Source organism: Rhodococcus sp. BL-253-APC-6A1W (assembly GCF_012843405.1).
Lineage (GTDB): Bacteria > Actinomycetota > Actinomycetes > Mycobacteriales > Mycobacteriaceae > Rhodococcus.
In genome coordinates this window covers 1-57,671 of the sequence record NZ_JABAFB010000005.1, presented here as the reverse complement: position 1 = coordinate 57,671, position 57,671 = coordinate 1, and the positions used below count along the sequence as shown (strand labels likewise).

Here is a 57,671-nt window from a genome sequence, read left to right as displayed (position 1 = left end):
GCTCGACGCCGGCCGCTTCAACGTCGACGCGATGTGGGGCCCGCCGTGGAGCCCGTCGTGGCTGCGCAACGACCCGTTCGTGTTCGCTCCGAAGCTCGAGGGCCTGTCCCTCTACATCTCCGCAGCGAGCGGCCTGCCCGGCCAGCACGACAACCCGGAGGGCTTCGTCGGCTTCTACAACACGGCGAACGCAATGGGCCTCGAGGCACTGTCGCTGGTCCAGACCCGCGCATTCCAGGTCAAGCTGGCCGCGCTCGGTATCCCCGCCACCTTCGAGTTCCCGTCGCGTGGCACCCACGCATGGAAGTACTGGGAAGACGAGCTGTGGAAGGCTCGCCCGCAGATCCTCGAGGCGCTCAACGCCTTCTGATCTCCCTAGAGATCCGGTAGCACTGCTCCTCACAGCGCCGCCCACCACCGTTCGGTGGTGGGCGGCGCTGCGCTCTCTGTAACAATTTTCCCATCAGTCACAGCGCGGCACCCCCGCGACCGGCTCTCCTACGTGTACAAACAAGGTTCGGGACGGGGGACATCCGGCACAGCAGCGCCCGTGTGTGGGCGCCCGGTAACGCAGGAAGCGAGCGATGCAGATGCGAACCCAGCTTGGCGGTCACCGGAGCAGATCGGGCGGCAGCGCACGATCCGAGAGCAGCGGCACACGTTCGGTGGGACGCGGGAAGCGGCGTGCACTCGGGCTGCTCGCAGCCGCGCTCGTGGCACCGCTCGCAGCCGGGATGACCACGGTGCCGGTCGCTTCCGCGCAACCTCTCGCGACCCAAGCCGACCCTGTCGGCCAGAACCAGTCGGGTGCGACGGTGCGTGCGGTCGACTGGCTCACGGACCGCCGCGTGGCGCTGTGGATCGACTCCCCGTCGATGGGAACGCCCATCCAGGTGCAGATGCTCCTCGCCCGCGACTGGAACATCGCGCCGGAGAAGCGCTTTCCGTCCGTGTTCATGCTCGACGGGATGCGCGCCCGCGACGACCAGAGCGGCTGGACGCTCGAAACGGACGCCGAGGCGTTCTTCGCCGACAAGAACGTCAACGTCGTCCTTCCGGTCGGTGGCCAGTCCAGCTTCTACTCGGACTGGGTGGACCAGAACAACGGCCAGAACTACAAGTGGGAGACGTTCCTGACGAAGGAACTCCCACCGATCCTCGAGAAGGACTGGCGCAGCACGGACAAGCGCGGTGTCGTCGGCCTCTCGATGGGCGGCACGGCCGCGATGTTCCTCCCGGCGCGCAACCCCGGTTTCGCGCAGTTCGCCGCATCGCTGTCGGGCATCCTCACCACCACGACCCTCGGCATGCCCGAGGCCATCCACTACGCGATGCAGGATGCGGGTGGGTTCGACTCGGAGGCGATGTGGGGTGAACCCGGCGGCGAGGGCTGGGAGGCGCACGACCCGTATCTCCTCGCCGACAAGCTGCGAGGCGTGAGCCTGTACGTGTCGAGCGGAAGCGGCAGTGCCGGTCCGTACGACGACCCGTCGAGCGTTCCCGGCGTCAGTACCAACTACGCGGGCATGGGCCTCGAAATCTTGTCGCGCCTGACGTCCCAGGCGTTCGCGACGAAGCTGAAGAAGACCGGTATCCCGGCGCAGATCGTGTACCGGCCCTCCGGCACCCACACGTGGAAGTACTGGGAATTCGAGCTGCACCAGTTGTGGCCGCAGCTCGCGAACACACTCGGTGTCGAGGTGGAGAAGCCGGCGTGCGCGCCTGCCGGAGCCATCGCAGACGTTGCCGGTGCCGGCCCGTGGCTGGGCGACTGCCTCACCGCCGAATACCCGGTTGCCGGTGGCACCGTGCAGGACTTCCGCTTCGGGCGGGTCTTCTCGTCCGACGGAGTGACCGTCCCGGTCGCCGGCGCGATCGGCGGTCTCTACCAGGGCAGCGGCGGACCCGCGGGAGCGCTCGGCTACCCGGTCACCGAGGAACGCGGCACCGCGGACGGGCGCGGCCGGTACAACCACTTCCGCAACGGCGCGATCTACTGGACTCCCGAACACGGCGCGCGCCCGGTGCGGGGCGCGATCTTCGAAGAGTGGAAGCGCCAGGGCTGGGAAGGTGGCCCTCTCGGTTACCCGGTCCTCGACGAGGCGCGAACCCCGGACGGTCGCGGCGTCGTGCAGGGCTTCGAGATCGGGGCGATGTACTGGTCGGAGCAGACCGGCGCGCACGCGGTCCAGGGCATGATCATGGACAAGTACGGTCAGCTCGGCTACGAGGGCGGAGTGCTCGGGTTCCCGATCTCGAGCGAGCAGGTCGTCAAGGACAACGGCCGCGTCGCCGACTTCGAGAACGGCCGCATCTACTGGAGCCAGCCCACCGGCGCGTGGCCCGTGCGCGGCAAGGTCCTCGACGCGTGGTCCGCGGAGGGTGCCGAGAACGGCCGCCTGGGCTATCCCGTCGGCGACGAGTTCCCGGCCGAGGGTGGACGCGGTGTCCAGCAGAACTTCCAGAACGGCTTCGTCACCGTCGACGGCGACGCGGTTACGCTGCACCCGTAACCCGCCCGGGGACTGTTACTCCCGCACGCGCGGCCGTACGGAGCGAGGCGCTCCGTACGGCCGCGCGTGCGCTATGTAGCCTGGGGCACACCCTGTTCCAGTTCTGCTCGATACCGGATGTGAGGACACCACCACATGCCTGCACGGACCCGCTCGCGCTCCACCCGCGTCTTCGGCGCACTCGCCGCGGCAATCGCCGCCACCGCAGTTCTGTCCGCCTGCGGAAGCGACGACTCCACCGCTACGAGCACACCGACGACGACCGGTGTGACGACGTCGACCAGTACGGTGTCTCCCACCGACGAGGCGGACGAGACCGGCGCGGGCGAGACCTCGAGCACCACCGCGAGTGGTGACGAGTCCGCACCGCCCGCCGCGACGCCGGCCCCCGGTGGCGGGGCACCCGGTGGGGCGCCCGCTCCCACCGCGGAAGGCGACGAGTTCCTCGCCGCGCTGCGTGCCGAGGGTGTCGAGCCGTCCGACGAGGCCGGCGCGATCAGCATCGCGGACTACATCTGCAGCGCTCAGGCGCAGGGTGGCTCCCCGTCCGAGGTGAAGACGTTCGTCACCGCCTTGGTCGGCAGCGAGTCGGTCACCTCCGGCGGCGAGATCACCGAGGAACAGGCCGCTGCTACCGCGGACACTTACATCGCCGTCGCGGGCGACACGTACTGCAGCTAGGAAGGTCGGCACGATGGTCAGGACGAAGCAGCGCCGTAGTGGGCGCACAATCGTGGTTCTGGGGGCGCTGCTCCTCCTGGCCGTCGTGCTGGTGCTCTGGTACCTGCTTGCGGGACGGCTCGATGTGCCGGGCCCGACCCCACCGCAGGGTCCCGACGACACGCAGTCGCAGCCGGCGTCGTGCCCGGATGTGCAGGTCGTCAGCGTGCCGGGGACGTGGGAGTCGGCGATCGGGGACGATCCCTACAATCCGACCGCAAACCCCATGTCGTTGATGCTCAACGTGACGCGCCCGCTCCAGGAGCGGTTCGATCCGCAGCGGGCGGACGTGTACACCGTCCCGTACGTCGCTCAGTTCTCGAACCCGATCGCCATTCCCCCGGACGGTCAGCAGTCGTACAACAACAGTCGCGGCGCGGGTACGGCGGCGACCACAGATTTCCTGTCGCAGCGCTTCGCCGAATGCCCGCTCACGAGCTATGTGCTCACCGGCTTTTCGCAGGGTGCGGTGATCGTGGGTGACGTAGCGGCGCAGATCGGTGCCGGCAACGGTCCGGTTCCGGCGGATCGTGTCCTCGGGGTCGCGCTGATCGCGGACGGCCGGCGCGACGGCGTGTCGGGAACCGACATCGGAGCCCCCGTCGCGGGAGTGGGCGCGGAACTGTCGCTCGCCGGACTGCGACTGCCGGGCATCACCATGACGGGCGAACGTCCGGGCGGTTTCGGAGCGCTCGACGACCGCACCGTGCAGATCTGCGCGCCGACCGACAGCATCTGCGACGCCCCTGCGAACGCGTTCAATCCGTCGAACTGGGCGACTGCTGCGCCGCGCATCCTCGAGTACGTGAACAACCCGATCCATGCGCAGTACAACTGGTATGTCGTCGACGAGAACGGGACCACCGCACCGCAGTGGATCACGTCGTGGGCGACCGATTTGATCGAATCCGCCCCGCATCCTGCCGAGGAGTGAGGTTCCTCGAGGGTTACTCGCCAGTAGTGTCGGTCGTCACCACCGGGTGCAACGGTCCTGCCGTCGGCCTCTAGACTCATCTCTCGGCCGACACGCCCGGCCGATCCGGGGCGCGCGGTTCGCGATGACTGCCACAGGAGAAGAGGTCCGATGGGTGCCAGCGACGGAGCGGCGAATACCCGCCCGGCGATGGGGCGTACCCGCACCGGCGACCTCGGCCTCCGCTGCGTTCCGATGATCCACGTCACTACCACGTCGTCCGCGCGTCTGCGCGTCGATATCGGTCCGGTGCGCCGCGCGCACGTTTCGGGCGGGCCGAGGCGGGTACTGCGCAGGTCGGGGGATGACACCGGCACGCATACCGGGCCCGGGACCCCTGCGGAAAGGGCGCCGAATGTGCACAGCGGGTCGGCGATGTCGTATGTTGGTGGCTTCCCGAAGGGGACGGAAGTGCCTGTCCCGTCGATTCCGGTATTCGTGGGGTGGGTAAGCGATGCCGATCTGTAACATATCCGTGACCTCGGACCGATGAACACCTTCAGTGAGTCGTACACAGACGCTGTTCGCGGTGTTCGAGGAGATGATCTGGCAGCGCAAGAAAGAGTTAGGGGCGCAACCATGTCGAGTGGTTGTGGGATCGCTTCGACAGGGAGAAGGAATTGAGCGTCGGGTTCGAAGAGTTCATCGATGAAAACGGCCGGATCAACTTGCCGGAGGGGAACACGCTGCTCGATCACCTCGAGCAGAACGTGGCCTCCAACGGTGACGAGACGGCTTACCGCTACATCGACTACTCGCGGGAACGGGACGGTGAGGTCCACGAACTGACGTGGAACCAATTCGGCGTCCGGCTCAAGGCCATCGCCGCGCGATTGCAGCAGGTCACCGATCCCGGCGACCGGGTAGCGATCCTCGCCCCTCAGGGCCTCGACTACGTGGTCTCCTTCTTCGCCGCGATCTACGCGGGCGTCATCGCCGTACCGCTGTTCGATCCCGACGAGCCCGGCCACACGGACCGGTTGCACGCCGTTCTGGGCGACTGCACTCCGAGCGCGATCCTCACCGCCACCTCGTCTGCCGCAGGTGTCCGGCAGTTCTTCCGCCCCCTCCCCGCCGCGCAGCGTCCCCGGGTAATCGCCGTCGACGCGATCCCCGACACGCTCGCGGACTCGTGGACCAGCCCCGCGGTCTCCACCGACGACATCGCGTACCTGCAGTACACGTCGGGCTCGACCCGCGTCCCGGCCGGCGTGGAGATCACCCACCGCTCGGTGCTCACCAACGTCATCCAGATGGCCGATTCGATCGAGCTCAACGAGACCTCGCGTGGCGTGACCTGGTTGCCGCTGTTCCACGACATGGGCCTGCTGACGGTGATCCTGCCCGCGATCGGCGGAAAGTACATCACCATCATGAGCCCGCGTGCGTTCGTCGCACGTCCCGGTCGCTGGATCCGCGAACTCGCCGCCGTCTCCGACGGTGCCGGCACGTTCGCCGCCGCGCCCAACTTCGCCTTCGAGCACGCCGCCGCGCGCGGCCTGCCCAAGGACGGCGAAACCCTCGACCTGAGCAACGTCATCGGCCTGATCAACGGCAGCGAGCCGGTGACCACGTCGTCGATGCGCAAGTTCAACGAGGCGTTCGCGCCGTACGGCCTGCCCAAGACCGCGATCAAGCCGTCGTACGGGATGGCCGAGGCGACGCTGTTCGTCTCGTCCACCAAGCACAGCGACGAAGCGAAGGTCCTCTACGTCGACCGCGACGAACTCAACCGTGGCCGGGTCGTGCGCGTCGACCGCGACGCCGAGAACGCGATCCCGCAGGTGTCCTGTGGTTTCGTGTCGATCAGCCAGTGGGCCGCGATCGTCGACGCCGAGACCGGCGCCGAGGTTCCGGACGAGCACGTCGGCGAGATCTGGCTGCGCGGCGACAACGTCGGCATCGGCTATTGGGGTCGTAAGAAGGAAACCGACGAGACCTTCCACAACAAGATCACGCAGCGGCTTCCCGAGGGCAGCCACGCCGAGGGCACCCCCGACGACGCCAAGTGGCTCCGCACGGGCGACTACGGCGTGTACATCGACGGTGAGCTGTACATCACCGGCCGCGTCAAGGACCTCGTCATCGTCGACGGCCGCAATCACTATCCGCAGGACCTCGAGTACTCGGCTCAGGAGGCCAGCCCCGCGCTGCGCCCCGGGTTCGTGGCCGCGTTCGCGGTTCCTGCCAACCAGCTCCCGCAGGTGGTGTTCGAGAACGCCGCCTCGGGCCTCGAGTTCGACGCGGACGATTCGTCCGAGCAACTCGTCGTGGTCGCCGAGCGCGCACCGGGTGCGGGCAAGGTCGACCCGCAGCCGGTCGCGGATGCCGTGCGCGCCGCGATCTCGGCACGCCACGGCGTGACGGCGCGCGACGTGCTGCTCGTTCCCGCGGGTTCCATCCCGCGTACTTCCAGCGGAAAGATCGCACGGCGCGCCTGCAAGGCCGCCTACATCGAGGGAACGCTGCGCGGTGGTCACCAGCAGCAGGCGTTCCCCGACAGCGTGTGAAGAAATGTTCTTGTTCCCGGGTAGCGTGGTGGGTTGATGGCTGACATGGAAATGACCGTTGCGGAACTGCGTGACTGGCTGCGGAACTGGATCGCAAACACGACCGGCCAGCCGGTCTCGCAGATCACGGATGATCGTCCGCTCGAGGAGTTCGGACTGTCGTCCCGCGACGCGGTGGCCTTGAGCGGTGAGATCGAGGATCTTCTCGACGTCACCCTGAACGCGACGATCGCGTACCAGCATCCGACCATCGCGTCGCTGGCAACGCGCATCATCGAGGGCGAACCGGAACGTCCCGAAGACGACGACGACGCGTCCCTCTACGCGGCGCGACCGTCGGGGGCGTCGAAGGACATCGCGATCGTCGGTGTGTCGACGCGCTTCCCGGGTCATATCGAGACGCCGGAGCAGATGTGGGATCTGCTCTCGTCCGGGCGGGACGCCATCGGCGATCTTCCCGAGGGCCGCTGGTCGGAGTTCGAAGGCGACCCGGCCGTCCGCGAGTCGATCCGCAAGGCCAACACCCGTGGTGGCTACCTCGACGACGTCAAGGGCTTCGACGCCGAGTTCTTCGCGATGTCGCCGCGCGAGGTCGAGATGGTCGACCCGCAGCAGCGTCTCGCGCTCGAACTGACGTGGGAGGCGCTCGAGCACGCGCACATTCCTCCGAGCGACCTCAAGGGTGGTTCGGTCGGTGTCTTCATCGGCAGTTCGGCGAGCGACTACATGCTGCTGGCCTCGGTCGACCCGTCCGTTGCGCACCCGTACGCGCTGACGGGTACGTCGTCCGCGGTCATCGCCAACCGCGTCTCGTACTTCTACGACTTCCACGGCCCCTCGGTCACCCTCGACACGGCGTGCTCGTCGTCGCTCGTCGCGGTGCATCAGGCGGTGCGTGCGCTGCGCGGCGGTGAAGCCGATGTCGCGCTGGCCGGTGGCGTCAACATGCTGCTCGCGCCGGCCGGAACCCTCGGTTTCGACGAACTCGGCGTCATGGCTCCCGACGGCCGCATCAAGGCTTTCTCCGCCGACGCCGACGGCATGATCCGTGCCGAGGGCGGCGGTCTCGTCGTGCTCAAGCGTCTCGAGGACGCCGAGCGCGACGGCGACAACATTCTCGCCGTCATCGCCGGCACGGCCGTCAACCAGGACGGCCGTTCGAACGGCCTGGCGGCCCCCAACCCGGAAGCACAGGTCGACGTGCTGCGCCGGGCCTACCGGGACGCGCAGATCCTGCCGTCGGGTGTCGACTACATCGAGGCACACGGCACCGGCACGGTGCTCGGTGACCCGATCGAAGCCGATGCACTCGGGCGGGTCGTCGGCCGCGGCCGCGATGCCGACAAGCCGGTGCTCCTCGGTTCGGCGAAGACCAACTTCGGCCACCTCGAGTCGGCTGCCGGTGCTGCGGGCCTGATCAAGGTCGTGCTCGCGATGCAGGAGGACGCGCTTCCTCCGACGCTGAACTACACCGCGCCCAACCCGTACATTCCGTTCGACAAGGCGCATCTCCAGGTCATTCCCGACGGTGCGAAGTGGCCCCGGTACACGGGACGCGCGGTCGCGGGCATTTCCGGTTTCGGATTCGGCGGCACCAACGCGCATGTCGTGGTGCACGAATACACCGGCCCCGACGGGCAGGAAGCAGCCGAGGCCGAGGTCGAGATCGTGTCCGACGCCGTCTCCGAGATCGCCGAGACCCCCGCGGAACCGGCTCGTGAGATGCCGGTCGTGCTCGCGGTGTCCGCTCCGATGCCGTCCCGCCGTCGCCGCGCCGCCGCCGACCTCGCCGACTGGCTCGAGACCGAGCAGGGCAGCACGACTCCGCTCGCCGACGTCGCCCGCACGCTCGCGCGGCGCAATCACGGGCGCTCCCGCGCAGTCGTGGTCGCCGCCGACCGCGCCGAGGCCATCGCCGGTCTGCGCGCCGTCGCCGCCGGCAAGCCGGCCCAGGGTGTCTTCACCGCCGACTCTCCCGCGTCCGCGGGACCGGTGTGGGTGCTGTCCGGTTTCGGTGCCCAGCACCGGAAGATGGCAAAGCAGCTGTATCTCGAGAACCCGGTGTTCGCGCGGGCCGTGGACGAGGTCGACGAGCTGATCGTCGACGAGTCCGGTTACTCCATGACGGAGAAGTTCCTCGACGACAGCCAGGACTACGACGTCGAGACCGCGCAGGTCGGGATCTTCACGATCCAGATCGGTCTCGCGGCGGTACTGCGCCACCACGGTGCCGAGCCCGCCGCGATCGTCGGGCACTCGATGGGTGAGGCTGCCGGCGCGTACATCTCCGGTGGACTCGCGCTCGAGGACGCCGTGCGCGTCATCTGCGCCCGCTCGCGGCTGATGGGTGAGGCGGAAGGCCAGCTCGAGGGCGACGACATCCGTCTCATGGCGCTCGTCGAATACAGCGCCGACGAGATCACCTCGGTGCTCCCGGACTTCCCGCACCTCGAGGTGTGCGTCTACGCCGCGCCCACCCACACGGTCATCGGTGGCCCGCAGGGCGAGGTCAACGAGATCGTCGCCCGCGCCGAGGCCGAGGAGAAATTCGCTCGTGTCCTGCAGACGAAGGGCGCGAGCCACACCTCGCAGGTCGACCCGATTCTCGGTGAGCTCGCTGCCGAACTCGCGGGTATCGAGCCGCACCCGCTGAAGGTCGCCGTGTACTCGTCGGTGGACCAGGAAACCCTGTACCGGCCGGGACACGAAGGCATTCACGGGGTCGAGTACTGGACCAAGGGCATGCGCCACAGCGTGTACTTCACGCAGGCCGTGCGCCAGGCACTGTCCGACGGCCACACCACCTTCGTGGAGCTCAACGCCAATCCCGCGACGCTCATGTCGGTCGCGTCGACCGCTTTCGACGCGGGCGTGCAGGACGGACAGTTCATCCAGACGCTCAAGCGCAAGGAAGACGAGTCGCTCGGCGTGCTCCTCGCCCTCGCGCAGCTGTATGTGCACGGGCATCCCGTGGACTTGGGCAGCCTGCTCCCCGAGGGGGACTACGCCGAGATCCCGCGGACCGCGTTCCTGCGGAAGCCGTACTGGGTCGAGGCCCGCATCGGCTCCGCGGGCAACAGCCGGGTTCCCGGTGCGCACGTCGCACTCCCCGACGGCCGGCACGTGTGGGAGGTGCAGGCTTCGGCCGTCACCGATCCCGCCGCGCTGCTCGTGGCCGCGGCCTCGCAGGTGCTCGCCGACGTGACGCTCACCGCGTCGATGCCGCACGCACCGGTGCCCGCAGCCGGGACGCTCACCACCACGCTCACCCGCCATCCCGGTGGTGCGTCGCTGCAGGTACACGCTCTCGACGACGGCGGGTTCACGCTCGTCCACGAGGGTGTCGTCACCTCCGGTGAGGTGCTGTCCGCACCTGTTGCCGCCACCGCGGTGTCGACCCGTACGGACGAGGACACCGCCGAGGTGGCCGAGAGCGCCGGCGACCGATGGGATCCGGCCGGCTCGCAGACCCTCGAGGATCGGCTCGCGCTGATCGTCGCGGAGTCGATGGGATACGCGCCCGAGGACCTGCCGGTCGAGATTCCGCTGATCGAACTGGGCCTCGATTCGCTCATGGCGGTCCGGATCAAGAACCGGGTGGAGTACGAGTTCGACATTCCGCAACTCCAGATCTCCGCGGTGAAGGATGCGAGCCTGCGCGACGTCGCGAAGTACCTGCGGTACGCCGTCGAGAACCGCGAGGAAGTCGCGGCACTCGCCGAGCAGCAGGCCGCGGACAAGGCTGCCGAGCGCGCGGCGGACGCCGCAGAAGACGCAGCGGCCGACGAGCAGGCACCGACCTCGGTGGAGGACACCACGGTCGTCGCCGAAGCCGAGCAGATCCTGGAGGACGCGGCGCCTGCCGCTCCGGCCGAGACCGCGTCGCTGGACACCACCGATGACGGTGGCGTCGACGTGCCTCCGCGCGACGCCGCCGAACGCCTGACGTTCGCGTCGTGGGCGGTGGTCACCGGGCGGTCGGCGAAGAGCATCTTCAACACGCTTCCCACGCTGGACGACGAGAAAGCCGGCAAGCTCGCGGCCCGTCTGACGGAGCGTTCCGGAGGCAGCATCACCGTCGAGGATGTGCGGGGTGCTGCGACGATCGAGAAACTCGCGGATGTCGTCCGCGGATACCTCGAATCCTCCGACCGGATCGACGGATTGGTGCGCGCCCTGCGACCGCGGCCCGAGGGCTCGGATGCGGTGCCGGTGTTCGTCTTCCACCCGGCAGGTGGCTCGACCGTGGCATACGAACCGCTGCTCAGGCGTCTTCCCGCCGATACGCCGATGTACGGCTTCGAACGCACCGAGGGGCCGATCGAGGAGCGCGCCGCGGTCTATCTGCCGCTCATCGAGGAGATCCAGGGCGACGGCCCGTATGTGCTCTACGGCTGGTCGCTCGGAGGTGTGCTCGCCTACGCGGTGGCGCGCCTGTTGCGCGAGCGCGGCAAGGACGTGCGTGTCGTCGGGCTGATCGACACCGTCATGGCGGGCGAGAAGGTCGAGAACACGCCCGAGGAGATCAGGAAGCGCTGGCAGCGCTACGCGCGGTTCGCGAAGAAGACCTACGGCATCGAAGCCCCGCTGCCGTACGACCTTCTGGCCGAGGCCGAGTCCGACGAGGACCAGATCGGAATCCTCATGGGCCTGCTCGAGATGAGCGGTGTCGAGATCCCCGGCGGCATCATCGAGCATCAGCGCACGTCGTGGCTCGACAACCGGGCGATCCAGACCGCCGAACTCGAAACCTACGACGGCGATGTCGTTCTCTACATGGCGGATCGCTATCACGACGACGCGATCGACCTCGAGCCGGCGTTCGGCACCCGGCAGCCCGACGGCGGCTGGGGAGACGTCGTCGCGAATCTGGAAGTCGTGTCCGTGGGTGGCGATCACCTGCAGATCGTCGACGAGCCGTACATCGCCAAGGTGGGGGCAGACCTGACCCGTAAGCTGGCCGCCATCGAGGCCTCGAGGAGCTGAACGAGTAGTGACCACCACCACGGCAGAAAAGCTGGCCGAGCTGCGCCAGAAACTGGAGATCGCGCAGGAACCTGCGGGCGAGATCGCAGTCGCCAAACGCGCGAAGAAGGGCATTCCGAGTGCGCGTGAGCGCATCGACATGCTCCTCGACAAGGGGAGCTTCGTCGAGATCGGCGCGTTGATGAAGACGCCCGGCCGAGAGGACGCCTTCTACGGCGACGCCGTCGTCGTCGGGCACGGCACGGTCGAGGGCAGGCCGGTCGCGGTCTTCTCCCACGACCAGACGGTGCTCGGCGGCAGCGTCGGAGAAATGTTCGGCCGCAAGGTTTCCGCGGTCCTGGACTACGCCCTCAAAATCGGCTGCCCCGTCGTGGGCATCAACGATTCCGGTGGCGCGCGCGTGCAGGACGCCGTCACGTCGCTCGCCTGGTACGGCGAGATCGGGAAGCGCACCGAGCCGCTGTCGGGGCTGTGCCCGCAGATCTCGGTCATCGTCGGCAAGTGTGCCGGCGGTGCCGTGTACGCCCCGATCAACACCGATGTCGTGGTCGCGACCGAAGACGCCCACATGTTCGTCACCGGACCGGACGTCATCAAGGCCGTCACCGGTGAGGACGTCAGCCTTCACGAACTGGGAAGTGCGCGTAAGCAAGCCGAATACGGCAACGTGCACCACGTCGCGCCCGACGAGAAGGCCGCGTTCGACTGGGTGCGCCAGTACCTGAGCTACATGCCGTCGAACGCGCAGGAGAAGCCGCCGGTCGTCAATCCCGGTCTGGAACCGGAAATCACACCCGACGACCTCGAACTCGATTCGTTCATGCCGGACGCCGACAACTCGGGCTACGACATGCACGACATTCTGCTGAAGATTTTCGACGACGGCGACTTCTTCGAGGTTCGTTCGCAGACCGCGCACAACATCATCACCGGATACGCCCGCGTCGACGGCCGCCCGGTGGGTGTCGTCGCGAATCAGCCGCTCCATCTGTCCGGTGCACTCGACGCGGCCGCAGCCGACAAGGCCGCGCACTTCGTCCGGGTCTGCGACGCCTACAGCATTCCGCTGGTCTTCGTCGTCGACACTCCGGGCTTCCTTCCCGGTGTGGAGCAGGAGAAGATCGGCGTCATCAAGCGTGGCGGCAGGTTCCTGTTCTCGTACGTCGAGGCGTCCGTGCCGAAGGTGACCGTGGTGGTGCGCAAGTCGTACGGCGGCGGTTACGCGGTGATGGGTTCCAAGCAGCTCGGCGCCGACATCAACTTCGCGTGGCCGACGGCCCGCATCGCCGTGATGGGTGCCGAGTCCGCGGTTGCGGTCATCGGCCGCAAGCAGATTGCCGATGCGGGCGACAACGCTCCCGCGGTGCGGCAGCAGCTCATCAACTTCTACAACGAGCATGTAGCGACGCCGTACATCGCTGCCGAGCGCGGTTACATCGACGCCGTCATCGACCCGGCTTCGACGCGGCTCGAGATTCGGCGCGCTCTGAATCTGCTGCGCGACAAGACGGTGTTCAAGAACCCGCGCAAGCACCACCTGTTGCCGCTCTGACGGCCACTGTGTGAAAACGATGCCGTAGCGGGCTGCACACGCACTGTGCAGCCCACTACGGCATTCGTCTGTGCCGGCTAGACGGACAGGGCGCGGCGCACGTAGCCGACGATGTGCTCGACCTCTGCGTCGGCATCGAAGCTGGTGGTGTCGCGCCAGAGCAGGTGTTCCATCGAGGCGAGCAACAGGATCGACGTTGCGCGCGAATCGCGTTCGGGGTCGGTCGAGCCCAGCTCACGGATCGGTCCGGCGAGCACCTCCGCGAGCGCGAACTCGAGATCCTCGCGCACCTTCGGCGCATGAGGACGACCGCCTCCCGCCGCGACGACATTGCGTGTCGCGGCTCCGATGCTCGGGTCGACCGCTTGACTGAGAACCGCGGCGACGCCGGCCCGGAGAGCGCCCTCGGGGCTTCCTGCCGCGTCCATCTTCCGGCGCAGGTAGTTCAAAAGCCGCTGGCTGCCCTCCTCGACCACAGCGTCGACGAAATCGCTCTTGCTCCGGAAGTACCGGTAGAACGCGTCGTTCGACAGTCCGGCAGCGGTGACGATGTCCGCGACGCGTGCGGGCGCACCCTGCGTCAGCAGTTCCCGGCCGGCGCGGATCAGCCGGTCCACATCGCGACTCGCAGCCTCCTGCCGCGGGGTCAGGCTCCGCCTGACCGCTTGGGTGGCTCGCGGGGAGAGCGACGAGGCGTCCGCGCTGTTCTCGATGGTCACTCCCGCATTCTAGGGATACGCGACATGGTTACCCGTGCGGCAGCCTCGGACGCTACTCGTACACGCGCATCGACGCAGGCTTCCAGAGCCCCGAGCGGTTCACCTCGCTGGTCGCGATCTCCGCGGGAACCGCGTCCGGGTAGTTCGGGACGTACCGCTCCAGCGAGCCCCAGTCGCGGGCCCAGTCGTTCTTCAGATACGTCGGAATCTGTTCGGCACGGGCGAGGACCTCGGTGAATCCGAGCGGACCACCGTTGTCCGCCGACTGCCACGTGTCGGTCGACGACACCGCGAGCGGACGGTCGGGGAGGATGCGGTAGTTCGGCATCTCGGCGACACCGGCCCAGTGATCGAACGGCCGCTGGCACGGGAACTGCAGACCCACGGCCCAGTCCAGCAGGACGGGCTGCTCCGAGCCGATCACGCTGTCGAGGGTGTCGAGGACGGGCACCCGCGGCGGCGTGAACGCGAGCCACTGGTCTCCGGTGAGGTTGGGATCGTTCGCGACGATCCGCACCGCGTCGGTGTCCTCCGGCAGATCTGCGATCGGCACACGCAGGTTCCGCCACGACGGTGCCGGACCGATGTCCCGCGGCAGGTAGGTGCCCTTCGCCTCGACGGTTCCGTCGGGCAGCCGTGTGCCGTACTCGACGAGCAGCGACTGTCCGTAGTTCAGGGCACCGGTGTCGTCGTAGGACCAGACGCGGCCGGCGGCCGAGAGCACGATCAGCGGCGACTCGTCGGCACGCTCGGGCAGCTGGTACCAGCTCGAGGTGAGGCTTGCCGGTTCCTGCACGCCCTGCTGGTAGCTACCGAGGACCGGGGTGACGGCCGGGTCGAGTCCGAACGGCAGGCGCGCGGTACTGCCGTTGACGGTCTGTGCACCTCGTCCACCGGTGGTGCCGCCGCCGGAGCCGGTCTCGAACGTGGGGCCGACACTCTGGTTGTCGGTGTTGCCCTGTCCGGGTTTGACCTCGACGTAGTCGGCGGTGAGGTCGGACGGAACGCCGTCCGGGCTGAATCCACGGGGAGAGGATCCGGCGAGCGGATCTCCGCCGGCCGGAGGATTCGCGGGGTCGGTGATCGGTTCGAGACGGCCCTGGTTGGGGTCGATCTCGACGAGCACGTCGTTCGCGAGGCCGCAGGTGTCACCTGCGAGGGCACCGATGTTGGACCGGGCGAGCGAGTAGGCGGGGTATTGCGCCACAGCGCCCTTGAGGAGTGAGAGCACCTCGAACAGAACCATGACCGCGGCGACGACGGTGAGCGGCGCGGCCGCAAAGGTCCGGATACGGCGGCCCTTGCGCGTCGTCGGTTTCTCCGGTGGCGCCGCATAGCCTTCGCGCAGGTACTGCCAGGCGACGAGGAGCAGCGCCGCACCGAAGAGGATGAGGAACACCGAGCTCGACTGGGTGCCCTGGAACGAGACGGTCTTGTCGAACCACGGAACGCCGTAGCTCGAGACGTACCACCAGCCGTTGATGCCGGCGAAGGACACTGCGAGGACGAAGAGCAGACCTGCCAGGAAGATCGTGCGGTTTCGCCGCGATCGCAGCGCACTGGCGGAGACGAGCACGGCGGTCAGTGCGGCGAGCGATCCGGCGATGCCCGCGTACGCCCCGAAGTGGTGGGTCCACTTCGTGGGGTTGAACATCATGAAGAACATCGTTCCGAAGACGATGCCGAGCAGGCGCCACGAGGGGCTCATGGCGATGCCGGGGATCTTCCGGCGACGCAGCAGCACGAGCATCGTCGTGAACAGGCACAGCAGCATGACCAGGAACGCGAAACGGCGTGCCAGCGACCCGTCGACGGTCTGCACCATCAGGTAGTAGTAGCGGAGGAAGTCGTTCCACCACTCCTCGTTGGGGCCGATGATCGTGCGCACACGGGTGGCCTCGAGGACCGCCGCGAGGGTCTGGTCCGAGAAGACCACCACGAGGACGAGCACACCGGCTGCGCCGATCGGAGCGAGCAACGGCAGCGTGCCGACCTCACGGTGACGGCGGACCACGATGCGCGTCATGGGCCGCAGGCCCGCGATCAGCGCGGCGATACACATCAGGCCGGTCGGGGCGGCCGCCAGCGTGAAGGCGCCGATGATGACGGCTGTCGCGGCCGGCAACAGACGGCCGGTGGCAATCGCGCGCTCGATCGAGCACCACGTCAGCAACGCGCCGAGGGCGACGATCGGTTCGGGACGCAGGCCGTTGTTGTAGGGGAGCCAGAAGGCGAGGAACACCAGTCCGCCGGTCCACAGCGCGATCCGGTTCTCCCGGACGGCGCGCCCGAGCCGGGGCACGACCTCCCGGCTGATGACCATCCAGCAGACGATGGCGGCGAGCAGTGCCGGCAGTCGCATCCACGGGCTCGCCGTGGAGATCTTCGCGAACGCCGCCAGCACGTCGTAGTACCAGCCGAACGGCGCTTCGGGTACACCGAACCACCGGAAGTAGTTCGCCATGTAGCCGGAGTGCTCCGACGCCCGGGCCATCGACAGGAGGTAACCGTCGTCGGAGGTGTTCGCGCCGAAGAAGTGCCAGCCGATGAGCGTGCCGATCACGACGACGTCGACACCGCTGAACTTCCACCAGCGTGCGGGCAGGAAACGGCGGTGCCCGCGTCCGTCGGTGCCGTCCAGCTTCGCCAGTGCGGCGAGCGCGAGTGCGGTCGACAGGACCGCGAGGATCATCGCCAGCGATTTGACGAGGGTGGGTGACGACGTGAATCGCGAATCCACGTCCACGGTCACCTCGAGTCCGGGCACCGCGGTGGTCAGGTCGCTGAAGACGCCCACGACCAGCGGCCGCAGGTCGCCACCGAGTTCCCCGGCGCGCGGGAGGCCGTTCTCGTCGGAGAGCCCGACGAATTCGGCGGTCGTCCGGTCGGCGTCCGAGAAGAGACGGATCTCGGTGCACGCACTCGACTCCACCTCGCTGCGCGGCGCCGTCGCCACCACGACGTTGCGGTCGAGCACGTCGACGTTCTCCTCGCCGACACGCACGAACATCGCGTTGAGCGCGGCGTCCTGCCCGTTCGCGGGTGCGGTCGCGAGGAGCATCCCGCCCGAGTCGGGGAGTTCACCGACCGCGACGCACGGGATCGTCGCCTCGAAACTGAGCGGTACCTGCGACATCAACGGCAGTTCGATGTCGGTGACCGAGCCGTTCTGGGGCCACGTCACGGTCGCTTCCGTGACGCGCACCGGCAGGAACGGCGTCGCTACGGCAAGGACGATGCCGAGCAGTCCCGCGACAGCGGCGACGAGCCGTGCGGTCCGGTACTGCGTACGAAGATCCTCGCCGACGGACCTGAGCGGGGTCTCGCTGGGAGCGGGGGCGGTCGTCACGTCGTCGGGCACGGGTTCCGATGGTATCGGCAGCCAACGTGTGACGGCACACGCCCTCATTCCAGCAGGACAGGCACCCCGTCACGGACACGCCCCGGATTCCACACACCGGACCGCGTGACCTCCGTGGTGTCGATCACCGCACCGGTCGCGTCGGGATCGATCGGGCGGTACCGCTCGAGCGAACCCCAGTCGCGATCCCAGTCGTGGTTCAGGTAGGTGGGGATGGTCTCGGCGGCCAGGAGCTGCGGTATCCAGCCCAGGGGGCCGCCGCCGATGTCGTCCTGCCAGCCGTTCGTCGCATCGGCACCCACCCGGTCGGGAAGGATGCGGAACTCCGGGACCTCGGCGATGCCGTTGCGGTGACCGAACGGCCGCTGGCACGGGAAGGCCAAGCCCACCGACCAGTCGACGAGGACCGGAGCCTGCGAACCGACGACCTCGTTCAGCGTGTCGAGGCGCGGCATGCGCGGCGGCGTGACCGCGACCCACTGGTCCGGAGCCAGGTTGCCGTCGTCGACGACGATCCGGACGGCGTCCGCGTCGGCAGGGATGGCGTCGGTGGGCACACGCAGGTTGCGCCACGACGGTGACGGGCCGATGTCGATGGGGGAGACCCGGCCGACCGGCGACACTTCGCCACCCGAGGTGGCACCGAACTCGAGTTGCACGTCCTGTCCGGGGGTGATCACACCGTCAGGGTCGACGTAGTGGACCCGGCCGGCCGCCGTGACGACGAGCAGCGGGGTGTCCTCGGTGCGTTCGGGAAGGACGTACCAGCCGGACTCGAGCGCGGCGGCCTGCTGCACCCCGGTCCGGTAACTGCCCAGGATCGGCGTGGTAGCGGGGTCGAGCCCGAACGGCAGGCGGACGGTGCTGCCGTTGACGCCCTGGTTGCCGGTTCGTCCACCGCCGGTGCCCGCACCCGTCGAGGTGGTGGTGCCACCGACTTCGGAGTCGACGGTGTTCGCGCCACCTGTCGTGGAGGTCTCGGCGTCGGCGGTGAGGTCGAAAGCGACACCGTCGGGTGTGAATCCGGTCGACGTCCCGGCACCGAGTGCGTCGGCGACCGATCCGTCGAGCGGCGAGAGCATCGTCGCGTTCGGGTCGGACTCGACGAGAACGTCGTTGGCCAGGGCGCAACTGTCGCCGCGCAGGGCGGACAGATTGGACTGCGCGATCGAGTACGCCGGATACTGCGCCACCGCGCCCTTGATCAACGACAGGACCTCGAACAGCACCACTCCTGCGGCCACGAGAGTGAGCGGCGCGGAGGCGAGTGCCTTCATTCGTCCGTTGCGTTCGGGTCGTGGCGCGACGAACGGTTCACGCAGGTGGAACCATGCGGCCACGATCAGCGCGACCACGGTGAGGCCGAGCAGTGCGGTGGAGAACGCGTACCCGGAGATCGACGGCGGCTTGTCCCACCAGGGAACACCGAAGCTCGAGACGTACCACCAGCCGTTGGATCCGGTGAACGCCATCGCCAGGACGAACAGCACGCCCGCGGTGAAGAGGGCCCGGTTGCGGGCGGACCGGATGCCCACCGCCCCGACGCCGACTGCGGCGAGCGCGGCGATCGATCCCGCGAGCCCGGCGTAGACACCGAAGTGATGCGTCCACTTGGTCGGGGTGAGCATCATGAGGAGCAGGGACGCGAAGACGATGCCGAGGATGCGCCGGGAGGGCCCGATCGCGGTCCCGGGGATGCGGCCCTTGCGGAGAATCAGCATGACGCACACGACCAGGCACAGCAGCATCACGAACACGCCGAATCGGCGGGCGACCGAGCCGTCCGGCGACACCGTCAGCAGCGCGTCCCAGCGCAGCCGTTCGTCGAACCAGGGCACGTTCGGCCCGACCGCGGAGCGCACGCGGGTGGCTTCGAGCACCGACGCGAGAGTCTGATCGGCGAACACCACGACGAGTACGACGGTGCCCGACGCGAGGAGCGGGGCGAGCGGCGCCCATCCCACGAGGGGGCGGCGCGCCACGAGGGCTTTCACGAGGGGGCGGGCGCCCGCGATGAGTGCCGCGACGCAGATGACGCCGGTGGGTCCGGCCGCGAGCGAGAATGCGGCGATGAGGACCGCGATCGCGGCAGGGAGCATGCGGCCGGTCGCGATCGCGCGTTCGATGGAGCACCACGTCAGCAGGGCGCCGACCGCGATGATCGGTTCGGGACGCAGGCCGTTGTTGTACGGGAGCCAGAACGCGAGGAAGACCAGTCCGGCGGTCCACAGCGCCACCTGGCTGTGCCGGACCGCGGTGCCGAGCCGGGGGATGACTTCCCGGCTGATGACCATCCAGCACAGGATCGCCGCGACGAGCGCGGGCAGCCGCATCCACATACTGGCCGTCGACACCTGCGACATCAGCACCAGGACGTCGTAGAACCACCCGAAGGGCGCTTCGGGGACACCGAACCACCGGAAATAGTTCGACATGTAGCCGGCGTCGCCCGATACCCGGGCCATGTTGAGGATGTAACCGTCGTCCGAGGTGTTGGCACCGATGACGTGCCACAGGAGCAGTGTCCCGACGACCACGCCGTCGGCGATCGTGAATCGCCACCAGTGGGAGGGGAAGAAGCGGCGGGCCCGCCGCCGATCCACGCTGTCGAGGCGATGCAGCGCGACGAGAGAAATCACCGTCGAGAGCGCGCACAGGATCATCGCAGCCAACTTGATCAGCGTGGGCGTCGACGTGAACCGGGTGTCGAGGTCGGCGCGCACCGACAGCCTCTCGGTGTCCGCACCGGAGGTCAGTGCCGTGGCAGATCCGTCCAGGTCGCTGAACACGCCGACCATCTGGGGCCGGGAATCGCCCTTCACCTCGACGGCGACCCGCGGGTCCGCGCCCACGACCTCGGCGGCGGTCAGTTCCGCATTCGATGCGACCGTGACGGCGGTGCACGGTGCGTCGAGGGGAGTGGACACCAGCACCGAGTTGCGCAGCACCGCTTCGATCGCACCGGGGTTGCCGTCCGTGCCCGGGACGGCCCTGATGACGAGCGCGGTGTCGGTCGCGTCGGGTGCGCCGGGGGGAACGGTCGACACGAGCGTCCCGCCGTCTTCCCCGAGCGACTCTGCTGCCGAACACGGAACACTCACGCGCAGCGACAGCGGGGTGTACGAGACCAGCGGCGCCTCGATGTTGTCGAGCGAGTTGTTCTGGGGCCAGGCGAGGCTGGTCGCTTCCTGCCGGACCGGGAGGAACGGGACACTCAGCGCCAGGACGAAAGCGAGCAGACCCGTCACGATCGCGACTACGCGCGCGGTGCGGAACTGCGACGTCGGATCGGGTGAAGGGGCGTTTTCGGGCGCTCGGGTTTCGGCAGGCACAAGGCCCGATGCTATGCGAGGGTGCCGCTGTGGTGGCCGCGACACCGGTAGGTGCGGTCGGCGTGGCGGGTTCTTCCGACCCCGTCCGGTGCACCACCGGCCCCCACTAGCATCGGACACCATGGACACAGCGACGCCGATCGGACGCGCGCTGCGGGCGGCCGGGATCGTGGAGGTCTGTGACGACACCGCCGCACGAGCCATGTACTCGTCCGACGCCTCGCTGTATCGCGTGCCGCCACAGGCCGTCGTCCGTCCACGATCGCTCGACGAGGTCGCGGCCGTTCTCGACGTCTGCCGCCGGGAGGGGGTGCCCCTCACCTCGCGCGGTGCCGGCACCTCGCTCGCGGGCAACGCCGTCGGGCCGGGCGTGGTGCTCGATTTCTCCCGCCATCTCGGGCAGGTGCTCGAGATCGATCCGGACGCGCGTACCGCCCGCGTGCAGCCGGGTGTCGTGCAGACCGACGTGCAACGGGCCGCCGCGCCGTACGGACTCCGGTTCGGCCCCGATCCGTCCACCCACAACCGCTGCACCGTCGGCGGAATGATCGGCAACAACGCGTGTGGTGCCCGCGCACTCGGGTACGGCCGAACCTCCGACAACGTGGTGGCGCTCGAAGTCCTCACCGGAAGCGGGCACTCGCTGTCACTGCCCGGCACCGACGGAATCCTCGAACCTCTGCGCGAGATCGTTGCCCGTGACCTCGCCACGGTTCGCACCGAGTTCGGCCGGTTCGGCCGCCAGGTGTCGGGCTATGCGCTCGAATGCCTACTGCCCGAGAACCGCTTCGACGTGCGCGGACTGCTGATCGGCAGCGAGGGCACGCTCGGCATCACCACCGAGGCGACGCTCCGCCTGGTCGAGGATCCGCGCGTACGCACGATGGTGGTGCTCGGGTACCCGGACATCGTTGCGGCCGGTAATGCGGCCCACACGTTGCTGTGTTTCCGGCCGACGGCGTGCGAAGGACTCGACTCGAGGATCGTCGACGTCGTCCGTTCCCGTCGTGGACCGCAGGCGGTGCCACCGTTGCCGCGCGGCGCCGCATGGTTGTTCGTCGAGTTGGCCGGCGACGATCCCGACGAGGTCCGTGAGCGCGCGCGGGGCCTGGCGACGGCATCGGGGGCGGTGGACACGCTGCAGGTCGACGATCAGGTGCGGGCTGACGCGCTGTGGCGGATCCGGGAGGACGGATCGGGGTTGTCCGCGCGGAGCCCGCAAGGCCTGCCCGCGCACGCGGGATGGGAGGACGCCGCCGTACCGCCGGAGCGCGTCGGGGCCTATCTGCGCGACTTCCAGGAACTGACGGACAGTTACGGCATCACCGGCTATCCCTACGGGCATTTCGCCGACGGATGCATTCACATCCGTCTCGATGTGCCGCTCGAGGTTCCCGGTCTGTTCCGCGAGTTCCTCTTCGCGGCGGGCCGCCTCGTCGCCGGCTACGGCGGGTCGATGTCGGGCGAGCACGGTGACGGCCGGGCCCGCAGCGAACTGCTCCCGCTGATGTACTCCCCGGCTGCGATCCGATTGTTCGGCGCGGTGAAGTCGGTGTTCGACCCCGACAACGTCCTCAATCCCGGAGTGCTCGTCGACCCGCACCCCGTCGACGTCGACCTGCGAGTGCCCGCCGCGCGAAAAGTGGACGTCGACTTGGGTTTCCGGTATTCGGAGGACGACGGGAACTTCACGCAGGCGGTCCACCGCTGTACCGGTGTCGGCAAGTGCCGCGCCGACACCACCGCCGTCGGCGGCGTCATGTGCCCGTCCTACCAGGCAACCCGGGAGGAGAAGGATTCCACCCGCGGACGTGCCAGGGCGCTGCAGGAGATGCTCAACGGCACGCTCGTCACCGACTCGTGGCGGTCGAAGGAAGTGCACGACGCTCTCGAGCTGTGCCTGTCGTGCAAGGGCTGTCTGTCGGACTGCCCCACCGGTGTGGACATGGCCACGTGGAAATCCGAAGTGCTGCATCAGACCTACCGGGGCAGGCTCCGTCCTGTCGCGCACTACAGTCTCGGCCGGCTACCGCGCTGGGCTGCCCTCGCATCCCGCGCACCCCGGGTGGTCAATACCCTCACGCGGATACCGGGAGTCGCCGCAACGGGACTCACGCTCGCGGGCATGGACCGGCGCCGCACCGTCCCCGCGTTCGCACCCCGCACGTTTCGTCGCTGGTTCGCCGACACCGCTGCGCAGCGGTCCCGGAGCGGGCGCCCGGTGGTGCTGTTCGTCGACACCTTCACCGAGTACTTCACCCCCGAGGTCGGGGTGGCCGCGGTGCGGGTACTCGAAGCTGCCGGGCACCGGGTGCTGATCACCGAGGAGCAGCAGTGCTGCGCCTTGACGTGGATCACCACCGGTCAGCTCGGCACTGCCCGAAAGATATTGGGACGCACTATCTCCGAGTTGTTTCGTATCGGAACGCCGATCGTCGGGATCGAACCGTCGTGCACCGCGGTGTTGCGCTCGGATGCGGTCGAGATGCTCGGCTCCGAACCGGCCCGGATCGTCGCCGACAGTACCTCCACGCTCGCCGAATTCCTCGGAGAGTGGACGCCGCCGTCACTCGACGGCACCACGGTCGTCGCCCAGCCGCACTGTCACCACCACGCGGTCATGGGGTGGGGCGCCGACGCCGCACTGCTGCGGACCGCAGGCGCGCAGGTGCAGCGGCTCGGTGGGTGCTGCGGCCTCGCGGGGAACTTCGGCGTCGAACGCGGGCACTACGACGTCTCCGTCGCGGTGGCGGGCGCACAGCTTCTCCCGGCAGTCGAGGCCGCGTCGGCCGACACCGTCGTGCTCGCCGACGGATACTCGTGTCGGACCCAGATCGGCGATCTCACCTCACGCCGCGGCACACATCTCGCGGAACTTCTGGCGTCGCGTCTCCCGTAAACGATGAATTCCCGGCCCGGGGCGGGTCGATGTAGGGACACAACCGATATGTGACACCGCATCGATCCCGGGAGACTCTCATGACCACCACCTCGCAATCAGTTCAGCGCACCGACTACGCCGTTGTGTCGAAGCCCGCTCGCATCGCCGGGCTGGTCGTCACCGCACTGGTAGTGCTTTTCCTGCTCTTCGACTCGGTTATCCATCTGATGAACACGTCGCAGGTGCAGGACGCAATGGCCGATCTCGGCTTCGACCCGAGCCTGAACAGGGTCATCGGGGCCGTTCTACTCGTGAGCCTGGTGCTGTACGTCGTACCGGTCACGTCGATCCTCGGGGCAGTGCTGATCACCGGGTACCTCGGCGGCGCGGTCGCGACCAACATGCTCACCGAACAGCCGATCCTCAGCACGACCCTGTTCCCGATCTACGTCGGGATCTTCGTCTGGGGAGGCCTGTACCTGCGCGACGCCGGCGTCCGGGCCGTTATGCCCCTGCGGCGCGCGTGACCACCACGAACGGACCGACCTCGGTGACCGCGAAGCGCGGGTCGTCGAACAGTTCCTCGGGGAAGGTCACCGTGTAGCGACGCACGTTCGGGTCGTTCGGATACACGTCCTCGGCCAGGCGCAGTGTGTAGCCCTCGGCGCTCTGTCGGAACACGATGGCGTCGGGGGCTCGCCACGGCAACTCGTCCCACGCGGCGATCAGTTCGTCGGCGGACCCGAGTTCGGCCCAGCTCTCGATCGCGGCGGCGCGACCCGCGAAGTCCGCCAACGGATTCGCGTAGTGCGACGTCAAAGCCTGGAAGCCGAAATACGGGTAGTAGGCAAGGAACGAGGTGTCGGCGGTGAGCACGACCCAGTCGCTGCGTTCCGGCCCGAGCTGGGAGGTGAGCACGTCGTCGACCTCCCCGAAGTAGGACGCCGCGCCCGGCGGTCGTTGTTCGGCACGCTCGCCGTTGCCGTCGGTGTCGCTGTAGGCGAGGTTGATCTCGTTGGTCAGTACCTGCGGGATGTTCTGCGCGAAGGCCAGCGCACCCAGAGCACCCACCGCGACCAGGACCCTGCGTACCCGCGGATTGTCGCTGGTGGCCAAGCTGATCCAGCGGGAGAAGTCGACGAACGCGAACGCACCCGCGGCTCCGAGCAGCACCAGCAGGATCACCTCGAGCCGGAACGCCAGCAAGGTGTTGCCCAGGACGGTGAACGCCATCGACGCGAGGTACCAGAGGTAGACGGCGACCACACCGAGCCCGAGGGCCTGCGCCCGACGCGACGACGTGGCTCTGCCGATCAGCCACACGGTGCCCAGCAGGCACAGCAACCCGACCAGGGAGGCGTGGAACATCGGCAGCGGCAGGCGCGCGCCGGCCTCGGGCAGATAGTGCGTCGCGGTGCCCGAACCGGACGGGGAGTTGCCGCCGAGGACCTCGGCGAGGAACGGTGCCCACACGATCAACGCGATCAGCATCGCGATGGCTGCGATCACTGCGAACTTCGTCAACACGGGGAGGGCGGCCCGCCACGACCCTCCGGAGCGGCGCGCCAGGATTGCGGCGGCGACCGCCATCACCGTCACCGCGAACGCCGCGAGCCCCAGATAGAGCGTGTAGAACGTGGCCGCGACACCGAGGAACATGCCTGTTCCGATGGCCGCGCCCCATCCCTGCCGGCCGTTTGCGCTTCGTCCGTCGTCGCCGGGGCCGCGTACCGGCGACAGGGCACCCCACGCGAGCACGAGAGCGGGCGGGAGCAGCAGCGCGATCACCGCGCCGTACGGCTCCGGAGACCCGTAGGCCAGCACGATGGCGGTCGTGGCCGTCGCGGCGAGCACGGCCAGGTCGGAGCGGACGAGTTCGGACCACAGGACCAGAGCGAGCACCGCCGCGACGGCGATCGACGCGATCGCGTACGGCTTGAACGCCTCCCAGCCGTCCATGCCCAGAACGTTCGCCACCCGTCCACCGATCCAGAACCACCCCGCGGGGTAGAACGGCGGCAGGTCTGCGTACGTCATGTCGCGCAGGGCCGGACTGTCGGTCAGGCGCGTCAGGAACTCGGTGCGGAACTCCTGGTCGACGGAGATGCCGTGCAGATAGAGGCGGGTCGCGGCGAGCGGCATGCCGAGCGTGGCGGTGACCAGGCCGGACAGTGCCGCCCAGGACAGGACCCGCGCGCCCCTCACGAACTTGCGGCGACGCAGCAGGAAGATCGACAAGCCCAGTGCTGCCAGAGCCGCGACCTGCATGACGGTCGTCACCGCCTGGGTGACGTTCGACGAGTTGAACGCCGGCCACTGCACCCGGCCGAAGGCGAACAACCCGACGGACGACACGAGCACCGCCACGACCACCGCGGCGACCATGGCGCCTGCGGTGGCCGCGATCCGACGGAACGGAGCGACGGGAAGGGCGGGGGAGCTCACGGGCGCGTCGGTCACGATTGCCGAGCTTAGTGAACGCGCGCGGACATACCGGACGGGTGCAGGCTGCCGGGCTCTCCTGCGACTCCTACATCGGCAGCTTGCGGAAGATCGCGCGCGGGACGTGACGCAGCACCATCATCACGAACCGGAAGGTGCCCGGTGCCCAGACGATCTCCTTGCCCTTGTCGGACGCGGCGACCGCGAGCTTCGCGACGTCCTCCTTGTTCACGGTCAGCGGTGCCTCGTCGACGTGGGCGCTGAACTGGGTGCGCACCTGACCGGGACGCACCACCGTGACGCGGGGCCCGAACTTCGCCAGCGCTTCGCCGAGGCCGAGGTAGAAGCCGTCGAGTCCGGCCTTCGTGGAGCCGTAGACGAAGTTCGCACGCTTGACGCGTTCACCGGCCACCGACGACATCGCGATGATGCGCCCGAAGCCCTGTGCCTTCATCTTCTGGCCGATCAGCACGCCCACCGAGACGGCGGCGGTGTAGTTGACACCCACGACCTGCACGGCTTTGCGCTGGTCCTGCCAGAGCGTCTCGGCGTCGGCGTCGAGACCGAACGCGACGATCGCCACGTCGACGTCGCCGCCACTCCATGCCCGGTCGATGACCGCGGGATGGCCGGCGGTGTCGAGCGCATCGAAGTCGATGAGCTCGACCGATGTGGCACCGGCGGCCTTCGCCTGGCTCACGGCGTCTTCGCGGCGGGAGTCGCCGGGCAGCGCCGCGAGGATCACGCGGGCGGGAGCCTTGCGCAGGTACTCCTCGACGATCGCCAGGCCGATCTCGGAGGTGCCACCGAGCAGCAGCAGGGTCTGGGGGTTACCCACGGCGTTGATCATCAGTGCAGTTCCAACCTTCTGGACATATCGGAAGCGAAGACATTGGTGGGGTCGACCGAGCGGCGCACCTTGAGCCACTCGTCGATGCGCGGGTACATCGCGTGGAACGTCTCGGCAGACGTGCGCGAATCCTTCGCGGTGTAGAGGCGGCCGCCGAATTCGAGGACCCGCTTGTCGAGTTCGCGAACGAACTCGTTGAGGCCGTCCTTGATCGGGAAGTCCACGCAGACGTTCCACCCCTTCATGGGGAAGCTCAGCGGCGCCTTGTTGCCCTCACCGAACAGCTTGAACACGTTGAGGAACGAGTAGTGCCCCGACTTCTGGATGTCGCGGATGATCTTCTTGAACTCCTCGACGGCCTCGGGCGGCACCACGAACTGGTACTGCAGGAACCCCTTGGATCCGTACGCCCGGTTCCACTCACCGAACAGGTCGAGCGGATGGTAGAACTGCGTCAGATTCTGGATCTGGCCGGTCGCGTTCTTGGTCTTGCGGTAGTACAGCTCGCCGACGATCGAGAAGTCGAACTTGTTCGCCAGACCGTTCGGGAAGACGTCGGGGAACGTCAGCAGCGTCGACCCGGAGAAGCGCAGCGGATCCTTCTGCAACTTCTTCGGCAACTGGTCGAGCGTGGCGAGGGAACCGCGCGACACCGCGGCGCGCCCGAGCTTGGGCGGCGCGGAGATCGCGTCGAACCACGCGCTCGAGTAGTCGTAATTCTCCTCCGAACCGTCGCTGTGCAGCGCGATGGTCTCGTCGAGGCTCTCGGTGCGCGCACTGTCGGCGATGAAGTACGCCGTCTCGGTCGGCGTCATCTCGATGGTCGCGCGAAGGATGATGCCGGTCAGGCCCATGCCGCCGACGGTCGCCCAGAACAACTTGGAGTTGCGGCCGGTGGGGGTGCAGGTGCGGACCTGCCCGTCGGCGGTGAGCAGTTCGAGGGAACGCACATGGTTGCCGAAGCTGCCCGCGCTGTGGTGGTTCTTGCCGTGGATGTCGGAGCCGATGGCGCCACCGACGGTGACCTGGCGCGTTCCCGGCAGGACCGGTACCCACAGGCCGAACGGCAGAGCCGCCCGCATCAGCTGGTCGAGGTCGACACCGCCGTCCACCACGACACGCCGCGAATCGCGGTCGATGCTGTGGATCTTGTTCAGTGCCGTCATGTCGATGACGAGCCCGCCCGCGTTCTGGGCCGGGTCGCCGTACGAGCGGCCGAGACCGCGCGCGATGACGCCTCGGCGCAGATGCGCCGGCTTGGACTCGTTGTCTTCCGCGACTCGCGCGACTGCTTGCGCGATCAGTTCGACATCGGGTGTGGTGAGCACCTCTGCGGTGGTCGGCGCGGTGCGCCCCCAGCCGGTCAGGGTGCGGGTCTGGGTGGGGAGAGGCTCACTCGCCTGCTCTGCAGCTGTCGTGGACATCAGGACAAAGGCTACCCGCGTGACCGCACGGCACTGCAAGAGCAGGGTTACCCCCCGTACGGCTTTGTGAGGATCTCCAGGTTGTGACCGTCGGGATCCGACCAGTACACGCCGCGGCCCCCGTCGCGGGTGTTGATCTCCCCGCTGTGGCGATGCGCGGGATCGGCCCAATACTCCAGGTCACGTGACTTGATCCGGGTGAGGATCTCGTCGAACTCCTGTTCCCCGACAAGGAAGGCGTAGTGCTGCGACCGGACGGGGTGTGCGTCGGCCATGAAGTCCAGGGAGACGTCGTTGTCCACCTGCACAACGAAGAAGGGTCCGTACGGGGTCGGCGATCCGACACCGAGGATCTCCGAGAGGAGGACGGCAGATCCCTTCGGGTCGGTCGCGTGGACGATGGTGTGGTTCAGCGCGATGCTCATGTATCCGAGGGTGCAACCTCGAGCGGACTCGAGGTCAACAGTCGCTTCGGTCCGGGGCGTTACCCTCGTCTGCGTGCCCGAACCCCATGACCACGTGCAGCCGTTGCCGGAACATCACGCGCCGCTCGCTCCGGAACTGCCGCTGACCGATTCCACGGCCGACGACGCGCTGTCGCTCAAGACGCAACTCGTGCGGTTCGTGCTGACGGGTGGCCTGTCGGCGGTCGTCGACTACGGCCTGTACGTGTTGCTCATGGCGCTCGGCGTCACCCGCGACGGAGCGAAGGCGCTGTCGTTCGTCGCCGGCACCACCACCGCGTACCTCATCAACCGCCGGTGGACGTTCAAGGCCGAACCGAGCAAAGTGCGCTTCGCCGCGGTCGTGGCGCTGTACGCCGTGACGTTCGCCGCGCAGGTGGGCATCAACGGGGTGCTCAACGACTCGCTGGGCGACCAGTGGTGGGTCACGCCGTTCGCGTTCGTCGTCGCGCAGGGCACCGCGACCGTCATCAACTTCGTGGTGCAGCGGCTGGTGATCTTCCGTATCCGGTGAACTCGGGTGAGTTGTTGCCCGCTGAGCGGGCACTTTCCGACCAAGCTTTTCAGCGGCGGCGGTCCAGGGCCGCCTGTATCTGCCGGATAACCCCGTCCGGGTCCTCGACCAGCGTGTGCCAGGTGAACCGAAGGACATGCCACCCGGCATTGACCAGAACGTTCTGCCGCTCGGCATCCCGGCGTTGACGATGCGCGTCGCGGTGCCACGCCCACCCGTCCACCTCTATGGCCACCCGGCCCACCTCGAAGACCACGTCGATCTCGAACCCGCAGCTCCACGCGTGCGCGCGCCAGCCCGTCAGACCCGCGTCGCGCAGGAGCCGATGCAGGATGCGCTCGGCTTCCGAATGCCCGCCGTCGCCTGCCGAGCACAGCAGGCGTGACGCGGCGCGAGCGCCGTGCCGTCCGGAGTTTCTGCGGTGGACCCGCTGGAGAACGTCGAGCGACGTGTGCCGCTGCAACGCGCGATCCATGAGCACCGACCCGCTCGGCATCTCGGTTGCGGCTTCGAGCACGGTGAGCGGCAACGCCGTCACCGGCAGGCTCCGGACCACCACGGTGTCCTTCCAGTGCAGGTCCCGTCGTCGCACGCGGGTCGATCGCGTGCACGACCGTATCCGGTGGTGGGGGACGGTCACGTAGTGGCGGGCCGGTGGGCGATCGAGCAGTCCGTGCCACCACGCGGCGCTCGGGCCCCACGCGACCGCCTCGGCCCCGGCTCCGTACACCGCCGCACGCAGTTCGACGCCCGCGGTGCGCTCGCGGTCGGAACGCAGGTAGACGCCGGGTACGAGGGTGACCCATTCACCTGTCCCGACGGTCCGGCTCACCGACGTCGAACTCATGCCGCATCGGAGTGCCTGGGTGCGGGTGATCACGCCGTCCTGCCGGGCCATGACGGCGTGGATCTCTGTGCGGTTCATGTCTCGTTCGACGCGGCGTGCCGGTGGGAGGTTCCCGTACTCCCCGTCTTTGGTGGGACAGTGCCCGGCCAGCGGGCACTGTCCCACCCAGGTTTTCAGAACTCGGGGAGCAGCCCGGCCGACTGTGCGTCGGCAAGCGTGGGGGCGGCGCGGTCCTTGGCCGACAATTCGTACTCGAGCGGGGCGCCGTCCCTGCCCACGGCCGGCCAGTCGATACCGATCTCCGGGTCGAGCGGGTGCACCTCGTGCTCCCGCTCCGGGGTGTACGGCGTCGAGCACAGGTACACCACGGTCGAGTTGTCTTCCAGGGCAAGAAATCCGTGTCCCAATCCCTCGGACAGGAAGATCGCCCGACGGTCGGTCGTGTCGAGCAGTACCGAATCCCACTGCCCGAATGTCGGCGACCCGACACGCAGGTCCACCACGACATCGAGCACCGAACCCGACACGCACGTGACGTACTTCGCTTGTCCCGGTGGCACATCCGCGTAGTGGATACCCCGCAACACCCCGGCCGCCGAGACCGAGCAGTTCGCCTGCGCCAACTCCAGCGACCGCCCGGTCACCTCACGGAAGGTGGACTGCTTGAACCATTCGAGGAACAGTCCCCGTTCGTCACCGAATGTGGCCGGCGTGATTTCCCACGCCCCGGCGATCTTCAGTTCGCGATACTGCATCCCCTAGAAATCCCTTCCTCGTTCCAGCAGGTCGATCAGATATCTCCCGTACCCGGATTTCGCCAGGGGCTCGGCCAGGGCACGTAATTCGTCGTCGGTGACGAATCCGCGCCGCCACGCCACTTCTTCGGGAGCGCCGATCTTCAGACCCTGCCGTTGTTCGATCGTGCGAACGTAGTTCGACGCGTCGAGCAGCGAATCGAACGTGCCGGTGTCGAGCCACGCCGTACCGCGCGGCAGCACCTCGACCTGCAACTTCCCGGCCTCGAGATACGTGCGGTTGACGTCGGTGATCTCGTATTCCCCGCGCGCGGACGGTCTCAGCCCGCGCGCGATCTCGACGACGTCGTTGTCGTAGAAGTACAGTCCCGGCACCGCGTACGGCGACTTCGGGTCGACGGGTTTCTCCTCGAGCGACAGCGCGCGACCCGCGGAATCGAACTCGATCACCCCGTAGGCGGAGGGATCGGACACCCGGTAGGCGAACACCGCGCCTCCGTCGATGTCGGCGAACCGGATGAGCTGGCTGCCCAGGCCGGGGCCGTAGAAAATGTTGTCCCCCAGAACCAATGCCACCGATTCGGTACCGATGTGATCGGCGCCGAGCACGAAGGCCTGCGCCAGACCGTCCGGGTGTTCCTGCACGGCGTAGGTCAGCTCGATCCCGAACCGCGACCCGTCGCCGAGCAGTCGCCGGAACTGGTCGAGGTCGTGCGGAGTGGTGATGACGAGGATCTCCCGGATGCCCGCCAGCATCAGCGTCGAGAGGGGGTAGTAGATCATCGGCTTGTCGTAGACGGGCGTGAGCTGCTTGCTGATGCCCAAGGTGATGGGATGCAGTCGCGAACCGGTCCCACCGGCCAGGATGATTCCGCGCATGCGGGCAAGTGTTCCACGTCCGCGGAGATGCCAGGCAGATGTCGGTAGGGTTTGGCGTCATGAGGCTGCTCGTCACCGGCGGCGCCGGATTCATCGGCGCGAACTTCGTCCACCGGACTGTCGCCGACCGCCCGGACGTCGACGTGACGGTCCTGGACAAACTCACCTACGCCGGCAACCGGGCGTCACTCGACCCCGTCGCCGGGAAGATCACCTTCGTGCACGGCGACATCGCCGATCCCGAACTCGTCGACCGTCTCGTCGCGAACGCCGACCTGGTGGTGCACTTCGCCGCCGAGTCGCACAACGACAACTCGCTGGCCGACCCGACCCCGTTCGTGCACACCAACCTCGTCGGCACGTTCACGCTGCTCGAAGCCGTGCGCCGATACGACGTGCGTTATCACCACATCTCCACCGACGAGGTCTACGGCGATCTCGCGCTCGACGACCCGGCGAAGTTCACCGAGGCAACCCCCTACAACCCGTCGAGCCCGTATTCGTCGACCAAGGCCGGCTCCGACCTGCTGGTGCGCGCGTGGGTGCGCTCGTTCGGCTTGCGGGCGACGATCTCGAACTGCTCGAACAACTACGGGCCGTATCAGCATGTGGAGAAGTTCATTCCGCGGCAGATCACCAATGTCCTGACCGGGGTGCGGCCGAAGCTGTACGGCAGCGGTGCCAACGTGCGCGACTGGATTCACGTCGACGACCACAACAGTGCGGTGTGGACGGTCATCGACAAGGGCCGGATCGGGGAGACGTATCTGATCGGGGCGGACGGCGAAACCGACAACCGCACGGTCGTCGAGACCGTGCTCGAACTGTGCGGCATGGACCCGGAGGCGTTCGATTTCGTCACCGACCGGCCGGGGCACGACCTGCGCTATGCAATCGATGCGACGCGGTTGCGCACCGAGTTGGGGTGGGAGCCGCAGTACCGCGATTTCCGGTCGGGCCTGGCGGCGACGATCGAGTGGTACCGCAGCCACGAGACGTGGTGGATGCCACAGAAAACCGCCACCGAAGCCGCGTACGAACGCAGCGAACGAATCCTCGGTGGTTGAGCGACCTGCGGTTCTTGCATATTCCGGCAAACAGTGTGATCACGACGAAACGCGCTACCTCCGCCCGCATGCCGTAGAGACAGCTATTTGCGCTGCTACTGTCGCATCCGTAACAGGATCGACCACAGCGGGGAGTAGCTCGATGGAGCAGGCAACTGCCGGCGACACGACAGCGATCGACAGCAACGCGGACGCACTGGACAGCGCCCTCACCGAACCCGTACGACGGGATCGGTTGATTGCGCAGCGCGGCGTCTTTGCGTCGCTGTCGCCTCGGGTGCCCGGAAAGATGTACGTCGTCACAAAGGGTGACGCCGCGGCCGACCGTTACGGTCTCCAGCTGGCCGACGGCGCGAGCGCCCACACCAACACGTATTTCGGCAGGTTCCCCGCCAGTTTCTGGCAGCGCTGGACCGACGTGAAGACGGTGAACCTGCAACTGACGTACGGCTGCTCGGGTAGCGCACGATTCGTCGTCCACGCCTCCGACGCCAAGGGCCGTGAACGGATCGTCTCGGTCGAGACGGTGTCCGGATCGGGAGAACTCGACCTCGAGGTGCCGATCGAGCGGTTCGTCGACGGCGGCGCGATCTGGTTCGCCGCCGAGGCCAGCAACGGCTCACTGCTCGTCTCCGACGCCCGCTGGACGGTTGCGGCGCCCGAACACCTGCGTCCGGCCGCGGTCGTGATCTGCACGTTCAATCGCGCGGACGACTGCACCGTGACCGTCGGCACTCTCGCCTCCGACGACGGGGCGATGGCCGACATCGACGCGGTGTGCATCGTCGACCAGGGCACCGATCAGGTTCGGTCGCGTCCCGCGTTCGGTGAGGTCGCCGAGAAGCTCGGCAGTAAACTCGTCTACCTGACTCAGCCCAATCTCGGTGGCGCCGGCGGATTCTCCCGCGGCATGTACGAGATCACCCGCTCGGCCAAAGCGGCACACGCCAACGTCATCGTCATGGACGACGACATCCTGTGTGAGCCGGAGTCGGTGTTGCGCCTGAACGCGTTCGCGAACATGACGGTGCAGCCGACGATCGTCGGAGCCCAGATGCTGTCGCTGAGCAACCCCCAGGTCCTGCATGTCAGTGCGGAACGCGAGGTGCTCGACGAGATCAAGGCCGGCGTGCTGACCCCGGGCGCCAAGATGGGCGTCGACCTGATCAAGAAGAAGCAGGATCCGCGGTTCGACGCCGGCTGGAACGGCTGGTGGACGTGTCTGCTGCCCGCCGAGATCATCGCCGACTGCGGGCTGCCGATTCCGCTGTTCTTCCAGTGGGACGACATCGAGTACGGCATCCGCGCGCGTTTCGCCGGGCACCCCACGGTCACGCTGCCGAACGCGGGCGTGTGGCACGCCGACTTCTACCTCAAGGACTACGACGACTGGGCGCGTTACTTCAGCATCCGCAACGGTCTCGTCGTCTCGGCGATCTACGGGCGTTTCGACGGACCCGACATCTCCAAGTACCTGTTCCGCAAGATCGGCGAACTCATCGTTTCGATGCAGTACGGTCTGGCCGCCACGTTCATCAAGGCGGCGGAGGACTTCCTCGCCGGCCCCGATTTCCTGTACGACGGTGGTCAGTCGGTCCTGAAGGAACTGCGCGAACTGCGCGACCGCTACCCGGAGACCAAGCCGCTGCCCGCGTCGCAGGTGGGTAAGGAATCCGATCCTCATACGCAGATGTCGGTGTGGGACTTCGAGCCCGACAAGAAGCGTGAGGGGCTCGTGCTCCTCAAGCGCGCGGTGCAGCAGCTCGCGGGCAAGGTGGACCGTCGTCCCGTCACCGTTCCCGCGGATTACGCGGACTGGTGGCACGTCTCGCTGTTCGACGGCGCCGTGGTCACCGACGCGTCGCAGAACGCGGTGCGGGTGCGTCGCCGCGACAAGGACACCGCGCTGGATCTCACCAAGCGGGCCGCGAAGGTGTGCTGGCAGCTCCGCAAGGAAGCTCCCCGGATGAAGACGGTGTGGCAGGAAGCGATGCCGAAGCTCACGAGCCGCGAGAACTGGGCGCGGCTGTACGGCATCGACGACTGACCGATGAGGGCTTGGCCGCTCCCTCTGCTGTTCGGGGGAGTGACCGTGCTCGTCGGCGCCGCTTTTTCCTGGGTTCCGTCGTTCTGGTGGGACGAGGCAGCAACGATCTCGGCCGCTGATCGGCCCTTCGGCGATCTGCTCGAGCTGCTCGCCGATTGGGACGCCGTCCACGGCCTGTACTACATCCTGATGCACGGTTGGTTCGCGCTCGTGGGCACCGGTGAATTCACCGCGCGGCTGCCCGGCGTGCTTGCCCTCGGTGTCGGGGCCGCAGCCGTCACCGCGACCGCGCAGATGCTGGCGGGACGGCGTGCCGCGGTGGCGGCCGGGGTGCTGTTCGCGATCCTTCCGCGGGTGACGTGGGCGGCCACCGAAGCCCGCTCCTACGCGTTCGCCGTCGGCTGCGCGGCAGTGTTGTCGCTGGTCCTCGTGCTGGCGCTGCGGACCCACCGGGCACGCTGGTGGGTGCTGTACGCGATCGTGGCGGCACTCGCGACGATGTTCTTCGTCTATACCGCTACTCTCCTGGTCGCACACGCGGTGACGATGTGGGCGCTCACCCGCGGCCTCGACTCTCGTCGACGCGACCGGGCCGGTTTCGTGCTCGCCGCCACCGCGGGAGTCGCGCTGTCGCTGCCCTTCCTCGTGCTGGCTTATTCGCAGGTACGGCAGGTGTCGTGGATCCCGGAGCTCGACGAGACGGTCATCAGCACGATCCTCGTCGAGCAGTGGTTCCCGTCGGCGCCGTGGGCGGTGCTGGTGTGCTGGACCGTCGCGCTGGTGGGGACGGTCGTCGCAGCAGTGCGGGGCGTCGAGCCGGGCGAGCGGACATTGCTGTGGCTCGCGCTGCCGGGCTTCCTCGTGCCCATGGCGCTGTTGCTGGCGTATTCGGTGCTGGCGAGCAACATGTACCTGGACCGGTATCTCGCCTTCACGGTGCCCGCGGTGACGCTGTTTTTGGGGTGGGCGGTCAGCCGCGCCGCGACGCGATGGTGGTCGCTGCTCGCGGTGCTCGTCGCCGTGGGTCTGGCGGTGGCGCCCGCCTATATGACGCAACGACAGCCGTTCGGCAAGGCGGGCGGCATGGATTACAGCGTGGTCGCGGATCGGCTGGAGGAGGTGTCCCGGCCGGGCGACTGCGTGGCGTTCGAGCCGAAGGTGTCGTGGCAGCCGACGTCACCGCGGGCGGTCGCCGACGCTCGCCCCGACGCGTTCGAGGATCTCGTGGACGTGGGGCTGGATGAGACCGCTGCCGATCGGGTGAGCTTGTGGTCGAGCGACGTAGCGCCCCCGGTGCTGGCCGAGCGGGCGGCCGCCCAGTGCACGAGGTTGTGGGTGATCGCGGACCGGGACCGCGGCACGGCGTTCACGGTGTGGCATCCGAACGACGTGTGGTGGCGGTTCGACCGCTACCGGTTCACCGACACCGAGACGTACCGGGCGCTGTCCGAAGCCGGGTTCACGATCACCGACCAGGAATTCGTCAACCGGTTACAGCTGATCGAACTCGAGCCGGCTCAGACCCAGTAGGCGACGCGCGACCGGTAGTTGCGCATGGTGACCAGGGCCAGTCCCCACCCGAGCACCGTGATGATCAGCACGATCACCCAGTGGTAGAGCTGCTGGTCGCCGCCGAGGAGAGGCGTCCGCACGATGTCGAGGAAGTGGTACAGCGGGTTGATCTCCGCGATCCGCGCCCGGTCTTCGTTGCCGGTGCCCGCGAGGGATTTCTCCGTCCAGATGATCGGCGTCATGAAGAACAGCAACTGCACGAGGCTGCCGAGCAGCGGTGCGATGTCGCGGTAGCGGGTGGAGAGGATGCCGAAGACGAGCGAGATCCATACCGCGTTGATCGCGATCAGTGCGAGGGCCGGGATGGCCGCAAGCGCGGTCCAGCTCAGGTGCTGCGGGAAGACGATGAAAATCCCGATGTAGATCACGATGTTGTGCGCGAACAAGATCATCTGACGCCACACGAGGCGATAGACGTGCACGCTCAGCGGGGTCGGTAGCTGCTTGATCAGCCCCTCGTTGGACATGAAGACGTCCGCACCCTCGATGATCGACCCCTGGATCAGGTTCCAGATGATGAAGCCGAGCGCGACGTAGGGCAGGAACTCCGCGATGTCGAGGTTGAACAGTGTGCCGTACAGCAGACCCATCGCGATCGTCGAGACGCCGGTCGCGATGGTGATCCAGAACGGCCCCAGCACGGACCGCCGGTACCGCTGCTTGATGTCCTGCCACCCGAGCAGCAGCCACAACTCGCGATGGTTGAAGCCGTCGCGCAGATCCTGGAACGCGCGCCGGAACGTCCGAGAAGACTTTCCCAGCGGTTCGTCGACATGGGTGGGTGCAGACACAAGGCCCGAGCCTACCCGCGCGGGAATCCGCCCCGACCACGTGTGGGCCGGATTCGTCGTTCGGGTCTCCTGCCGGCGCGAGCGTGCCGTGCCTCACGACGTGGGGAACTCGTAGGCTCGACACGGATCGTTTCGTACGAGCAGGAGAATGATGGCAACGAACCCGGCAGCATCGAAAGAGAACTTCGAGGAGCTTCGGCGCGACGAGGACCTGTACGAGATGTCCCTCGACCTGCTCGCCTATTACCTGGACACCGCGTTCGAGGATGCGGCAGCCGGCGAGGTCGAGCGATGGACGGTGAGTTGCCTTCCCGGTTCCGGCGACGCCGCGCCGCTGTTCTCGCTGGCTGTCGGATCGACCGAAGTCCTCCGGCTCGACAAACCCACAGCGGGCGCCGACGGATCGGTGACCTGCCTCGCGTCCGTCGCAGTCTCACGCTCGGCACTCGAGGACGAAGCAGGTACGTCGCTCGGCGCCGTGAAAAAAGCTCTTCCCGCCGTGCGCTTCCTTCCCGACGAGTCCGACGCATCGGACGCCGTCGTCGTGGTGGTGGACCTGTTCGACGACTCGTCTCTCGGCGCATTCGAAGAACTCTCCGGAAGTGGCCGCCCGATTCGCCGGCTGGCGGACCAACTCGAGGGGATGGAATCGGACGACCACCACAACACGTGGCTCGCCCGGGCCGCCCTCGACCGCATCGCGAGTGCCCCGGCCGACGAGGCAGTCTGACCTTCAGTTGGAATCCACGCGCTGAACGGGGATCAGCGCGCGAAACTACACGCGTCGATCCCCGTTCGCCGCGCCGATCACGTCACGCGGTCACGTACAGCGCGTCGATCTCCTCCGCATACTTGGCGTCGATCGGCTTGCGCTTGAGCTTCATCGTGGGCGTCAGTTCGTCGCCCGACGGCTCCCACACCGTCGACAGCACGGTGTACTTCTTGATCTGCTCGACACGCGACAGTTTGGTGTTCGCCTCCTTCACCGACTGCTCGATCTCGGCGAGGACGGCGGGGTGCTGCGCGAGTTCTTCGTGCGACCCGCTGAGCCCGTGCTGCTCCGCGAAGAGGGGGAGTGCGTCGGGATCGAGGGCGAGCAGCGCGACGATGTACGGCCGATCGTTACCGATGACGGCGGCGCCGCCGAGCATCGGGCACGCGGCCCGCAGCGCCCCTTCGATATTGGTGGGGGACATGTTCTTGCCCGCCGCGTTGACGATGAGTTCCTTCTTACGGTCGATGAGCGTCACGTAACCGTCTTCGTCGATCCGCGCGATGTCGCCGGTGTGCAGCCAGCCGTCGGGATCGACGGCTTCGGCCGTCTTGACCGGGTCGTTGCGGTATCCCCGCATGATGAGCGGGCCGCGGACAAGGAGCTCCCCGTCGTCGGCGGTCTTGATCTCGACGCCGGGGACGGCCTGGCCGACGGTGCCGATCCGGATTTTTCCGGGCCGGTTCATGGTCACCACGCAGGATGTCTCCGACATACCCCACACTTCGGAACACGGGATGCCGAGCGCCAGCACGAACTCGAGTACCTCGGGTGAGATCGCGGCGGCGCCCGTCACGGCAGCGCGTACCTGGTCGAGACCGAGTTTCTTGCGTACGGCCGACAAGACCAGTTTGTCGGCGAGCGCGTGCTGCAACTCGAGGGCCTTCGGCACGGGCTTGCCCTCGGACTGCAATCGAGCGACTTTCCGCCCCACCTCGATCGCCCAGAACGCGAGCCTCTTCTTCACCGGGCTGGATTCTTCGGCGAGGGTCTTGTCGATCGCTGCCTTCACCTTGTACCAGACCTGCGGGACCGCACCGAACAGCGTCGGTCGCACGCTCGGCAGCACCGCGATGGCCTTCTTGAGGTCGTCGAGCGTGGTGATCTGCATGCCGCTGTAGATGCTCGAGTAGTGCGAGCCCCAGCGGTTCGCGATGTGCGCGTCGGGCAGGTACGACACGATGCGGTCGTCGGGTCCGGTGGGCAGGAAAGTTGTGGTCGCAGCGAGTTCGGCGAGAAGGTTGGCGTGGGTGAGTTCCACGCCCTTCGGCGGCCCGGTGGTGCCCGAGGTGTAGATGAGCGTGAGCAGGTCGGAGGGCTGAACGGCCTTCCATGCGGCCTCGAAGTCGAACGACTCGTCGGCGGCGGCCTCGACGTCCTCGAGGGAGAGGGTGCCGTCGGGCTTCGCGTCGATGCACACCAGGTGCTCGACCTTCGTCTCGCCGATCGCCTGTTGCAGCACGGGAACGAACTGCTCCTCACAGATCATCACCCGGTTGCCGGCGTTGCCGAGCACGTAGGTGATCTGCTCGGCGGTCAGCGAGTTGTAGATCGAGAACGGTACTGCGCCGAGATGGAAGGCGGCGGTGTCGACGAGATGGAATTCCGGGCGGTTCGTCAGCATGATGCCGACGGTGTCGCCGTGCCGGACGCCGAGACCGGCGAGACCGGCGGCCAGGGCGCGAACCTTCTCCGAGTACTCCCGCCACGTGTAGTGAACGGAATCGTCCGGAGTTCGCAGCGCGACGTGGTCGGGATACGCGGCGGCGGTGGATTGAAAAGCTTCGCAGAGTGTTGACGGTGAGTCGAGACGAGATGTCATCGCAGGCTCCCAGAGACGGTGGGGGTGAGTGTAGGTCTTGCTGCCACCGTCTGTGCGCGGAATTGCGGGATCCCTTGCGGGGGAGGATTACTGGTGGGGACGCTCGAACTTCTCTTCGCGCCCGAGCTTGCGCAGCCGTACCCACTCGCGCAGGCCCGCCGGGTCGCGGCGCGTCACCAGGAAGTACCACCCGAAACGAATCCACTCCTGCGGCAACAGCTTCCGGAGCCCGGGCTGTGACAGCAGGTAACCCCTGTTGCGGTAGGTGAAGTACCGCTTGGTCTCGTTGTCGGGATACTGGGTGTGCATCCGGCCACCGAGGATCGGCTTGAATTCGTCGGCGCCGTCGGGATGTAGGTACGCCGTCTGCAGGCAGGTGCCGAACGGCAGGCCCGACCGCACGAGACGCCGGTGCACCTCCACCTCGTCGCCGCGTACGAACAGCCGCAGATCGGGGACACCCACGGCGTCGATCGCGGCGGCGGTGAACAGCGCGCCGTTGAACAGCGACGCGATACCGGGAAGCAGATCTTCGTCGCCGAGTTCGTGACGCCAGCGCCGCCATACGACCCCGCGACGCAACGGGAACGCCAGGCGGTCGGGTTCGGCGATGTCGCACACCACCGGTGACACTTCGGCCAGGCCGTTGCGTTGCGCGCACTCGAGGAGTGTCGCGAGCACCTCGGGTCCTTCGGGGCGACCGTCGTCGTCCGCAAGCCACACCCGGTCGGCCCCGAGCGACAGTGCGTACAGAATGCCCAGCGCAAAACCGCCCGCACCGCCGAGGTTGTGTTGGGAGCCCAGATAGGTCGTGGGCACGTCGGCGCCTTCGACGAGTTCGCGCACGGCGTCCTCATCGGCGTTGTCGACCACGACGAGATGGTCGAGCGGGCGGGTCTGGGTGGACAGCACCTTCAGCGACTCGGCGAGCAGTTCCCGGCGCCGATGGGTGACGACGACCCCGATGATGCGTTCGTCAGACACTCTTGGTGCCTGACGTGGCCGTCGCGTCGGCGCCGTTGCGCAGGGCGCTGCGTTCACGTTCGAGTGCGAGGTCGTGCAGAACCGTGCGGACGTGGTCGCCGGCCTCGTCGCCTTCGTACGCCCGCACCACGTGCTCGATGTCGCCGCGCTCACGGATCTGCCCGTGATCGATCCACATCGCCTGGTCGCACAGTTGCGCCAGGAACTCGTTCGAGTGGCTCGCGAAGACGAGGATGCCCGACCGCGCGACGAGGTCCTGCAACCGGACCCGGGCCTTCTTCATGAATTCCGCATCGACTGCGCCGATGCCTTCGTCGAGCAGCAGGATCTCCGGATCGATGCTGGTGACCACGCCGAGTGCGACGCGCACGCGCATGCCCGTCGAGTACGTGCGCAGCGGCATGTTGAGGTAGTCGCCGAGCTCGGTGAAGTCGGCGATCTCGTCGACCTTCTGGAGCATCTTCTTGCGGCTCATGCCCAGAAACATGCCGCGGATGATGATGTTCTCGTAGCCGGAGATCTCCGGGTCCATGCCGACACCGAGGTCGAACACGGGCGCCACCCGGCCGTTGACCTGTGCGAATCCGCGGGTGGGCTCGTAGATGCCGGACAGCAGGCGCAACAGCGTGGACTTGCCGGCACCGTTGTGGCCGACGAGTCCGACGCGGTCGCCTTCCTTCAGCGACATCGTGATGTCGCGCAAGGCCTCGACCACCACGACGTCCGAGTTGTTGCGGCCGATCGAACCGCCCGCTTTACCGAGGAACGCCTTCTTCAGCGACCGCGTCTTGGCGTCGAAGATCGGGAAGTCGACGCACGCGTCGCGCGTTTCGATGCTGACACGGGTCACGATGTGGCTCCAGAGGCTGACACGGGTACCGAGGGTACCCCGCGCACCTACAGGTACTGCCCGGTGCCGGGGTGCCCGGGGCCGTGACCCGGCTGCTCGCCGCCGCGGGAGACCGTTCCGCCCAGCCCGGGTGGAAGCGCGCCCTGCCGCATCTGCTCGAGTTGTGCGCGGGCAGCCATCTGCTGGGCGAACAACGCCGTCTGGATGCCGTGGAACAACCCTTCCAGCCAGCCCACCAGCTGGGCCTGGGCGATGCGGAGCTCGGCATCGGAGGGCACGGAGTCATCGGTGAAGGGCAACGCGAGGCGTTCGAGTTCGTCACGCAGTTCCGGCGCGAGCCCCTGTTCGAGCTCGCTGATCGAGGACCGGTGGATCTCCTTGAGCCGGGTACGGCTGGCGTCGTCGAGAGGTGCCGCCCTGACCTCTTCCAGAAGCTGCTTGATCATCGTGCCGATCCGCATGACCTTGGCCGGCTGTTCGACCATGTCGGCGAGGCTCTCGCCGTTTCCTTCCGCGTCGTTCCCGCGGTCCTTCTCTGCGCCGGTCGCCGCCCGGTCGGCTTCCCGCCGAGGGACGCGAACGGGCTGGCCGTCGGGGCCGATCACAAGAACCTGGTCGCTGTCCGGATTCGTCATGGCTCCATTCTGTCCCCTCACGCCGACAACCGTCGCGGGCACGCCCTTTCCCGGCGGGAAAAGTTCGCGGCCGCGAGGGAGCGCTCCGGTGAGCCGGGGCAGGATTCCGGGCGCGCGAGTCCGCTATACCCCGGCGCCGACGACCACAATTGACACAGGGTTTTAGAGTGTCAGCCATGGCTTACGACGTTGCCCGGATCCGGGGGCTCATCCCCTCGCTCGGCGACGGCTGGGTTCACCTCGATCCGCGCGCGGGAATGCAGATCCCGGACGCGGTGTCGCGCATGGTGTCGACGGCCTTCCGGAACGCGTCGTCCTCGGCTGTCGGGCGGCACTCGTCGTCCCGCCGCAGCGCCGCGATCCTCGAGGCCGCACGCGTGGCCGTTGCCGACCTCGTGGGCGGCGATCCCGCAGGTGTGGTGCTGGGCCCGAGCCATTCGGTGCTCTTGGCGTGGCTCGCGGAAGCGCTCAGCTCCCGGCTCGGCCTGGGCACCGGAATGGTGCTCTCCCGCCTCGACGACGAAGCCAACATCGCACCGTGGTTGCGTGTCGCGAGCCGGTACGGCGCCCAGGTGCGCTGGGCCGAGATCGAGATCGACACCTGCGATCTGCCCACCTGGCAGTACGAGGAACTCATCACGCCCACGACCCGGCTGGTCGCGCTGACGGCGGCGTCGTCGATCGTCGGCTCGGCACCCGACGTGCGAGTCGTCGCAGACCTCATCCACGACGTCGGCGGGCTCATGGTCGTCGACGCGGCCGCGGCGGCCCCGTACGCCCACATCGACATGGAAGATCTGGGAGCGGACATTCTCAGCATCGATGCCGCAGCATGGGGCGGACCACAAATCGGTGCCCTCGTCTTCCGCGATCCCTCTCACCTCGATCGCGTGCCCGCGATGTCGCTCGATCCGCATGCCCGCGGTCCCGAGCGGCTAGAGGTCGGCGGACACCAGTTCGGCCTGCTGGCCGGGCTGCCCGCGTCCATCGACTTCCTCGCCTCGCTGGACGACTCGGCGTCCGGCAGCCGCCGGAACCGCCTGGAGACGTCGATCAGCTCGATGCAGGACTATCAGGACGGCTTGTTCGACCGGCTGCTCAGGCAGCTCGACAGTCTCACCGGTGTCATGGTGCTGGGCAAGGCGCCCAGCCGGGTCCCCACCTTGAGTTTCACCGTCGAAGGCATACCTGCGGAGAAGGTCGCCGCACACCTGGCCGACCGGCGAATCGAGACGGTGGCGAGCACCCGCGGAACGAGCCGGTTGCTCGACTCCCTGGGAGTGAGCGACGAAGGCGGTGCCGTGAGCATCGGTCTCGCCCCGTACACCACCAGCTTCGACATCGACCAGCTCGTCCGCGAGCTACGCAACCTCTGACCGGTCAGGTCCGGGCGACCCGCAGCACCACCTTGCCGACAGTGTCGGGACTGTCGAGCATCTCGTGCGCCCGCGCAGCTTCTGTGATGGGCAACTCGGCGTGCACCACCGGCTGCACCTTCGCCTCCTCGATCAGCGGCCACAGGTGTTCACGCACCGCGGCGACAATTGCACTCTTACCCGACTTGCCGGTGTCCGGACGGCCGCGCAGGCCCGTCGCGATCACGTGTCCGCGCTTGGCGAGGAGCTTGCCGAAGTTCATCTCACCCTTGGTGCCACCCTGCATGCCGATGACGACGAGTCGTCCGTCCGGCGCGAGCACGTCGATGTTGCGGGACAGATACGCCGCACCCATGTTGTCGAGCACCACGTCGGCACCACCGAACGCGTTGCGCACCTCGGCCACGAAATCCTGGCTGCGGTAGTCGATTGCCAGATCGGCGCCGAGTTCCCGGCACCGCTCGAGCTTGCCGGCCGACGCGGTGACCGCGACCTTGGCACCGAGCGCCTTACCCACCTGGATCGCGTGCGTGCCGATACCCCCGCCACCACCGTGCACGAGCAGCACGTCGCCGCGTTCGAGTCCCGCGGTCATCACCACGTTCGACCACACCGTGCAGGCGATCTCCGGGAGCGACGCAGCCACGGCGATGTCCATACCGGCCGGCACGGGCAACAACTGGGCGGAGGGCACCACGACCTGCTCGGCGTAACCACCGCCGGTCAGGAGCGCACACACACGATCACCGATGTTCCATCCGCTGACACCCTCACCGAGTTCGGCTATGACGCCGGAACATTCGAGTCCGAGGATTTCGCTGGCTCCGGGCGGCGGGGGGTAGAGCCCGCGGCGCTGCAGAAGGTCCGCACGATTGACGGCGGTCGCTGCGACATCGAGGAGGACCTGTCCGGGGCCGACCGTGGGATCGGGACACTCTGCCCACCGGAGAACTTCGGGACCACCGGGTTCGGTAACGACGATTGCGTGCATGACCCCGACGCTAGCGTGTGCGGCCCGCGGTGTGGTTATCCCATCTCGGCGCGCATGTCGCTTCGCCGGGAGAACCTTCGCGCCCGAGTCCGCCTTAGACTTTCCGGGTGACGAGCGAACAGGACGAGCCGAACTGGTTGACCGCGGAAGAGCAGACCGCCTGGCGCAACTATGTGGACGGCAACGCCCGCCTGATGGATGTGCTCAACCGAAACCTGCAGGAGCGACACGGATTGTCGCTGGCGGAGTACCGAATCCTGGTCCTGCTGTCCGAGTCGGAGCACGGCTCGCTGCGTATGAGTGAACTCGCCGACGGTGTCCTCTCGTCGCGCAGCCGACTCACCCATCAGATCCGCCGCATGGAGGAACAGAACCTGGTCGTGCGCGGGTCGTGCCCCGAGGACGGTCGCGGGGTTCTCGCGTCGGTCACCGATGAAGGACGTCGGCGGCTCGCCGAAGCGGCCCCCACCCACGTCCGCGCCGTCCGCAACAACCTCATCGACCGGCTCTCCAAGAGCCAGGTCAAAGCACTCGCGCAGATCTTCGGCCGGATCGACGAAGCCCTCGCCGACCACTAGGGCGCGGATGCGGTTAGGATTTGCGACGGAAGCGTGGCAGAGCGGCCGAATGCACTCGCCTTGAAAGCGAGCTTGGGTAAAACCAACGGGGGTTCAAATCCCTCCGCTTCCGCCACAGTCCCCTTACCTGTTCGCGCAGGTGAGGGGATTTTTGCTGTGGTGGAGGACGTCACCGGACGTGCCCATCGGGACGGGCGTGCGGGGTTGCAGACGAACGGAAAGGGTTCATGACCGACACGGATGTAGGTGCGCGCAGAAGCACCGTCGATCTGGTTGCGCGTGTACTGACCGAGGTGGGTGCACCGTGGGTGATCAACATCGTTACGTCTGTGATTCTCGGCGCAGCGGTCGGTGCACTCGGCTGGGGCGTGTTCGTCGCCGTGTGTGCGGGAGTGATCCCGATGGGTGCGATTCTCCTGGGCATGCGCCGATCGCGTATCGGTGACCACCATGTCACCACGCTCGACGAACGTCACGCGCTGATCGTCGTGATCTTGCTGGCGACGACAGGTGGGTTGGTGACCCTGGTCGTCGCCGATGCTCCGCAGGAGATGGTCGGGTTCACGGCCGCCGGTTTGATCACCTTGGTGGCAGCGGCTGTCGTCACCAGCATCTTCCGATGGAAGATCAGCTTTCATACGGGAGTCGCGGCCGGGGTGAGTGTCGTTCTGGCCCTCGCTCTGTCGCCCTGGTGGCTCGCGGGTCTGGTCCTCACCGTTCTCAGTGGCTGGTCCCGCGTGCATCTCGACCATCACACGATCGGACAGGTGACGGTCGGCGCCGTTCTCGGCGCGATCACAGCGGGAGTGAGCTACGTGCTCATCGTCTGAGGGACTTGCCGTCCCGGAGACATGTCAGCTGTTTCCTTCGAGTTCGTCCGCGATGAGCGATGTCCACGTCATGACTTCGTCGGGGTCGGAAGTCGGGAAGTACTTGTGGTCGCGCGCGGCGACAGCCGCCAAGAGTTCGGGCACTTCCACCTCCCCGCGGATGGTGCTGTTCTCCTCCACGGGCGCGGAGAACAACCACACCTGCTGCTGAGTCAAGGCGTCCGCGTACCGGCGGCACAGATCTGCGGAGGCAGCGGGCCACTTTCCGCTTTCGGCTGCGCTGCCGATGATGATCGCCTCGAACTCCGCCACGCGGTCGAGATCGCTGTTCTCGCCCAACGTGACCTCGATATCGCGTGTACCGAGCGACTCGGCGATCGCTTGTGCGACCTGGTGAGTCACTCCTCGGTTGCTCCCGGCTACGACGAGTACGGTCATGTTCCAGGGGTTTCCCCGCACCCGATCCGGGGAAACATGGATGCACCAGCCGGCGCCGCCGGTGCTGCGCGCTGCCCGGGACCGGTCACGATCCCAGTGAAGGGGACTAGGGCCGCTACCAGTCGGCTTGACCGCGCACGCGCGGCCGAGTTGGGATCAGGATCCATGTCGTCGGGGGACGGGGAGCTCGATGCTGAAAAGGTTCATCACCGCGCTCGGTGTGGGTGTGATGTCGATAGTAGGAATTCCGTCGCTTTCGCACGCCCAGCCGGCGCCTGTCGCGTCGATCGAGCGCACGGCGATGCTCACCGAACAGCGGACGGACGTCGAAGTGTTCTCGCCCGCGATGCAGCGCGTGGTCCGGGTGCAGGTGCTCCATCCCGTCGGTGACGGCCCTCGACCGACGTTGTACCTGCTCGACGGGGTCAGCGCGGGCGAGGAGTCCGAGTTCAGGGAGAGCACGTGGACTCAGCGCACCGACATCGAGGAGTTCGTCGCCGACAAGAACGTCAACGTCGTGCTCCCGATCGGCGGCACGGCGAGTTACTACACCGATTGGCGGAACCCCGACCCGGTACTCGGTGTCAACAAGTGGGAAACCTTCCTGACGCAGGAACTGCCGCAGCTCATCGATGCACGGTTCCACGGCAACGGGGTCAACGCGGTCGCCGGGTTGTCGATGGGGGCGACCGGGGCGATGAGCCTGATCACGCGACACCCCGATCTGTATCGAGGCGTTGCGGCGCTGAGCGGATGTTTCGATACCTCGCGTGAGTCGTCCCGCGACTCGGTGCGCGGAACCGTCGCCTACAAGGGCGGGAACCCGGACAACATGTGGGGACCCCCCGGTGACCCCGTCTGGGCGGAACACGATTCGTACCTGCTCGCCGAGCGGCTGCGCGGCAAGGAAATCTTCCTCAGTACGGGCAACGGTCTCGTAGGCCCGTACGACTTCGGTTCGGGCGAAGAAGTGTTGACCGGCGGTACGCCGCTCGAAATCGGCACGTTGGCGTGCACGGTGACCTTCGACCGTCGCCTGCGGCAGCTCGATATTCCGGCGCAGGTCGTATACCGGCCGTGGGGTACCCACTCGTGGGCATACTGGCAGGACGACATCAAGACCGCGTGGCCGACGCTGAAAGCCGCTCTCCAACTGTAGGTTCGCGCTCAGTGCATGTGGATGCGGTCTGTTGTGGGCGGGACGACGGGATCGTGGGCCGCGAAATAGGCGTTGAGAGCGTCGAGTTCCTCTCCGGCGCCGGTTCGGTGCCGGGCGTGGGTGAAGACGTCGAAGCCGTCACCACCTTCCGCGAGGAAGTCGTTGACCACCACTCGGTAGTGCTGTTCGGGGTCGACCGGCTCCCCGTCGATCGTGAGATCCCGGATTCGGTCGCCCGAAGGAGCGATCCGGTCGAGCGTGTATCGAAAGTTGTCCGACGGCGCGAGAATCCATTCGAGCGCGTTGCCGTTCGCGGTCGTCTGGAATTGTTGCTCGAGAAGTTCGTCGAGTTGGGCGCCGGAGAGTTCGAGCACCTGGAGGCGATTGCCGAAAGGCTGCGCTGCGTACGTTTGCCCGTACGTGACGACTCCGTTTTCTCCGCAGATGAGGTCGCTGCGAAGGCCGCCCGGATTCGTCAGTGCCACTTGCGCTCCCACCGATCGGGCTGCTGCGAGCTGGGCATCGGCAACGAGGTTGCCGAGCGCGGATTCGCCGCTGGGACCCGCTTCGCGGGTGATGTCCGCCGAGGCGGAACCCACGCGACGACCTGCGACCGCGTCGGACATTTCGACTGCGCGTTCGACGAACTGCTGCGTCTGTGGGTCGGGTTCGATGTCGTGGGTGATGACTTGGGTGAAAGCCAGCGTGTGATCCCGCAGTACGTCGCGGGTTTCGCGGTCGATCATGAGATCTGCGACGGAGATGATGCGCCCGTGCGAGGCGCCTTGCACGACGGTACGTGGTTGGCCGAGCGGATCGGGATAGGTGCAGTTGAAGTGCCTGTCACCGTCCGAGGTGACGATCAGATCGACTTTCGGGGACACGGCGGTGGCGACGACGTTCGCCGGCCCGTCGACGGGATGGCAGGGGTCGTTCTGTCCATCGGTGCCGATATCGCCCTTGTAGAGCAGCACGACGGCGCGAACCCCCAGTGAATCGAGTAGGTCGGCGGTTCGGTCCACCGCCTCGATCTCGTCGCCGAATCGAAGGCCCGCGATGGAGTCGGACCGGATGAAGTCCGGCGTGTTGCTGGGAAGCACACCGATGGTGCCGACCGGGATTCCGTCGACATAGCTGATGCTGAACGGCAGCGCGGCAGGCGCCCCGTCCTCGGTCGTGAGATTCGCGGCGAGCAAGGGGAAGCGAGCACCCTCGAACGTCTCGCCGTAACGGCACCCGTCGTCGGGGTGACACCCTCCGTCGCGCAGACGGGTCAACTCCGCGTATCCCTGGTCGAGTTCGTGGTTGCCCAGTGCGGCGGCCGTGACGTCGAGATCGTTCAGCAACTCGATGGTGGGCTCGTCGTGGAACATCGCCGATTCGAGCGGGGACGACCCCCACGTGTCGCCTACCGCGTACAGCATCGAATGGTCTGCTTGTGCCCGTAGCTGACGCACGTAGGCCGCGAGATGCGCCACTCCACCTGCGGCGACGGACGTTCCGTCGGACCTGACGACCTCACTGCGCGGTCCCTGCGGCGGCAGAAGGTTGCCGTGGAGATCACCGAAGGCGATCAGGCGCACCGGCACCACGTTCGGAGGTTCCGCAGCAGCGGGTGCGACACCGGTACCTGCACACACGACTGCGGCGAGTGCAAAGGCGGACAGGGCACGGCGTGCCTTGCCTCCATCCATGCAGCGCCTCCGAGTCGGGTCCGTATCAACCGCCCGAGTGTGTCAGCGCAGGGTCACGTCACCGATACCTAGGGATAACGGTTGGGTCTCGTCACAGGTCAGGCGACCCCTGCGAGTGCCCGGCCCGGACCCGTCGCGAAGGCGAGGAACCGATCGTTCTCGTGCGGGTCGCCGATCGTCACGCGCGTGCCGTCACCGGTGAAGTTCCGCAGGATCACGCCTGCCTCTGCCGCCGCCTCGGCGAAGGCCGCAGACCGGTCGCCGAGGGGCAGCCAGAGGAAGTTCGCACCGCTCTCGGGCACGTCGTAGCCGGCCGCCAGCAGTGCGTCGCGCACGCGGTGGCGCTCGGCGACGACATGTTCGGTACGCGCGAGCAGTTCGTCGGCGGCCTCGAGCGACGCGATGGCGGCCTTCTGCGCGATCGTGTTGACCGAGAACGGGGTGTGCACCTTGCTCATGGCCGCGGTGAGTTCGGGGGCGGCGACCGCATACCCGACCCGCAGGCCCGCAAGTCCGTACGCCTTGGAGAACGTCCGCAGTACGACCACGTTGTGGCGGTTCTTCGCCAGGTCGAGACCGTCTGCGAAGTCGTCCTCCGAGGCGGGCCGCACGTATTCGAAGTACGCCTCGTCGAGTGCGACGACGACGTCGGACGGGACTTCGTCGAGGAACTGCTCGAGTTCCTTCTTCCCGAGGAGCGAGCCGGTCGGATTGTTGGGATTGCAGATGAAGATCAGGCGGGTCCGGTCGGTGATGGCCGCGAGCATCGCTTTCAGCTCGTGGCCGTGCTCCGGGGTGTTCGCCACGGGGACCGCGGTTGCGGCCGCGACGGCCACCACCACCGGGTACGCCTCGAACGATCGCCACGGGAAGATCACCTCGTCGCCGGGCTCGCAGGTGACCTGCACGAGTTCCTGGCACAGGCTCACCGATCCGCAGCCGACCGCGATGTTCTCGACGGGGACCTGCAGCCGCTCCGACAGCGCTGCGAGCAACGCCGTGGCGCCGTTGTCCGGATACCGGTTCACGTCGGCGGCGGCTTCGAGAATGGCCTCGCGCACGGAGGGCAACGGGCCGGCGGTCGTCTCGTTGCTGGCGAGCTTCACAGCGCCGGGAAACGTGCGTCCGGGAACGTAGGCCGGGATCGAGGCGAGGTCGGGTCGGGTCCGAGGGGTCACCAGCCGATTATGCTCCCGACGATTCCGTGCGGGTACTCGGTGGGCGTGTCATCGTGGACACCATGCCGGAAACCAGCAATGATGCTGCGCCGCGGATCGGTGGTACCGGGGACGTACCGCTGACGGTGGTTCGTCCGGATTCGAGGCCGCGCGGGAGCATCGTGGTGTTGCACCGCTCCCACGGACTCTCGCCTGCCCTCCGCGACTTCATCGAGACGCTCGCCGACGATCGGTGGCTCGTCGTCGCGCCCGAGCCCACACAGGATGCTCGTAGTGCGGAGAACGCCGAGCAGTTCGGGGACGAGTTCTACGCGAACGTGGACGCGACCTTCCGGTGGATCGCCGGGCAAGGGATCGGCCCCGACATGATCGGGGTGCTCGGGTTCGACGATGCGGGCACGGCCGCGCTCTATGTTGCCGCGGAGCGGGTCGTCGGTGCCGTCGTGAGCGTGGCCTCGCCCGGCATCGTGCAGACCGCGCAGGGCGGTACGCGGTCGCTCGTCGACATCGTCGGGTCGCTCCGGGCGCCGTGGCTCGGACTGTACGGCGACGACGACCCGAAGACTCCACCGTCGGAGGTCGCCGCCTTGCGTGAGGCTGCGGGCCGGTCGGATGCGCCGGCGCTTGTGGTCAGTTACGAAGGGCTCGCCCACCGGCCGGATGAGCCGCCGGTCGTGCACGACTCCCTCGATCCCGAGACCGATCGCGCGGAAGCGGCGATCGTCGACGCGCGGCGCCGTATCTACGATTGGTTCGACACTCACCTGCGTTGACCAGCCGTTTTGCGTTTCGGTGCGGTGCATGTGTAATCTTTCGTCCCGGCGGTTCGAGAGCTTCGAATCCCCGAGGAGGCGTGCCAGAGCGGCCGAATGGGACTCACTGCTAATGAGTTGTCCCCCTTACCGGGGACCGGAGGTTCAAATCCTCTCGCCTCCGCCAGTTGGTGTACCGTCACTGACGACAATTGAATAACTTGCGCCCGTAGCTCAACGGATAGAGCATCTGACTACGGATCAGAAGGTTAGGGGTTCGAATCCCTTCGGGCGCACGCACAAGAACACCCCGCCGGCATTGTCGGCGGGGTGTTCTCGCACTGCGGGTCGTGTCACACCAGCTTCGCGATGATCTCCTCCGCGAATCGCTCGATGGGCTCGCGGTAGCGCTCCGCGGTCCCGAGAAGGTGATCGTGGTCGCCGGAGTGGGTTGCTTCCCAGTTGGCCCACGGCGAGCACATCACGCCCGTGATCCCGATCTTCTCGGCCCGCTTGTACAGCTCGGTGGACGGCTGGTCGCGCAGACCGAGGATGATGTCGAACGGTTCGTTCTCACGTCCGAATTCGCGCCGGTAACCGTTGATCCGCTCGATCCACTTCTCGGCGTCGTCGATGGTGTACGCCGTGCCGACCCAGCCGTCGCAGTAGCGGGCGGCTCGCTTGAGTGCGGCAGTGGATTCTCCACCGCACAGGATCGGTACGGGTGCAGGCGGGTGCGGCTCGATCGTCATCTCGGGGATGTCGTAGTACTCGCCCTTGAAGGACACCCATCCGCCCTTCCACAGTGCGCGCAACGCCTCGATCATCTCGTTGAGGCGCGGGCCACGGTTGTCGAAGTCCTGGCCCAGCAACTCGAATTCCTCGCGCATCCAACCGGCGGAGAGGCCGATGGACACGCGGCCGTGTGAGATAGCCGCTGCGGTGCCCACCTGTTTCACGACCTCGAGAAGTGGGCGCGACGGCGCGATGTAGACGTTGTTGCCGAAGTGCAGGTTCTGGGTGACGGCTGCCATGGCTCCGATGAGGACCCACGCGTCGGGCCAGTCCGTCTCCGGGTGCCAGAACATCTTTCCGCTCTCGTGCCCGGGGTAGACGGTCTTCATCTCTTTCGGATAGATCAGGTGGTCCGAGACGAGCACGCCGTGGAACCCTGCCTGGTCGAGCATGGTCGCCACCGCCGGCATTTCGGTCGTCTTCATGAATGCGGTCCCGGTCCAGAACTTCAACGGACTACCTCCGTGCGCCGGCACTCTGCAAGAGTCATGATCATCCAATCGGAGAGTGCAGTTATTCCATTGTCAGAAGACTGTTCTACCGGATGTTGTGACCGCAGTCACCACTGGTCACGTGCGGTGCGGCGCCGACAGGCCCGCGAGTGAATCCGGCATCTCACCCCTGGCGGACTGCCCGCCCGGAGTTCGTCGGGTTCGGTGGGGGAGCAAAACGACGCCGGTACCGGCCCAAAGGATGTATTGACGAGGCCGTGCGAACGACAGTAGATTCCGGGACGGTGCCGAGAAGTTAACGATGATTCGCACGATCAGCCGGCGGCTGGCGGTCGCGCTCTGCGGGGGAGAAGACATGGAACTTGCGTGGTCCGACGCCGACGCCGCCTTCCGAGACGAGGTCCGTGCCTTTCTCGACGAGAAGCTCACCCCCGAGCTGAGACGTGCCGGCAGGCTGGCCACCAGCGTGTACTCCGACCACGAGGCGAGCATGGAGTGGCAGCGCATCCTCCACGAGCGGGGATGGGCGGCGCCGGCCTGGCCGGTGGAGTACGGAGGATGCGACTGGACGCAGACGCAGCACTACATCTTCGGTCGCGAATCGATCCTCGCCGGTGCCCCGTCGTTGTCGCCGATGGGTATCCGGATGGTTGCGCATGCGATCGTCGCGTACGGCACGCAGGCACAGAAGGACTACTTCCTGCCCGGAATCCTCACCGGTGACGTCTTCTTCTGCCAGGGCTACTCGGAACCCGAAGCCGGTTCCGACCTCGCCTCCCTGAGCATGGCGGCTGTGCACGACGGTGACGATCTCGTCGTGACCGGAAGCAAGATCTGGACCACCCACGCGACGGAGGCGAACTGGATGTTCGCGCTCGTGCGGACCACCAGAACCGAACGAAAGCAGCAGGGCATCACCTTCCTGCTCATCGATATGACCTCGCCGGGCATCGAGATCCGACCCTTGGTGATGACCTCCGGCGAAGAGGTCCAGAACCAGGTGTTCTTCGACGGCGTGCGTGTCCCCAAGAAGAACGTCCTGGGCGAGATCGACCACGGCTGGTCCGTCGCGAAGTACTTGCTGGTGTTCGAGCGAGGCGGAGCGGCTGCTGCGCCCGCACTCCAGGTCCTCGCAGAGCGCATCGCGGTCGCGGCAGCCGGGCAACCCGGCCCCGGCGGTCGCGCGCTCGTCGACGATCCCGCGTTCGCCGCCAGACTCGCGGACGCCCGTATCCGTACCGACGTACTGGAGATCCTCGAATACCGCGCCCTCGCAGCGCTGTCCGCAGGTAGGGACCCGGGCCCGGCGTCATCCATGCTCAAAGTGCTCGGCACCGAGCTCAGCCAGACGCTGACGCAATTGGCTCTCGAGGCTGCCGGCCCACGGGGGCGCGTGTACCAACCGCACGTCACTGCGCCCGGTGGCCCGATCGCCGACTACGAACCGCCCGCCGACGGTTACGTCAGTGGCGAAGACTGGCAAGCGGTAGCGCCGCTGCGCTATTTCAACGACCGCGCCGGCTCGATCTATGCCGGTAGCAACGAGATTCAGCGAAATATCCTCGCCAAAGCAGCATTGGGGCTCTGATGGACTTCGGTTTGAGCAAAGAGCAAGAGCTTCTCCGCGATTCGGTCACCGGGTTTCTCTCACACCGGTACGACCTGGCCCGGAGTCGCACGGCAGCGACCACCGGCGCGGGGTGGCAACCCGACGTGTGGCGCGCGCTGTCCGAAGAACTCGGCATCCTCGGCGCCACTCTTCCGGAAGACGTCGGAGGAATGAACGGCGGCCCGGTGGAATTGATGGTCGTGGCCGAAGCTCTGGGGCACGCCCTCGTCGTCGAGCCTTATGTCGACACCGTTGTGCTCGGGGGCGGGATGCTCCACCGCTCCGGCGGACCCCGGGCACACGCAGTACTCGAAGCGATCGCCTCGGGGGAGGCGGTCACCGCCTTCGCGGCAACGGAACCGACGAGTGGCTACGACTTCCACGACCTGACGACCACCGCGCGCCGGGACGGCGGCGAGTGGGTGATCGACGGTGCCAAGATCGTCGTCACCAGCGCTCCGCTGGCAACACATCTCCTCGTGACCGCCCGCACAGCAGGTGACCGCCGCGACACCGCAGGGTTGTCGCTCTTCCTCGTCGAGTTCGATCCTGCGAACCCTCCGGCCGGAGTGGAGATGCACTCGTATCGAACCATCGACGATCGCCGCGCCTCGGATCTCACCTTCTCCGGTTTTCGCGTCCCCGCGGACGCTCTGCTCGGTGACGAGGGCGGCGCGTGGCCGTCGGTGTCCCTGGGGATCGACGAAGCCACCACCGCGGTGGCGGCAGAAGCGGTCGGCCTCATGCGGAAGGTACTCGCCGACACCGTCGAGTACACGAAACAACGCCGGCAGTTCGGTCACCCGATCGGCAGCTTCCAGGCATTGCAACACCGCATGGTCGACATGTACATGGAACTCGAGCAAGCGATATCGGCCGTGTACCTGGCCGTCATGCACCTCGAGGCGGACGATCTCGTCCGCGCGCGGTCCGTCTCGGCCACGAAGGCGACCATCAGCCGTGCCGCGCGCTTCATCGGGCAGAACGCCGTCCAGTTGCACGGGGGAATGGGCATGACCGAGGAACTCGCGGTCGGGCACTACTTCAAGCGGTTGACGGCGATCGAGTACGAGTTCGGTACCGCGGACCACCACATCGCGCGGTACGCGGAACTCACCAAGGCCTGACCCGGACGGTGTCGGCGCACGAGTTCAGAACAGGAGCCACCACGTCGTCGCAGCGAGCGCAGCGAAGGCGATGACCAGAACGAAGTCCGACTTGCCGGTCATCGAATCGTTGAACAGTGGCCGGGTGCCTCGCTGGATCCGTCGTTTCTGCTCGGCCATGACTCCAGTGAAGCGCGGTCGTGCCCGCGCGCGCATCCGAATTACTGCTCAATCTGTGCCGGAGTCGTCCAGAGGAGAACCGGCGGGTGATTCCGGCGGGGGTGTGAGCGCCTCCGTGACTCGCGTGGCGGCCGTGATCGGGTCTTCGTGCTCCCACACCCGGATCACCGTCCACCCCGCAGCGGCCAGGAGAGAATCCGTGTCGCGGTCACGCTCGACGTTGCCTGCGAGTTTGTCGGCCCACCACTCGGCGTTGTTCTTCGGATCGGTCGCGTGCAGTGGGCACCGATGCCAGAAGCAGCCGTCGACGTACACCGCGACACGTCGGCGAGGAAACACCAGGTCGGCTCGGCGTCGCACGCCGGGCCATGGCGCCCGGTCCACATAGAAGCGCAGACCGCGGCGATGCAGTTCGCGTCGCAACGCCACTTCCGGAGCGGTGTCCCGACGGCGTTGCCTGCTCATCCGTGCGCTGGTACGCGCGTCCGTCTGCGGTCGTGCGGGCCGGAGTTCGTCGGACGGAGGCATCGCGACCTCCTACGCGGCGGCCTGCGGGAAGCCGCCCATGCGGTCGAGGTGGTTCTCCACGTCGTCGAGAAATCCTGGGAGAAAGCGGAGGCTGCCCGACCGTGCCCGCCGGAGGAAGCCGGCGGTCGCGCGAGCGGACAGCAGACGCGAATCGTCGAGGAATCCGCCGAGGTCCTCGTAGGGGTCGTGGACGGGCCACTGCGATTCGTGCACGCGGAATGCTTTGCGGTGAGAACCCCATGCCGCGGTGGGCCACGGATCGCCGGGTTCGAGGGGAGTCTCGTGATCGGCGGTGTAGTCGATCTGATTGTTCACGCGATGTCCCACCCAGGTCGCCATCCGGACACTGACGGCGTTGCCCACGAGGCGCCAGCGGTGCCCGGTCCGGACACCCACCGCCTGCGTGGCAGGTGCGGTCCAGTCGGGGTCGAATCCTTGGAGTCGTTCGGCATCGGTCAGCCCGGGGGTCACGATCTCGCCGGACGGCAATCGCACGGCCGGTGGACTCGCGATACCGAGAGTCGAACCGCCCTTGAGCGTGGGCACGGCATTGACCGCCCAACCCAAACCGCGCACACCTTCCGTCCAGTAGAAGCCGCACGGGAACAGGTCGGGGTTCCCGTCGACCGGCATGCCGGCATCCTGCCCGAACAGGACGGCGCGCGGATCGTCGGTGCGGGAGGCCACCATGAGCACTCGCTGCCGGCGCTGGGGGAGGCCGAAGGCGCGAGCGTCCACCACCCGGTAGGCCCACGTGTACCCGAGGTCTTCGAGCGCATCCGTGATGTGGCGCATCGCAGCACCGCGGCTGAGTTGGAGCATGAACGGAACATTCTCGATGACGAGCCAGCGCGGCCCGTTCTTGCGCCGGACGAGACGGAACACCTCGTCCACGAGGCTCGACTTCGTTCCGGTGATGCCGGCGGTACGGCCGGCCTGGGACAGGTCCTGGCAGGGAAAGCCCGCCGCAACCAGTTCGGTCCCCTGCGGCAAGGAACGCAGTTGGGTGACATCCGGATGGAGGGGAACGTCAGGGAAGCGGGCACGCAGCACCGCTTGTGCACCGGGGTCGACCTCACACAGGAGTTCGGTATTCCACCCGTTCTCCCCGAGCCCAAGCTCGAGGCCGCCGATTCCGGCGAACAGCCCCACCATGTTCCCCGACGACGTCACGGCACCCTTCCTCGCTCAACTCAAGCGAGAACGTTACTCGAGTAGTAGGGGCATCCGTGACCCGACGCAGGATCACGCCCCGGAGCTCGGCATCTTGCTGATGTCTCCCGGAATCCGGGGAGGTGCTGTACCTGTCTCCCTATAGATGGACACCTTCTCTACAGATCGCCCTCTCTATAGGGGGCCACGGTGGGCCGCCGGCACATCGACTGGCGGGTTCTTCCCAGCAAATCGGCGTTGACCTGGCGATTTGGTGTTTGTGGGGGTGCTCGCGTAACTTAATCCAGGTCAGAGCGACACGGACACCGACCCGGACCTACAGGGACTGGGAAAACGAGGTTGGACGAGAGCGCCTGAATATCTGGTTCGAAATCTTCTGGTAAGGTTTCGTACTGCCCCTGGGTTCGGAAGCTGCACGGATTTGCGTCTGTGTGGTGCGGGATCTAGGCTGGAACAGTTGCCCCGGAACGAGCGAGTTGTGAAATTCGTGAGTGATGGTGTGTGCGTGTTCTTTGAGAACTCAACAGTGTGCCGATGAATGTCAGTGCCAATTATTTGGTGCGATCATCC

The 57,671-nt window shown here is 67.2% G+C and carries 44 protein-coding genes and 3 tRNA genes (1 of these 47 running past the window's edge); 24 read left to right on the top strand and 23 right to left on the bottom strand.

Annotated features, from left to right (window positions below; genetic code table 11):
- From HF877_RS08720 to HF877_RS08690, 7 genes are all read left to right on the top strand, one after another.
- On the top strand, positions 1-370 hold the final stretch of the coding sequence (locus HF877_RS08720; RefSeq protein WP_169620778.1) for an alpha/beta hydrolase family protein. The gene continues 641 nt to the left of window position 1, outside the view; the window shows 370 of its 1,011 coding nt (coding positions 642-1,011); its start codon lies beyond the left edge, outside the window; the stop codon is at positions 368-370.
- A 214-nt stretch (positions 371-584) separates the two neighbouring features.
- Positions 585-2,513, top strand: coding sequence for an alpha/beta hydrolase-fold protein (locus HF877_RS08715; RefSeq protein WP_169620777.1), 1,929 nt, complete (start codon positions 585-587; stop codon positions 2,511-2,513).
- Between the two features lie 135 nt (positions 2,514-2,648).
- The gene (locus HF877_RS08710) at positions 2,649-3,194 is read left to right on the top strand and encodes a DUF732 domain-containing protein (protein ID WP_169620776.1); all 546 of its coding nucleotides are present in this window, start codon (positions 2,649-2,651) and stop codon (positions 3,192-3,194) included.
- Between the two features lie 13 nt (positions 3,195-3,207).
- Positions 3,208-4,167, top strand: coding sequence for a cutinase family protein (locus HF877_RS08705; protein WP_169620775.1), 960 nt, complete (start codon positions 3,208-3,210; stop codon positions 4,165-4,167).
- 659 nt (positions 4,168-4,826) lie between these two features.
- Positions 4,827-6,716, top strand: coding sequence for a long-chain-fatty-acid--AMP ligase FadD32 (gene fadD32, locus HF877_RS08700; protein ID WP_169620774.1), 1,890 nt, complete (start codon positions 4,827-4,829; stop codon positions 6,714-6,716).
- Between the two features lie 51 nt (positions 6,717-6,767).
- The gene (gene pks13, locus HF877_RS08695) at positions 6,768-11,702 is read left to right on the top strand and encodes a polyketide synthase Pks13 (protein WP_169621056.1); all 4,935 of its coding nucleotides are present in this window, start codon (positions 6,768-6,770) and stop codon (positions 11,700-11,702) included.
- Between the two features lie 7 nt (positions 11,703-11,709).
- Positions 11,710-13,254 (top strand): acyl-CoA carboxylase subunit beta, encoded by a 1,545-nt coding sequence (locus tag HF877_RS08690; protein ID WP_169620773.1) that lies wholly within the window; start codon positions 11,710-11,712, stop codon positions 13,252-13,254.
- 77 nt (positions 13,255-13,331) lie between these two features.
- Here HF877_RS08690 and HF877_RS08685 read toward each other — a convergent pair whose 3' ends face one another.
- From HF877_RS08685 to HF877_RS08675, 3 genes are read right to left on the bottom strand one after another with little or no spacing between them, the layout of a single operon-like run.
- The gene (locus HF877_RS08685) at positions 13,332-13,973 is read right to left on the bottom strand and encodes a TetR/AcrR family transcriptional regulator (RefSeq protein WP_169620772.1); all 642 of its coding nucleotides are present in this window, start codon (positions 13,971-13,973) and stop codon (positions 13,332-13,334) included.
- A 52-nt stretch (positions 13,974-14,025) separates the two neighbouring features.
- Entirely contained in the window at positions 14,026-17,334 is a 3,309-nt protein-coding gene (locus HF877_RS08680) for an arabinosyltransferase domain-containing protein (RefSeq protein WP_169620771.1), read from the bottom strand.
- A gap of 44 nt (positions 17,335-17,378) precedes the next feature.
- The gene (locus HF877_RS08675) at positions 17,379-20,666 is read right to left on the bottom strand and encodes an arabinosyltransferase domain-containing protein (protein WP_169620770.1); all 3,288 of its coding nucleotides are present in this window, start codon (positions 20,664-20,666) and stop codon (positions 17,379-17,381) included.
- Between the two features lie 121 nt (positions 20,667-20,787).
- Here HF877_RS08675 and HF877_RS08670 point away from each other — a divergent pair, with 121 nt between their 5' ends.
- Both HF877_RS08670 and HF877_RS08665 read left to right on the top strand, forming a co-directional pair.
- Complete coding sequence (locus tag HF877_RS08670; RefSeq protein ID WP_169620769.1) at positions 20,788-23,565, top strand: FAD-binding and (Fe-S)-binding domain-containing protein; 2,778 nt, start codon at positions 20,788-20,790, stop codon at positions 23,563-23,565.
- A gap of 80 nt (positions 23,566-23,645) precedes the next feature.
- On the top strand, positions 23,646-24,074 hold the full coding sequence (locus tag HF877_RS08665) for a DoxX family protein (protein WP_169620768.1): 429 nt from the start codon (positions 23,646-23,648) through the stop codon (positions 24,072-24,074).
- Here the strand turns inward: HF877_RS08665 and HF877_RS08660 are convergent.
- The 4 genes from HF877_RS08660 to HF877_RS08645 all read right to left on the bottom strand — a co-directional run bounded on the left by HF877_RS08660 (position 24,052) and on the right by HF877_RS08645 (position 28,688).
- The gene (locus tag HF877_RS08660; RefSeq protein ID WP_169621055.1) at positions 24,052-25,932 is read right to left on the bottom strand and encodes a galactan 5-O-arabinofuranosyltransferase; all 1,881 of its coding nucleotides are present in this window, start codon (positions 25,930-25,932) and stop codon (positions 24,052-24,054) included. The two genes, HF877_RS08665 and HF877_RS08660, sit on opposite strands and share 23 nt — an antisense overlap.
- A gap of 145 nt (positions 25,933-26,077) precedes the next feature.
- Positions 26,078-26,839 carry a decaprenylphospho-beta-D-erythro-pentofuranosid-2-ulose 2-reductase gene (locus HF877_RS08655; RefSeq protein ID WP_169620767.1) on the bottom strand — a complete coding sequence of 254 codons (762 nt, stop codon included), beginning with the start codon at positions 26,837-26,839 and terminating at the stop codon, positions 26,078-26,080.
- Positions 26,839-28,263: an FAD-binding oxidoreductase gene (locus HF877_RS08650; RefSeq protein WP_169620766.1), complete on the bottom strand. Its 1,425-nt coding sequence runs from the start codon at positions 28,261-28,263 to the stop codon at positions 26,839-26,841. Before HF877_RS08650 ends, HF877_RS08655 begins: the two co-directional genes overlap by 1 nt.
- Before the next feature lie 47 nt (positions 28,264-28,310).
- Positions 28,311-28,688, bottom strand: coding sequence for a VOC family protein (locus HF877_RS08645; RefSeq protein WP_169620765.1), 378 nt, complete (start codon positions 28,686-28,688; stop codon positions 28,311-28,313).
- Here HF877_RS08645 and HF877_RS08640 point away from each other — a divergent pair.
- Positions 28,687-29,241, top strand: a complete 555-nt coding sequence (locus HF877_RS08640; protein WP_240952213.1) for a GtrA family protein — start codon at positions 28,687-28,689, stop codon at positions 29,239-29,241. The genes HF877_RS08645 and HF877_RS08640 overlap by 2 nt on opposite strands.
- Before the next feature lie 49 nt (positions 29,242-29,290).
- Here HF877_RS08640 and HF877_RS08635 read toward each other — a convergent pair whose 3' ends face one another.
- From HF877_RS08635 to rfbA, 3 genes are all read right to left on the bottom strand, one after another.
- A complete protein-coding gene (locus HF877_RS08635; RefSeq protein ID WP_169620764.1) occupies positions 29,291-30,166 on the bottom strand; it encodes a type IV toxin-antitoxin system AbiEi family antitoxin domain-containing protein in 876 nt (291 codons plus the stop codon).
- Between the two features lie 95 nt (positions 30,167-30,261).
- Positions 30,262-30,843, bottom strand: coding sequence for a dTDP-4-dehydrorhamnose 3,5-epimerase (gene rfbC / locus HF877_RS08630; RefSeq protein ID WP_169620763.1), 582 nt, complete (start codon positions 30,841-30,843; stop codon positions 30,262-30,264).
- 3 nt (positions 30,844-30,846) lie between these two features.
- A complete protein-coding gene (gene rfbA, locus HF877_RS08625) occupies positions 30,847-31,722 on the bottom strand; it encodes a glucose-1-phosphate thymidylyltransferase RfbA (RefSeq protein WP_169620762.1) in 876 nt (291 codons plus the stop codon).
- A 59-nt stretch (positions 31,723-31,781) separates the two neighbouring features.
- Between rfbA and rfbB the strand changes: the two genes are divergently transcribed.
- The 3 genes from rfbB (at position 31,782) to HF877_RS08610 (ending at position 36,366) form a co-directional block, all read left to right on the top strand.
- A complete protein-coding gene (rfbB, locus tag HF877_RS08620; protein ID WP_169620761.1) occupies positions 31,782-32,789 on the top strand; it encodes a dTDP-glucose 4,6-dehydratase in 1,008 nt (335 codons plus the stop codon).
- 142 nt (positions 32,790-32,931) lie between these two features.
- Entirely contained in the window at positions 32,932-34,836 is a 1,905-nt protein-coding gene (locus HF877_RS08615; RefSeq protein WP_169620760.1) for a glycosyltransferase, read from the top strand.
- A gap of 3 nt (positions 34,837-34,839) precedes the next feature.
- On the top strand, positions 34,840-36,366 hold the full coding sequence (locus tag HF877_RS08610; RefSeq protein ID WP_169620759.1) for a glycosyltransferase family 39 protein: 1,527 nt from the start codon (positions 34,840-34,842) through the stop codon (positions 36,364-36,366).
- Here the strand turns inward: HF877_RS08610 and HF877_RS08605 are convergent.
- A complete protein-coding gene (locus HF877_RS08605) occupies positions 36,354-37,199 on the bottom strand; it encodes an ABC transporter permease (RefSeq protein ID WP_169620758.1) in 846 nt (281 codons plus the stop codon). The two genes, HF877_RS08610 and HF877_RS08605, sit on opposite strands and share 13 nt — an antisense overlap.
- Positions 37,200-37,350: 151 nt before the next feature.
- On the opposite strand from HF877_RS08605, the gene HF877_RS08600 reads away from it, so the two are divergent.
- Complete coding sequence (locus tag HF877_RS08600) at positions 37,351-37,929, top strand: hypothetical protein (protein ID WP_169620757.1); 579 nt, start codon at positions 37,351-37,353, stop codon at positions 37,927-37,929.
- Positions 37,930-38,011: 82 nt separating this feature from the next.
- On the opposite strand, the gene HF877_RS08595 is transcribed toward HF877_RS08600, so the two are convergent.
- From HF877_RS08595 to HF877_RS08580, 4 genes are all read right to left on the bottom strand, one after another.
- Positions 38,012-39,793 carry a long-chain fatty acid--CoA ligase gene (locus HF877_RS08595; protein ID WP_169620756.1) on the bottom strand — a complete coding sequence of 594 codons (1,782 nt, stop codon included), beginning with the start codon at positions 39,791-39,793 and terminating at the stop codon, positions 38,012-38,014.
- Between the two features lie 87 nt (positions 39,794-39,880).
- Positions 39,881-40,777 carry a glycosyltransferase family 2 protein gene (locus tag HF877_RS08590; protein WP_169620755.1) on the bottom strand — a complete coding sequence of 299 codons (897 nt, stop codon included), beginning with the start codon at positions 40,775-40,777 and terminating at the stop codon, positions 39,881-39,883.
- The gene (locus HF877_RS08585; protein WP_169621053.1) at positions 40,770-41,630 is read right to left on the bottom strand and encodes an ABC transporter ATP-binding protein; all 861 of its coding nucleotides are present in this window, start codon (positions 41,628-41,630) and stop codon (positions 40,770-40,772) included. Before HF877_RS08585 ends, HF877_RS08590 begins: the two co-directional genes overlap by 8 nt.
- A 44-nt stretch (positions 41,631-41,674) precedes the next feature.
- Complete coding sequence (locus tag HF877_RS08580) at positions 41,675-42,262, bottom strand: bacterial proteasome activator family protein (protein ID WP_169620754.1); 588 nt, start codon at positions 42,260-42,262, stop codon at positions 41,675-41,677.
- A 176-nt stretch (positions 42,263-42,438) separates the two neighbouring features.
- Between HF877_RS08580 and HF877_RS08575 the strand changes: the two genes are divergently transcribed.
- A complete protein-coding gene (locus HF877_RS08575; protein WP_169620753.1) occupies positions 42,439-43,638 on the top strand; it encodes a cysteine desulfurase-like protein in 1,200 nt (399 codons plus the stop codon).
- Between the two features lie 4 nt (positions 43,639-43,642).
- Here the strand turns inward: HF877_RS08575 and HF877_RS08570 are convergent, their stop codons facing one another.
- Positions 43,643-44,629: an NAD(P)H-quinone oxidoreductase gene (locus HF877_RS08570; protein ID WP_169620752.1), complete on the bottom strand. Its 987-nt coding sequence runs from the start codon at positions 44,627-44,629 to the stop codon at positions 43,643-43,645.
- Between the two features lie 107 nt (positions 44,630-44,736).
- Here HF877_RS08570 and HF877_RS08565 point away from each other — a divergent pair, with 107 nt between their 5' ends.
- From HF877_RS08565 to HF877_RS08555, 3 genes are all read left to right on the top strand, one after another.
- Positions 44,737-45,207: a MarR family transcriptional regulator gene (locus tag HF877_RS08565; RefSeq protein WP_296550030.1), complete on the top strand. Its 471-nt coding sequence runs from the start codon at positions 44,737-44,739 to the stop codon at positions 45,205-45,207.
- A gap of 27 nt (positions 45,208-45,234) precedes the next feature.
- Positions 45,235-45,322, top strand: a tRNA-Ser gene (locus HF877_RS08560).
- Between the two features lie 112 nt (positions 45,323-45,434).
- On the top strand, positions 45,435-46,037 hold the full coding sequence (locus tag HF877_RS08555; RefSeq protein ID WP_169620751.1) for a hypothetical protein: 603 nt from the start codon (positions 45,435-45,437) through the stop codon (positions 46,035-46,037).
- 24 nt (positions 46,038-46,061) lie between these two features.
- Here HF877_RS08555 and HF877_RS08550 read toward each other — a convergent pair whose 3' ends face one another.
- Entirely contained in the window at positions 46,062-46,475 is a 414-nt protein-coding gene (locus HF877_RS08550) for a flavodoxin domain-containing protein (protein ID WP_169620750.1), read from the bottom strand.
- A gap of 190 nt (positions 46,476-46,665) precedes the next feature.
- Between HF877_RS08550 and HF877_RS08545 the strand changes: the two genes are divergently transcribed.
- The gene (locus HF877_RS08545) at positions 46,666-47,634 is read left to right on the top strand and encodes an alpha/beta hydrolase family protein (protein ID WP_169620749.1); all 969 of its coding nucleotides are present in this window, start codon (positions 46,666-46,668) and stop codon (positions 47,632-47,634) included.
- An 8-nt stretch (positions 47,635-47,642) separates the two neighbouring features.
- On the opposite strand, the gene HF877_RS08540 is transcribed toward HF877_RS08545, so the two are convergent.
- Both HF877_RS08540 and hisC read right to left on the bottom strand, forming a co-directional pair.
- The gene (locus tag HF877_RS08540; protein WP_169620748.1) at positions 47,643-49,328 is read right to left on the bottom strand and encodes a bifunctional UDP-sugar hydrolase/5'-nucleotidase; all 1,686 of its coding nucleotides are present in this window, start codon (positions 49,326-49,328) and stop codon (positions 47,643-47,645) included.
- Between the two features lie 98 nt (positions 49,329-49,426).
- Entirely contained in the window at positions 49,427-50,506 is a 1,080-nt protein-coding gene (hisC, locus tag HF877_RS08535) for a histidinol-phosphate transaminase (RefSeq protein ID WP_169620747.1), read from the bottom strand.
- A gap of 62 nt (positions 50,507-50,568) precedes the next feature.
- On the opposite strand from hisC, the gene HF877_RS08530 reads away from it, so the two are divergent.
- From HF877_RS08530 to HF877_RS08520, 3 genes are all read left to right on the top strand, one after another.
- Positions 50,569-51,279, top strand: a complete 711-nt coding sequence (locus HF877_RS08530) for a dienelactone hydrolase family protein (RefSeq protein ID WP_169620746.1) — start codon at positions 50,569-50,571, stop codon at positions 51,277-51,279.
- Positions 51,280-51,353: 74 nt separating this feature from the next.
- Positions 51,354-51,445 (top strand) — tRNA-Ser (locus HF877_RS08525).
- 36 nt (positions 51,446-51,481) lie between these two features.
- Positions 51,482-51,554: transfer RNA gene (locus HF877_RS08520), tRNA-Arg, on the top strand.
- Between the two features lie 57 nt (positions 51,555-51,611).
- Here the strand turns inward: HF877_RS08520 and HF877_RS08515 are convergent.
- Entirely contained in the window at positions 51,612-52,505 is an 894-nt protein-coding gene (locus tag HF877_RS08515) for a TIGR03619 family F420-dependent LLM class oxidoreductase (protein ID WP_169620745.1), read from the bottom strand.
- Positions 52,506-52,860: 355 nt separating this feature from the next.
- On the opposite strand from HF877_RS08515, the gene HF877_RS08510 reads away from it, so the two are divergent.
- Both HF877_RS08510 and HF877_RS08505 read left to right on the top strand, forming a co-directional pair.
- On the top strand, positions 52,861-54,093 hold the full coding sequence (locus tag HF877_RS08510) for an acyl-CoA dehydrogenase family protein (RefSeq protein WP_169621051.1): 1,233 nt from the start codon (positions 52,861-52,863) through the stop codon (positions 54,091-54,093).
- Complete coding sequence (locus tag HF877_RS08505; RefSeq protein WP_169620744.1) at positions 54,093-55,241, top strand: acyl-CoA dehydrogenase family protein; 1,149 nt, start codon at positions 54,093-54,095, stop codon at positions 55,239-55,241. Before HF877_RS08510 ends, HF877_RS08505 begins: the two co-directional genes overlap by 1 nt.
- 24 nt (positions 55,242-55,265) lie before the next feature.
- On the opposite strand, the gene HF877_RS21505 is transcribed toward HF877_RS08505, so the two are convergent.
- Genes HF877_RS21505 through dcm form a run of 3 tightly spaced genes read right to left on the bottom strand, consistent with a single transcriptional unit; the run spans position 55,266 to position 57,083 of the window.
- Entirely contained in the window at positions 55,266-55,400 is a 135-nt protein-coding gene (locus HF877_RS21505; RefSeq protein ID WP_277350459.1) for a hypothetical protein, read from the bottom strand.
- Positions 55,401-55,448: 48 nt separating this feature from the next.
- Positions 55,449-55,928: a very short patch repair endonuclease gene (locus HF877_RS08500; protein ID WP_169620743.1), complete on the bottom strand. Its 480-nt coding sequence runs from the start codon at positions 55,926-55,928 to the stop codon at positions 55,449-55,451.
- 9 nt (positions 55,929-55,937) lie between these two features.
- Positions 55,938-57,083 (bottom strand): DNA (cytosine-5-)-methyltransferase, encoded by a 1,146-nt coding sequence (gene dcm / locus HF877_RS08495; RefSeq protein WP_169621050.1) that lies wholly within the window; start codon positions 57,081-57,083, stop codon positions 55,938-55,940.
- Positions 57,084-57,671 lie beyond the last annotated feature (588 nt).

Excerpts from the sequence above, each read along its gene's own strand:
- HF877_RS08715 (WP_169620777.1), top strand. The coding sequence starts at position 585 with ATGCAGATGCGAACCCAGCTTGGCGGTCACCGGAGCAGATCGGGCGGC.
- HF877_RS08710 (WP_169620776.1), top strand. The coding sequence starts at position 2,649 with ATGCCTGCACGGACCCGCTCGCGCTCCACCCGCGTCTTCGGCGCACTC.
- HF877_RS08705 (WP_169620775.1), top strand. The coding sequence starts at position 3,208 with ATGGTCAGGACGAAGCAGCGCCGTAGTGGGCGCACAATCGTGGTTCTG.
- pks13 (WP_169621056.1), top strand. The coding sequence starts at position 6,768 with ATGACCGTTGCGGAACTGCGTGACTGGCTGCGGAACTGGATCGCAAAC.
- HF877_RS08670 (WP_169620769.1), top strand. The coding sequence starts at position 20,788 with ATGGACACAGCGACGCCGATCGGACGCGCGCTGCGGGCGGCCGGGATC.
- HF877_RS08665 (WP_169620768.1), top strand. The coding sequence starts at position 23,646 with ATGACCACCACCTCGCAATCAGTTCAGCGCACCGACTACGCCGTTGTG.
- HF877_RS08660 (WP_169621055.1), bottom strand. The coding sequence starts at position 25,932 with ATGGTCGCCGCGGTGGTCGTGGCGGTGCTCGTGTCGTCCGTCGGGTTG.
- HF877_RS08655 (WP_169620767.1), bottom strand. The coding sequence starts at position 26,839 with ATGATCAACGCCGTGGGTAACCCCCAGACCCTGCTGCTGCTCGGTGGC.
- HF877_RS08650 (WP_169620766.1), bottom strand. The coding sequence starts at position 28,263 with ATGTCCACGACAGCTGCAGAGCAGGCGAGTGAGCCTCTCCCCACCCAG.
- HF877_RS08640 (WP_240952213.1), top strand. The coding sequence starts at position 28,687 with ATGTATCCGAGGGTGCAACCTCGAGCGGACTCGAGGTCAACAGTCGCT.
- HF877_RS08645 (WP_169620765.1), bottom strand. The coding sequence starts at position 28,688 with ATGAGCATCGCGCTGAACCACACCATCGTCCACGCGACCGACCCGAAG.
- HF877_RS08635 (WP_169620764.1), bottom strand. The coding sequence starts at position 30,166 with ATGAACCGCACAGAGATCCACGCCGTCATGGCCCGGCAGGACGGCGTG.
- rfbC (WP_169620763.1), bottom strand. The coding sequence starts at position 30,843 with ATGCAGTATCGCGAACTGAAGATCGCCGGGGCGTGGGAAATCACGCCG.
- rfbA (WP_169620762.1), bottom strand. The coding sequence starts at position 31,722 with ATGCGCGGAATCATCCTGGCCGGTGGGACCGGTTCGCGACTGCATCCC.
- rfbB (WP_169620761.1), top strand. The coding sequence starts at position 31,782 with ATGAGGCTGCTCGTCACCGGCGGCGCCGGATTCATCGGCGCGAACTTC.
- HF877_RS08615 (WP_169620760.1), top strand. The coding sequence starts at position 32,932 with ATGGAGCAGGCAACTGCCGGCGACACGACAGCGATCGACAGCAACGCG.
- HF877_RS08610 (WP_169620759.1), top strand. The coding sequence starts at position 34,840 with ATGAGGGCTTGGCCGCTCCCTCTGCTGTTCGGGGGAGTGACCGTGCTC.
- HF877_RS08600 (WP_169620757.1), top strand. The coding sequence starts at position 37,351 with ATGGCAACGAACCCGGCAGCATCGAAAGAGAACTTCGAGGAGCTTCGG.
- HF877_RS08595 (WP_169620756.1), bottom strand. The coding sequence starts at position 39,793 with ATGACATCTCGTCTCGACTCACCGTCAACACTCTGCGAAGCTTTTCAA.
- HF877_RS08580 (WP_169620754.1), bottom strand. The coding sequence starts at position 42,262 with ATGACGAATCCGGACAGCGACCAGGTTCTTGTGATCGGCCCCGACGGC.
- HF877_RS08575 (WP_169620753.1), top strand. The coding sequence starts at position 42,439 with ATGGCTTACGACGTTGCCCGGATCCGGGGGCTCATCCCCTCGCTCGGC.
- HF877_RS08570 (WP_169620752.1), bottom strand. The coding sequence starts at position 44,629 with ATGCACGCAATCGTCGTTACCGAACCCGGTGGTCCCGAAGTTCTCCGG.
- HF877_RS08555 (WP_169620751.1), top strand. The coding sequence starts at position 45,435 with ATGACCGACACGGATGTAGGTGCGCGCAGAAGCACCGTCGATCTGGTT.
- HF877_RS08550 (WP_169620750.1), bottom strand. The coding sequence starts at position 46,475 with ATGACCGTACTCGTCGTAGCCGGGAGCAACCGAGGAGTGACTCACCAG.
- HF877_RS08545 (WP_169620749.1), top strand. The coding sequence starts at position 46,666 with ATGCTGAAAAGGTTCATCACCGCGCTCGGTGTGGGTGTGATGTCGATA.
- HF877_RS08540 (WP_169620748.1), bottom strand. The coding sequence starts at position 49,328 with ATGGATGGAGGCAAGGCACGCCGTGCCCTGTCCGCCTTTGCACTCGCC.
- HF877_RS08530 (WP_169620746.1), top strand. The coding sequence starts at position 50,569 with ATGCCGGAAACCAGCAATGATGCTGCGCCGCGGATCGGTGGTACCGGG.
- HF877_RS08510 (WP_169621051.1), top strand. The coding sequence starts at position 52,861 with ATGGAACTTGCGTGGTCCGACGCCGACGCCGCCTTCCGAGACGAGGTC.
- HF877_RS08505 (WP_169620744.1), top strand. The coding sequence starts at position 54,093 with ATGGACTTCGGTTTGAGCAAAGAGCAAGAGCTTCTCCGCGATTCGGTC.
- HF877_RS21505 (WP_277350459.1), bottom strand. The coding sequence starts at position 55,400 with ATGGCCGAGCAGAAACGACGGATCCAGCGAGGCACCCGGCCACTGTTC.
- HF877_RS08500 (WP_169620743.1), bottom strand. The coding sequence starts at position 55,928 with ATGCCTCCGTCCGACGAACTCCGGCCCGCACGACCGCAGACGGACGCG.
- dcm (WP_169621050.1), bottom strand. The coding sequence starts at position 57,083 with ATGGTGGGGCTGTTCGCCGGAATCGGCGGCCTCGAGCTTGGGCTCGGG.